Source organism: Flavobacterium sp. LC2016-12, assembly GCF_015351595.1.
Lineage (GTDB): Bacteria > Bacteroidota > Bacteroidia > Flavobacteriales > Flavobacteriaceae > Flavobacterium.
In genome coordinates this window covers 115,344-173,014 of the sequence record NZ_JADKPT010000011.1, presented here as the reverse complement: position 1 = coordinate 173,014, position 57,671 = coordinate 115,344, and the positions used below count along the sequence as shown (strand labels likewise).

Below are 57,671 nucleotides of genomic sequence, written 5' to 3'. Positions count from 1 at the left end.
AATCTTATTTTCGGGAAAACAAATTCTCTACGACCCATGCCGGGCCAATCATTAAAAACTGAAGATCTTTCAAGAACGAAGGTTTTTTTCCTTCCATATTATGTCCATAAAATTGCCCAATCCACGCGATGACAAACACGCCAATAGAGAACAGCCACAACGGTACAAACTGACCGATATAATAATTTACCACCAAACAAATAGCAGAGAAAATAGCAATTTTAATAGCCATTAAAACTGATAATCGAATATAAAAAACGAGTACAAAAATTAAAACAACAGCTGCCCAATTTTCGATAATAGGAGCGTTTAGTTTTAAAGTATTGGCAATTATTCCGCTCGGAATACTCATCAATAAACCAACAATAGAAAAATAAATAGCAGGCACGCAAACATAGTGAATAGCTTTATTTTTCGGGTTTTGATGACTTTCAGCATATTCTGCAAACCATTGTTCTAATGTTCTCATTTTTTTGGTTTTAAGGTTAGTTGCGTAAATCTAATAAAATTTCTTTTAGCTTTTACCGTGCTGTATTTTCATAATTTCATTGACGATAGAAACGGCTTTTTCAAAGGTTATTCCGTTTTCCTGATCGATAGTCAAAGGATGATTTTCTTCGATCATTTTTATTTCCGGGACCAATCCTAATTCTTGTTCAATTGCAATTGATTTTAATGATATTGTTTTGCCGTACGTTGGAACATCGGTCTGCATCCAGCCGAAATAGGGTTCCTGATTAACTCGATTTGAATCTTCCCATAAATCCATTCGCACACAAAAATTAGCCTCACTTATTGTAGTCCAGACATTAAAAACTAAATCTTCATGATAATCTATTATAGGTATGGTCAATCTTCCGCGGTGAAAGAAATGCTCTTCATCGACATAACACCAGCTGCCGCCATATTCAATTCGGTGTTCTCTTTCTTCAAGTGGAATTGAAAAATAATAAGCTGGAAATTCAGCACCAAAACATAAAGGCATTTCATCAAAAGTTTCATTACAACAGGTGCAAGTGTAACCATTGTGGTTGGTTTGAGAAAAAAATTTAGTCATATTAAACGGGATATTGAGCTTTCGAAGATAATTATAATGAAGATAATTGTCCAAAACGAAACAGGAATTAAGCTTAAAGAAAATGCACAAAACTATTTAGACCTTTTGTGCATTTTTGGTATCAGATTAATTAATGTATCAAAATATATTGTTAGTATCCGTAACCTGAATTAATTTTTTAAATCGGCTTCTGTCATAATCGATTCGGCTTGCTTTTACTGCAATCGGAAAAGAAATACCGATGTTCGATGTCATTTTTAGTTTATTCAGATTGTTTGTCGAGAAATCAAGTTTACCATCGGCGACGTCATTAAGGCTGGCAACAAAATCGGCATTTAAGGTAAAATCAGTTTCAATATCGACCACAAGATTTTGAGCAAAAACGGTTCCTGTTGTTAACAAAAGATAATTTTGGTTAATGTTTTTTAGAAGGGAAGGATTCGGGTGCAGAAAATCAGCGCCGTAAAAATATTCTTCAAGATTCCCAATGGTATATTCTTTGGTAACCGAATTGCCATAGCTAATCGTTACCGATTTCCCGGATTGTATTTTTGATGTAATTCCGATTGTTCCGAGTCCAAGCGTTTTTAAAATTTCTCCCAAAAGTGTAATACCAATATTAAATCCGTACTCATCTTTTTTGGTATAATCTACATTCAGCGCAGCGTTTTCGATTTCGTTCAATACAATATCGCTCTTAAAAGCGTGACCTATATTGTCGTAGTAAAGCTGAGCCTCATCAAAAGGTTTTTTCAGCCATAATTGTAGTGGTTTATGATTTCTAACTGGTCCTTCAATTAAATCATAACCTTGTTCGGTTAAAAATGTTGATAGTCTCATCGTAGTGGTATTTAAGGTTATTAGTAGTTTGGGTTATCAGATAAAATTTATTTTTGGCTACTCTTTTTAGAAAATTAATTGGCATCTAATATTCTCATTTATAGGATTTAGCTATCACAAATTTATTAAATATTTATAAGTTAATTCGCAATTTTATGATTCCTTTATATGTTATCGACTGATAAATAGTAACTTAAAAAACAAGAGTAATTTAATACCAAAATTTAACTCAAATTGTGAATATCTATTTCGCAATTAATGGATTTTATTTGCGTTAAAATCTATCTTTGACATCCTTAAATTAGATAGAAATGAGCGCAGTTTGGTACGAATGCAAAGTAAAATATAGAAAGACAGATGATATTGGTGCACAAAAGGTTACGACAGAACCTTATTTGGTAGATGCAATATCCTATACAGAAGCCGAAAGCAGAATCAATGAAGAAATGGCGGCGTATGTAAGTGAAGAATTTAAAATCACAAACATAAAAGTAGCGAACTATGCTGAGATTCACCCGTTCGAAAATGCCGATCGTTGGTTTAAATCAAAAGTTTCTTTAATTGCTTTTGATGAAGAAAGTGGAAAAGAACGCAAAACGAATATGTATTTATTAGTGCAGGCGAACGATGTAAAAGAAGCCTACGATAACACAGTTTCTGTAATGAAAGGTACAATGGGCGATTATACCATCCCGGCTATTTCAGAATCGCCTATTATGGATGTTTTCCCATATTTCAGTGGAGAAGAAGGGGACTTAGAGCAAATCGAAAGATTCAATGCACTTAAGGGATCAAAACCAGAATTAGTAGCTGTAGGTGATATGGGTGAAAATATTGAAGATTTGGTTGAAGCTGATAGTGAGTAATCCATCAAGATCATAAATTTATAAAGAGGACTTTTTTAGGTCCTCTTTTTTTGTTTAAAAGCTATAATTATTAGTTAAGTTTGTCAGACAATTAACAATTAATAATTTACAATTGATAATTATAATCAAAAACCCCATCCCACAAAGCATCAATCGTAACAAGAGCCTTCTCTAAAGAAACAACCTCCCATTTTCCATTAGTTTCTACTCCAAGGCCAATATTCTTCAATTTGTCTAAAGCTTCTTTTACATCAAAATCAAGAGATGTTTTTAATGATGTTTCAAACCAGGATTCAATTTGATTGTCTAATTCTTCGGCCGTTAAAGGTTTTTCGCTTTTGTATAGAAAAGAATAAGCTAAGATAGTTTCCTTAAGCATTTCTTCTTCTGAAGAATTTAAAAGAGAATAAAAAGCACCACTATTATTCCCTAGATTCTTAAAGTATAAACTATCCGAAAGTATTTTGGAATATCTGATTTTCTTGTTTACAAAATTATTGTATTGACGGAAGCAATAAGCAGCTAAAATTCCTAATGCAATTAAACCCTGATTTAGCGAAGTCTTACTGTCCAATAGGTCAATAGTTTCGCCTGTTTCATAAGCGCCATACATATTGATCAGTGCCGGAATTACTTTTGCGCTTAACAATGAAATCCCACCAAAAAGACCAGGAACCCAAAGCAGTAATTTGTCTGTAGTTGACATTCTAGGAATCGCATTTGGGAAAATCGTTTCGAGGTCATTTTTAGGAACACGCTTAAAGATTTTCAAAACCACTGAACCCGGTTCACCTGCCATTTTACCCAATTTGACTTTCTTTTCTTTCAGGAAATTGGTGTCGTTGTAATGCAGGTAAATCAATACGCGATCGTAATACTCGATTTCGACTTCTTTCTTCCAGAAGAAATATTTCTTTACCTTTTCTTTGGCTGTATGTTGCCCGCGCACATACATTTCATAATCCTTAAAAGCATTAAAATCTATAGAAAGATTCAAACCAATCAAATCTGATTCCTTAAAAGCAACATCTAAAGTTTGCTGATCAATTCGCGTATAATTTCCGAGTGCTAAAACAGTTAATAAGGTTTCCTTAAAAACGGAGAAATCACTTTTTCCTATAAAACTTTTACGCTCTTTGTTACTCAAATCCGGATCAAACAAAGCATAATTTTGTTTTAGATTTCGGTTGAGGTTAAAAGCTTCGTAATGAAAATAATGCTCGATAATATCAAACAGTTTTTTAAAATCATCAACCTTTTTTGGGTCTTCAGAAAAAGAGGTAAGTTGTTGTTCGAGTAAGAATTCCTTATTAAAGGGAATATAATGTTCTCGTGTCATGTTTTGTAGGTTCTTGGAGTATCAGGCAAAGATACAAAGGTTTTTTTAAGCTTATGGTTAGAAACAATTCAATTTATAGTTTTAATTAAGGAAAAAAGCTACAATACTACTTGTGCAATATGTAGAATTAAACGTATATTTGCAAGGTTGAAAACAATTGAAGAATATCGTTTGTTTTTATATAACGTACTGTTTTTATAATTATTCATGTGTTTAAAAAATTTATATTTTAATCAAATACACTAACAATGGCCAAACCAATCAAAAATACTCCTGTTTTAAGAGGTAAAGAGGCTGTTGACTTCTATAAATCTATTGATTTTAATAAAGATAAAAAAGTTAGTACTGATGCTTTAACTTCAATCCAAACTGATGCGATTAAATTAAAAGAACTTTTAAAAGTACGTTAATGCCTTTCACAGGATTTTCATTTTCAAAATTACATTCGGATACAAACATTCTACCTTTTGAATGTGGAGATGAGGATTTAAATAGTTTTCTTTTTAATAAAGCAATACCTTATAAAAAAGAATTGCTAGCCACAACTTATTTACTTGAAAATGATGAAAAAACAGTCGCATATTTAAGTATATATAATGACGCCCTGGCTGTTGAAGAAAAGGATTTTGCATCTAAAAGTGCTTTAAATAGGGCAATAAAAGAAATTATTAACCATCCTAAAAGGCATCTGAGACAATTCCCAGCAATAAAGATAGGTAGATTGGCGGTTTGTAAATCAACAAAAAAAGAGAGAAAAGGAATTGGCAGAACTCTTGTAAATTTTGTTATTAATTTAGCATTAGAGCAAAATAGCGATTGTGCCTGTCAATTGATAACAGTTGACGCATATCGTGAATCGCTTGATTTTTATAATAAATTAGGTTTTACATTTCTTACGGAAAACGATAAAGAAAAAGATACACGACAAATGTATCTTGATCTTCGGCCTCTAATGAATACTATAGAGGACTTAGCTAATTAAATTTGATCTCAACAACCTACTGCTGCTGAGACAATTCTGTCTCAGTATGGAGTGCACAAACCCAATTATTATTATCTTTAATCCAGGTAGAAGTGCAGATACATTTCATGGGGCCTTTTTGTTTATTGTCTGCCATTTCTAATTCTATCTGGTATGCTGTTACCGCTGTGTTTTCAGTAAGTATTTGCGATTCGACATCAGAAATATTCAATACTTTTATTTTATTCCCATCTGCTGATTCAAACATTTTTTTAAACGTGGCTTCGTCTACACTTTGTAAGCCCGTTTTGCCAGCAATTATACAAGGAAAATGAGTGAGATTTTTTACCGTTTCATAATCGTGATTTTCCATTCCCTGCCAATATTTTTTTTCCAGTTCAATTATTTGCGTTTCCATAATCATCTTTATTTGAGTTAAACAGTAATACAAAGTTTACAATTATATTAAAATGCAAGTACACTTTTAACATAGATTTAATTGATGTAAGAAAAATAATTTACTGATTATAAGGTGATTTAAATTGAAATAGGAAGATGAAAGTAAGAATTTAAAGTTGCCATTTCCTTTGTTTATAGTTTGGATATAAAAAAGCTTCAACATTTTTGTGTTGAAGCTTTTGCTTTTTATATTATTTTAAAGATGTATTTTCCATCTTCCTCCGTTATGTTTCTAATAACATGCATTTTGGTAACATTCTATTAATTTATTACTCTGAAATAAAGTAACCTGTAATGTAAGAAATTGCCGGGTGGCCTGACGTATCTCCAGCTATATTTGTGCTTGCATTTATGCCTGATACTGATTTAAAATTGTTGTTATAGAAAACTGTTATTCTTTGCCCGGCAGTAAATTTACTCACAGTGGTAATCGTTTGGGGCATCCAATAATAAGGGGTAGTTGTATATTGATAAATCTCATTTGTTGCAATAGTCTGACCGCTTGTATCATCAACAAGTTGAATACTACTGCTAAATAGTTTTGCTGCAACAGATCCGGTACTTCCAAAAAATTGATAGACGGAAACCATGATAGAATAATATCCTGTTTTTGGTGCTATAAATACAGAATAGGTACCCGTATTATTTACTAATTTTCTTGACACAGCGTTGCTTTTATCTACAACTTCAGTACCAAACTTAATTCTTCCATTTGCACTGCTCAAAGACAAATCGGTACTTACAGTATATTTAAAAAATGCGGTACCAACAGGTGCAGCTTCAGATGGAACGTGCCAAATGATATTACCAGAAGTATCTGCCGCTGTAGCAATAGAACCAACTACAGGATTGACACCATCTGTACCTTTGCTGATTTGTGCAGAAGCTAACGTAGTTTTATTTGTAGCGTCCTCAATTGTTAAGGCACTAGTACTATTCGTGCTACTCTTGATAGAAAAAATTCCATTAGTTTTAGAAAAGGTAATAGTATTTGAGTTTAGGTAGTAGCGATCTGCAAATACAATATTATTTTTATTCATCAATAAGTCCTGAGTAGCACTATGATTTCCTAAGTTATCTGCACCGCCAAAACTTGATTGTGGAATATATTTCAAAACTCCATTACCATCACTTACCAATACATTGTCAGCAGGAGCTCCTGCTTGTAATCCTTGAATTGCCAAAGTAAAAGCAGGTGTTGTTGTTAAAACTGATGGTTGCGTCAAAGCACCTCCTAATTGTATATAGCCATTGTTTGTTGTCAAACCATTGTTTGCGCCAGTGTTAATGGCAACTTTTTCTCCATTTTGTGTTACTACTGTTTTTGTTTGGGCCATCATAAATCCGCTTTGAATTAATAATAGCAAGCATGTAATTTTTCTCATTTTAAACAATTTTCTTTTATGATTATTCACGTTGCGTTCTAATCTTTATAAATAAAATAAGTTTTTACTTCCTTTTATTTTCATAAAAATTAGCTGCAAACTTAATGGACGCACTGACGCCTTTTTGCCATTATAAGTTTTAGTTGCAATAGAATAAGGTTAGTACTGAAAAGAGATATTTCAAAAGAGAAAGAAATACATGCATACAAAGATTTACGATTTGTAAAATATAAAAAATTTCCAGATGATTAGCTTACTTTAAACGCTTTAAAGAGCAAAAAGAAACAGGGCCTGATCCAGTTGTTCCGCTACTAAATGCAGAAAGTGTTACTGTTCCTGTATTTGCTAACCTGAACGAATATGTTTTGCTGGCGCTCATGTTTATTGCAGTAATTAATGTGTAAGTCTGGAGATCACCAGTTGCAACGTCATTAACACGTGCTATCCACACGTTGTCGGTGTCACACCAAACTCCAATAACAGGTGAACTATTGGCTATTGCGGTTAATTGTACATTCATTGTTAAAGAATATACACCATCAGCTTTTACCTTGAATGAATTTGTTGTTGTAGTTGCATTGTAAAGATTTGCATTATCAATAATTTCATTATTGAAATTTCCTATTGCTTGTGTAGTTCCAACAGGAACAGTTTTTGTAAAATTAGCAGTCATCAATGCTGTAATTTCCTGTGCTACCTCTAGTTTTCCACCAATAGCTATAACAGTTCCAACATCAGAAGGAACAATATTTATGGTAGGAAATGCACCTTTTTTTAATGTACCATCTGTTGCTACCACAATAGGAGCGTCACTACTATTTGCACTAGGGGTCAAACCTTCTATTTTTACGGGATCAGCAGTTGCTTTAATGTGTAAAGTGTTTGTAGGTGCATTTGTGCCGACCCCCACATTACCAGCTTCAGTAATAGATAATGAGTTACTTCCCCTAAATGAATTGTAGAAACCAAGTACCCCGTTGTCTTTATAAAGAGAGAATGTTCTACTGTTTGACATGACTCTGTCACTAAATACGATGTCATTACGATTCATCAAAAGGTTTTGAGTTGCAGTATGATTTCCTAAATTATCAGCCCCTCCACCAAAACTGGCTCTTGGTATGTATTTTAAAACGCCGTTTGTATCGGTTACCAGTACATTATCAGAAGCGCCTCCAGCCTGTAGTCCATTTATAGCTAAAGTAAAAGCAGATGTTGTCGTTAAAACTGATGGCTGGGTTAAAGCGCCTCCTAATTGTATAAAACCATTGTTTGCTGATAATCCGTTATTTGCATACGGGCTAATCATTATTTTTTCTCCGTGTTGTGTTACTACTGTTTTTGTTTGGGCTAACATTAATCCGGTATTGATTAATAGTAAAAGGCATGTAAATTTTTTCATCGTACTGATTTTGATTTATAAATTAAATTTAGTGGCTTGATTTTCAATTGCTTTTTTCGATTCGATATTGAGTTTGTGGTATTCGGCTTTTAGCATGTCGCAAATTATTCCAACGCGGTCACCGCGAATTGACTTTCGGATATAATCGTACGAATATCCGTGCCTGGCTTTAATAATCTTTAAGACATCTTGATTATAACTTGGTTTAGTTTTCTTACTTTTGTCCATTGCTTAGTTTGTATTAACAACAGGACAAATTTAGCGTAAAATCTTACAAAAAACAAATATTTAACGTAAAAAATTACACTATCTTTATGGGTGCTACCGAAAGAGTAAAGGAGTTTATTGATTATAAAGGGATTACAAAATATAAATTATGCCAATCACTTGGGTTTTCCAACAAGTTTTTGGATAATAGCAGCAACATGGGAACAGATAAGGCGGGTAAAATTTTACATCATTTCCCTGATCTTAATCCCGAATGGCTCTTAACAGGAAATGGAAGTATGCTCAAAGCAGATATTTTGAATGAAGCACCGGAAATTTATAAAAAGACTGTTAAGGAAAATTTAGAAGAGGAGATGGATTATAAAGAACTAGCTGAGGCACGAAAAGAAACAATAGATAGCCTTAAAAAAATAATTGCATATCTGGAAGTTCAAATAGAAGAAAGTAAGAAAAATAAAAAGTGAGATTCTAAATAGGAATCAACTTAAGTAAATTTCTAGCCCTAAGATTAGTTTTATACTTTGTAGGTTGAGATAATTTGCGAATTCGAATTCGTCAACTTTCGGACAGTATTCTGATCAAGGCGTTGTCGCATTGGTTTTATTAAAAGTAAAGATCATTTTGAGAAAATAAAAAAGCTCCTATGTAAAAGGTTACATAGGAGCTTTTTTTGAGCACAAGTATTAAGGTTGTTTATCTTCAAATTACATACCGGTTTGTATGATACTATATTCTCTGGGTACGTTACCGTCGTTTGTAATAGTAATTATTGATCCGGCTTTATTAATTGTAAAATTAAATTGAGTGGCATCTCCACCATCTTCACAGCTTGCGACACCAGTTGCGGTTAATCTTTGAGTAACTCCGTCATTATTGGTAACTGTAGCCGTATAAGGTACATTGGCTCCCTGACCACCTAAAAAAGATATAACATTATTATAGGTTTGAAATGTGACAATAGCGTTTTTGCCACAGCTATTCTGTGTTGAAACAATAAAGGTTGCGACTGTAATGTTTGCATTTAAATTTACTGTATACGTTGCTCCTGGCGCAACTGAAGGAACTTCGTAGGTTTGAGGAAAGAGACTTTTTTTAACAACTCCATCACTTCCTACTACCAATGCTATATTTGTAAGATCAGTAGATTCTACCAAGCCTTCTAAACGAAGCGGATCTGCAGCTGATTTAACGTGAAGCGCAGCAGTTGGGGCAGTTGTGCCAATACCTAAACCTGTAGTATTTAGGCGCATTAATTCCTTCATCGTAGCACCATTACCTGAATAGTTATGCCAGCTAAACTGTCCTGAATTTGCTGTTGATTTTGTACCTGCTACAGTTCCAAAATTCCAGTTGTCTGATAGTTCAATTCGGGCAGCATCCGTGCTATTTGAAAATAATATTTTTGGAGCATTGACATCGGGAAAATTTATTGTTGATGCAAAAGTTGTATTGTTATTTGTTTCATCAATTGATATTACGTTCATATTTTTATTTGAATTCCAAATTCCCAATACTCCGGCACTTTTATACAGACTAAAATATTTTGTATTAGCGGTGTTTTTATCCAAAAGTTCTACCTCGTTTTTTATGTAGGCGTTTTTAATGTTTAGAATATTTTTATTAGACATATCCAGATTTTGGGTAGCAATATGATTTCCTAAGTTGTCTCCTGTAAAGCTAGTTCTTGGTACTGTTTTTAAAACCCCATTTGCATCTGTAACTATGATATTATCTGCATTTACACCGCTCTGTAATCCTGCAATGGCAAGAGTGAACTCTGGAGTTGTAGTTATTGTTGAAGGTTTTACTAAGCTGCCGCCCAATTGAACATTATCATTTGTAAAAGTTAAACCATTATTTGCGGTATTGATTGTATTAGGATTAATCGAAACTTTTTTCCCGTTTACTGTAACCATTGTTTCTGTCTGTGCCATCATAAACCCGCTTTGGATCAATAATAACAAGTATACTATTTTTTTCATTTTCTCGATTTGCTTAAATATTTTAAATATTTATTTATTGTTTTTTAATAATTTATATTCCGTTTTGCACAACAGTATATCCTTTGTTAACATTACCGTTATTTGTAATTGTAATAACTGCTCCTGCTTTTGTAATTGTAAAATCGAATTGACTTGATCCTCCTCCATCTTGACAATAAACAACACCCTCAGCCTCTAACTTTAGAGAACTTCCGTCATCATTTAGCACGGTTGCTGTAAAGGGTATATTTCTTCCTTGTCCACCTAAAAAGGATAATGTGTTGTTGTAAGATCGGAAAGAGTTTAATGCCGTTCTTCCGCATTCATTTCCAGTCATAACAAGAAAAGATGTTATTGGGAGATTAACTTGTAGTGTTACCGAATATGACTCTCCGGGCGCTAATGATGTAGTTTTATATGTTTTAGGAAACATGCTTTTTTTAATAATACCATCAGCTCCTACAACCAATTTTACATTTGTAGCAGCCGGAGATGTTGTCAAACCTTCTAAAATTATAGGATTGTCTACAGCCTTGACATGCATTGCATTTGTAGGTGCTGTTGTACCAAGACCAACTCCAGTAAAAGTAAGACGCATTATTTCTTTTTGTGAACCGGAAGGACCTGAATAATTAGACCAATTAAATTGTCCTGAATCAGCTACTCCTTTTTGCCCTGATGCATTTGATATAATCAATCCATAATAGGATATTCTGGCTCCATTTGAACTACCTGCAAGTGCTATCTTTATGTCATCAATATTTGGAAAACTAATTGTAGAAGCGAAAGATGTATTATTATTCGTTTCATCTATTGATAAGGCATTAGAGGAAGTGCCGGAATTCCAAATACTAAATAACCCGTTGTCTTTATTGAGGCTGAAATACTTTGTATTAGAAGTAGTTCTATCTAAAACTTCTAATCCGTTGTTTATAAATGCTGTTTGTATATTTTGAATATGCTTATTTGATATATTCAAATGTTCAGTTGCCGTGTGGTTTCCTAGGTCGTCGCTAGTTAAGCTTTGTTTGAGAGTAGTTGTTAGAATACCATTTGCATCAACAGTTACGATGTTATTGGTTTCAACACCCGTTTGTAATCCTGTTAGGGCTAAAGTAGAAGTTGGTGTGGTGGTTAAAACTGTAGATTTTGTTAATTCGCCACCCAATTGAAGGTTTCCATTATCAGTTGTTAAACCATTGTCTGCAGTACTAAGTGCGTTTGGGTTAACAGTCACTTTTTTTCCATTTACAGTGACTAAAGTTTCTGTTTGTGCTGCTAGTAATCCCGCCTGGAGCAGAAATAGCAAATAAATTATTTTTTTCATTTTTGATTATTTTGTTCTAAACTTAAAGACTTAGTAAACAATCGATGAGACAAACTAGACCTATTGCTCCCATAATTAATTTGTCTTTTAAATCGGTTGCAAAATTACAAGCACACCTAAATGATTTTTGCCTTCAGAAGTTATAATTGTATTATAATAAGATTTATAAGATATGTAATTGAGGTCGATTTCGCTGTGAATGAGATGTATAAGTTTTAAGAATAAAAAAAGCGCAAACGTCTAAGACGTTTACGCTTTTTTAAATAAAACTATTTGGCAATGGTTTAAGTTCAAAATAAAAATAAAAGTGAGATCCATAATCGTTGTCGATTATAATCTCACTTTTTCCCCAAAAAAAAGTATTAAACATTCAAGGTTTTCTACCTACTGAAAAACCATGATAAATATGCTCCACCATATTGACAGCAAGTTTAAGAATTATTAAAGATTGAACACCACGTATTTATACGTGTTTTTGATAACATGTAGTAAATTTAACATTGGGAGTATTTTATCGCGCTTTCGCTTTTAGTTTGTCTTCCTGAGGAACGAAGGACCACACAAGAAGCTCGACAAAGAACTTCGACAAAGAATATCACATAAATCCTTCACAACATTGCGTAATCACTTTGCGGAGTTACTAGTGTGGTCCTTCTTTCCTCAGGATGACAATATTGCGTGTTGGTTGTCGTGTATATCCGCGATCGGAGCAAAGCTACAAAACCTGAAACCTGAAACCTGAAACTTCTTTCCCAATAAATCCCCAATTGTAGCTGGAGGCATTTCTATTAACCTACCTTACGAAAAAACAAATGTCAATAGAAGAGAAGGTTAGGCAGGTTGAAGCATTGTTTGATCGTCTTGAAATTGAAATTACGGCTTTCCAGTCTGAAACAAATTTGCATTGCAAAGCCGGTTGTGGCAAATGCTGTTCTACGCCTCATATAGAAGCCTCTCCTTTAGAATTTTTACCTTGGGCTTTTCATTTATTTTTGAATGGTAAAGCTGATGAAACTCTAAAAGAATTAAACAGTATTTCGACTAAAAATTGCTTTTTATACCGCTCGCTTTCGGTTTTGGAATATCATAAAGGAAGCTGTAGCAATTACCGTTACCGCGGTTTAATTTGCCGTCTTTTTGGTTATGGTGCTACGACTGATAAATTTGGAAAACTACGATTAGCCACCTGCAAAATCATAAAAGAAGAACAACAGGAAAACTTTATTAAAGCCGAAGTAGCAATCAACAACGGAACAAACATTCCCATTTTTAGTGATTATTATATGAGGTTGGCTCAAATTGATCTTAGAATGGGAGTGAACCTGCTTCCCATAAATGAAGCTTTAAAAATAGCCATTGAAGAAGTTTTGCATTATTATGCTTATAGGCCTTTTCCGGGTGGGTTGGAGAATATTGCTTAGAATAGATGTTGAATTAAAAGACATTGCTCAGATGGAGATTACACAACGTTCTGTCCCAAATCTTGCAAAGAGTTGTTTTTTTATTATTGTAAATTTGAGAGTAATTGAAAATATTGCAACCAATTTATCATGATATGGAAAATATAGCAACTACTAAAACTCAAAATTTCTTCAGAATACTTTTAGGACTCTTTATGATAACTGCCGCCATGGGGCATTTTACTTTTCAGCGAATCGATTTTCAGGCTCAGGTTCCGAATTGGGTTCCGATGGATAAAGATCTCGTGGTAATACTTTCCGGAATTGTCGAAATGGCAATAGGTTTGGCTCTTATTTCTCTAACCCGTTATAAAATACAAATAGGTCTTGGTCTTGCCGTATTTTATGTACTGGTTTTCCCTGGTAATATTGCTCAATATTTAAATGGAACTGACGCTTTGGGAATGAATACTGATCAGGCCCGATTAATTCGATTGTTCTTTCAGCCGATTTTGATTTTATGGGCTTTGTGGTCTACTGGGGCACTAGGGGTTTTGCGTAGAAGAAGTTAGATTTTTATACAAGTATTATCTCGACGATAGAATAAAATCTAATACAATTTCGACAATTATTGTAAGCCAGTTTTTCTTTTTATTTGGGGTTTGGTCGTCTTTCATACTTGTATAATCTTGCAATGTTTATGGAATAAAACTACTCAATTTCAGAAATGCCATATTTAATATTAACGTTTTCAAATATTGATTTAAGCATATCATATTTTGTACTACAATATTCGCCGATGCTTAATCTTTTGTCGCTAGATCTGAAATGTTTACAACTAAAACAAATTTCTAAATACCCAATTATTCTATTGTCAGCGTCCAGAAATAAAACAGCATTTCGGGGCATATAACACTTTATATCCTCCGCTGCATATGGCATTTTTTTATAAGTGAAATTGAAGATAATATCAGTGAGTTTGTTTATTTGTTCCGATGTTAAAGTCGCAGTTTCATTATATAATTCAGGATTAAAAACGTCTTTTCCTAATTTGATTGAATGAGTATGTTTTATCAGTCCTTGACCAGAAACTTCTTCCAGGTTGTCTTTAAAAGAAATAATCTTGATTTGTGAACTTTTGGAGAAAGGAAATTGATTTAATCTTTGTTGTTCTGAAAGATTCTTTGTTCTAACACATTTAGCATTCTTTTCATAAGATTGAGAAAAGGAATTTTGAGCTAGTAGAAGTATTAGGAATAGAAATTTTCTCATTTTTGAAATCGATGGGTTGTAAAACGAAAATACGATTTAAAATTCATTATTTACATCTCTAATGCTAGCGCGAGCGTCCCGCTCGTGAACGCGAAGTTCTGGGTTTTACATAGAATAATGATTAATCACTTTACTGGAACGAAGTCGGATACATTCGCGCAGCGTTGCCTGAACTCTGTGCGGAGCTGAGATATTAAAAACTTGCGCGAAGTCAGATTTTGCGCAAGTTTTTTATGGTATTTTTAAAATTTAAATATGTGTTTTACATTATGTCTATTTATTTTTGGTGCCAAGTTTTTCTAAATATTCACCTAAAGGTATATCAAGACCTATACCCCAAAAAGCATTATCTCCAAAATTAGCATCTTTCACAAAAGGGAATCCAATAATCAAATTTACATCTAAGGCATTGTAAAAACGCATTCCTAAGCCAGCACCTACATGCGGGAAGTCAAAGTTTTCGTTAGTAGTTGTATTTGCTAATGTATATAATAGCCCGGCACCGTAAACAATTCCATAAAATTCATTAATAAATGGAGCTTTTTTATTAAGATATACATCATCTTTGATCACATTTTCATATCCTTCAAAGCGTTTAAAGCTCGCTATTCGCCATTTTACACCAATTTTTTCCGAAGCGAAACTAATGTTGTTAATTGACTCTTCTTCAGAAATTTTAAAATTTTTAAAAAAGAAATTCTGATTTAGTCCTAAACTAAGATATAGTGAAAAGGACGATTTGTTGTTTCGATCATAATATTGTTGAAGGTCGGTTAGAAAAGATACTACGTCAATTTCTACGTATTCTTCAGAAGGGTTAATTAATGTGTATTTTTTCATTGCATTTATAAAAAGTGTATAACCATCCTTAAATTCTCCATCTGCGAGATTATCTTGCACAGTTTTGCTTCCATCTCGTAACATATTGACAATACTCTGATAGGTTTCTGCCTTGTCAAGATTATTTAAGTTGGAAATAAATTCAAATAAGTTCATTAATTCTTCATTGTAATTTACGACTCCTTCTATATTTTTTAATGCTCTAATTTTCAATAATGGTATAATTATTTTAGTCTGTTTAATTATAGAATCATAAATTGCATCATTAACTTTATCTCGTATTTTTAGTTCGATCATTCTCTCCGTTATATGATCATCTAGATATGCAATATCACTTATACGTATATCATGATTACTAATGAGTGATTTTACTTTAGAATGTATATCTGGAAATATTTTAGATGCTTTGGAAATAGTTATGGAGTCTACATTAGTAATATCAAATGGAATTGACTCTAGTTTAGTCAAAACAGAGGAAAGGTATTCGTTATAAAACTCATCTAAATTTGCAATAGATTCGAAAACTTCATTAATGTTATTTTGAATTATTGTTTCATTTCTTTTGGTATCACTTATCTTTCTCTTAATTTTTTTATCTAATTTAATAATCAGGGTGTCAATGATATTAACTTTTTCATTCAGTTTTTTTGAGTTGATTTCCAAAAACTCATTTTCTATAAATTTATCAATTTCTATATTTTTATCTCCAACTCTGTTTTGAGGAAGTGAGTTAATCATGTTATCTAAATCTAATATATTATTTAGTATTTCTGTATTTGTTGAGCTTTTGTTATTTTTATTTTGTTTGAAAAGTTTACTATTTATTTTTTCTATTGAATCATTAATACCTTTTGAAATAATTGAGTCATTAGGGGATACTTGATTTGAAGTGGTTTTTAACTTTAATTGCCCTATATTAACATTATTTTGAAGTGACTTAATTAATGACAGTATACTATCAACTTGCATCTTAAAGTCTTGCGAGGTAGCTAGATTAATAGCTTCTATTTTGCTTTTAGTATTAAATGAATTTTTATAAAATGTAATAATTTTTTTGCTACAATTATTACAGTCTAGAGGATTTAAAAGAAGTTGTTCTTTTTGGATATTTTTAATTTTATCAATTGTTAGATATTTTAAGTCATTTTCAAACTTTGTAATTTCATCAAGTTTTTTTTCTATTTCAGGTCCATGTTTTTGTGTTTTTATGCTTTTAATGAGAGGGGTTACTAGATTTGCAGCTTCTTTACGTAAATTTTTTATAATGTTTGGTACGCTATCATTTTTGTTTTTTTTAAGAAATTCATTTATAATTTCATAATTTTTCACATATGGTGTTATTTTTTCGCAAACATAGCGCTTCAAGGTATCAAGACTTTTTTTAAATTCCTTACCTTCATTTTTTGATTCTAAGTTTAAATAAAAATCACTTATACTATAGTCTATTTTATTTTTAAAAAAACCTTTCTTTTGTAATTCTGGTATGTTTGATAATGATGCGCTTACAACATCTAAAACTATTCCAAATGGAATTTTTAATGTGTCATCTTTAGTATTGGCTTTGTTGATTATATCTTTTCTTAATTTTAGCCTAGCTAGTTTTTTTCTGAATGTTTCGAGTTCTTTTTTGTTCGAAACTAAAAGTTTAAAGTCGTTGGGACTAATATTTTTTACTTTTTCGAGTGTAGTTAATTTACTTGAAACGATACTGTCATATTTGCTTATTGAGTCAGTTAGTTCTGTTCTTCTATCTTTTTTTTGGAAATATTTTTCTTTTTCTTTAATTATTATGTCTTGATAATAAGGAGAATGAATTTTGTATGCTTTGTAATATTCATCAACTTTAATGAGTTGTTTTTCTTTAGCTTTGATAATTGCATATGTCGTTCCTAATGATAAAGCATAATTAGTCGTAAGTTCCAAAATTTCCTTTTCGATTACTTGCGGATTCTTTTCATTTAAAAGGACATTTAAACAATTTTGAACATAATATTTTGTTGTAAAATTAGCTTCAGGAAATAATTTAAACATAAACCTTTTGAGTGCTTCTTGTTTAAGTTCTTTTTGCTTACTCATAATGATTTCAGTCAAGACCTCTACGTCAATTGTTCCTTTATTCATTGTCAATTTTTCGAGGCCAACAGCTAATGTTGGACTAACTTGTGCAAACAGAAATGAACTGAAAAATAGAAATAATAGTGAGAGTAATAATTTTTTCATAATTGGTAAGTTTTGGTTGATAAATTTTTGTTTAAACAATATTAACGTTTGTTTAAAGATTGTAAGTAGGTGTTTATACGGGTTTTTATTACGAAAAGAAGATATATTTAAGTTTAGTTGTTTAATTTTTAGTTACATATGAATTGAAGTGGGTTGTTTAGTTAAATAAAAATATCGGGAAATCGGATCAACGGATTGGTTTGTTTAGAGCTTGCAAAGTTGTTTGTTTAGTTATGTATTAACGACAATTATCTAATTAACCGCATTTTCTCAATTCTCTAATTTTCTAATTCCCTAAATTTGCGACTTATGAAAAAAGCTTTCCAACTCTTCGACTTTACCCAAAAAGTCAATTACAAAAACGAAATTTTAGCCGGTTTAACTGTTGCGATGACGATGATTCCAGAATCGCTGTCGTTTGCTATTTTGGCCGGGTTTCCGCCATTAGTGGGTTTATATGCCGCTTTTATTGCGGGTTTAGTAACGGCTATTTTTGGAGGAAGACCCGGAATGATTTCAGGTGGGGCAGGAGCGACTGTCATTGTTTTAATCGCTTTGATGAAATCGCATGGAATAGAATATGTTTTTGCCGCCGTCGCGTTGGGTGGTGTTGTGCAAATTTGTATTGGGCTTTTTAAACTTGGGAAATTTATTCGGTTAGTGCCACAGCCTGTAATGTTTGGTTTTGTCAACGGTTTGGCGGTGGTGATTTTCATGTCGCAATTAGAACAGTTTAAAACCATGTACGATGGAAAAGTTGCCTGGTTGCAGGGAACACCTTTGTATATTATGCTGGGTTTGGTGGCCTTGACGATTGGTATTGTTTTGCTTTTTCCAAAAATAACCAAAACAGTTCCGGCTTCTTTGGTGGCGATTATGGTCGTTTTTGCTATTGTATTAATCTTTAATATTGATACCAAAACAGTTCAGGATATCGCTTCTGTTCAAGGCGGTTTTCCACCATTTCATATTCCGGATATTCCTTTATCTTTTGAGACTTTCAAAGTGATTTTTCCTTATTCTGTAATTGTGGCTGCAGTTGGTTTGACTGAAGGTTTGCTTACGCTGAATTTAGTAGACGAAATCACCGGAACTCGTGGAAACAGCAACAGAGAATGTATTGCACAAGGAAGTTCGAATATCTTAAACGGTTTCTTCTTCGGAATGGGAGGCTGTCCCATGATCGCACAGACTTTGGTGAATCTTGGCGCGGGTTCAAGAGCCAGACTTTCGGGAATAATTGCTGCGTTGACTATTTTATTGATTATACTTTTTGGAGCACCCGTAATCGGAAAATTACCAATGGCGGCGTTGGTTGGTGTTATGATGATGGTGGCGATTACAACCTTTGAATGGGCGAGTTTCAAAGTCATCAACAAAATGCCAAAACACGATATTTTTGTTGGAATCCTTGTTGCCGTTGTAACTATTTTGCTTCACAATCTGGCTTTGGCGGTATTAATTGGGGTAATAATTTCAGCTTTGGTTTTTGCCTGGGAAAGCGCTAAAAGAATTCGTGCCAGAAATTTTATTGACGAAAACGGAATCAAACATTATGAAATTTACGGTCCATTGTTTTTTGGTTCGATAGCCGCCTTTATGGAAAAGTTTGACATACAAAACGATCCGAATCATATTATTATAGACTTCAAAGAAAGCCGCATAGCTGATATGTCGGCCATAGAAGCACTGAACAACATAACTAAGAAATATAGTCAGCTCAATAAGGTTGTCGAACTAAAGCATCTTAGCGAAGACTGCAGAACATTACTTAAAAATGCCGAAGCGGTTATTGAAGTTAATGTGATTGAAGATCCTACTTACAAAGTGGTCTCTTAAATTAGATAATCTGCCAATTAGATAATTAGATAATGTTATTCGGAATCTATAAAATTATCTAATTGGCAGATTATCTAATTTAATTTGTATTTGATTTGCGCATACGCACTGTTGTGCGCCTCTACGGATATGCTTTGGCTTCATATATTTTTGATTAATGGTTGCAAATAAATTATCTAATTATCTAATTGGCACATTATCTAATTTACAAGCATGTTCTTAACCTCACTAAACTTACCGTCGACTTCTTCGATTTTTAATCCCAGAATATGTGCTATTAAGGGATAAACCGAAACGTTTTGAAAGGTTTTAACTTCTTTATTTACTTTGAAGGCTGGGCCTTTTGCGTAGAAAATAGCGTGCATGTCTTTTTCTTTATTGTCGTAACCGTGTGTTCCGCCTTTTATATGTGTACTTTCTTTGCTTACTAAACTATAGCCTTTTTTGGCTTCAATAACAAAATCATGCACACGAGGATTGGTTCCATAATGCAATCTTTTTGGTACTTCGCTAGATCGCCAGAATTTGATATGGGGTACTTTTTTTAATGCCTTTGCAATAGAATCCTGAAAGCCGGGTTTTGCCTGTAAACTCATAATTGGGTTAATTACAGCTTTATAACCCAACCATTCCGGTTTTAAATAATCTAAAACAGCTACTTTTTTATCATTGCTGATGTCGGCCATTCCGTGATCGGAGACAATGATTAAATTGATTTGTTTTCCGATAGCCAATTGATCTAGTTTGGATGATAATTGTCCCATAACCGAATCCATTTTGTAGATCATTTTTTCGTTTTCAGGAGAAAGCGGACCAAAGTTATGACCCGTATGATCGGGTTCGTCAAAATACAAAGTAATCAAATGTGGGCGTTGTTTCTCCGGAAGTTCTAACCATTTTATAACCGTATCAATCCTGTTTCCGTACGGGATTTTATCATCATAATTTTTATAAATACCAGGCCTTTTTTGATCTGTGTCGGATCCAGGCCAGAAGAACGAAGCGGTTTTTACACCTTGTTGTTCCGCTACATTCCAAATCGGATTTCCACCATAAAATCTTGAGTCATTTTTGGCTTTTGTAGACAATGAAAAAGATTCATTTAATGCACTATCGTAAAAAACATTATTGATGATTCCATGATGATCCGGATAAAGTCCGGTCACGATTGCGTAATGATTAGGGAAAGTTTTGCTAGGATAAGAAGGTTTTATTGATTTGGCATGAACGCCTTCTTTGGCAATTCTGTTGAGGTTTTGAAGTTTGAAATGTTTCGCATAATCCCAACGAAATCCATCCATAGAAACTAAAACGACATAAGTGTCTTTACTGGATTGTGAATAAGAAAAAATGGAAAGAAGTAAGAAAGTAAAAGATAAAAGTTGAGTGGTGAATTTTCTCATTTTGTAATTTTAATAGAACCGCAAAGGTAGAGATAAGAGATTTTTTAAAGAAAAAGAGAATGTTAAATAAAAAAATAGCCACGAATTCACGAATTTTTTGCAAATGCTTTGTTTGAAAAAAATTAGTAGCCACAGATTTCACAGATTAAAAGGATTATAATCTGTGTAATCTGTAGCACAAAAAATTAAGCACAAAGATTTGAATACTTAATTCGTGAATTCGTGGCTAAAAAAAAACGCCAGATAAGAATCTGGCGTTTTAAGTTTTAAGAAAAGAACGATTACATCATTCCTGGCATACCGCCACCCATTGGCATTCCGCCAGCGCTTTCTTCTTTAATATCAATTAATGCACATTCTGTAGTAAGGATCATTCCGGCAACAGAAGCAGCATTTTCTAATGCAACACGAGTTACTTTTTTAGGATCGATAATTCCAGCTTTTAGCATGTCTACGTATTCGTCAGTTTTAGCGTTGTATCCAAAATCACCAGAACCTTCACCTACTTTTGCTACTACTACAGAACCTTCAAGACCTGCATTTTCAACAATAGTTCTTAATGGAGATTCAACAGCGCGCGATACAATCTGGATTCCAGTTGCTTCGTCAGCATTGTCAGCTGTAATTCCCGCTAAAGCAGCTTTTGCTCTTAATAAAGCAACACCACCACCAGCAACAATTCCTTCTTCAACAGCAGCACGAGTTGCGTGTAATGCATCATCAACTCTGTCTTTTTTCTCTTTCATCTCCACTTCAGATGCAGCACCAACATAAAGAACAGCAACACCACCAGCTAATTTTGCCAAACGCTCTTGCAATTTTTCTTTATCATAATCAGATGTAGTAGTTTCCATCTGACCTTTAATTTGGTTTACTCTGTTTTTGATGATATCAGCTTCACCAGCACCACTTACAATTGTAGTGTTGTCTTTGTCGATAGAAACTCTTTTTGCAGTTCCTAACATGTCGATAGTTGTATTTTCAAGAGTATATCCTCTTTCTTCAGAGATTACAGTTCCGCCAGTTAAGATTGCGATATCTTCTAACATTGCTTTTCTTCTGTCTCCAAAACCTGGAGCTTTTACAGCAGCAATTTTAAGAGCACCTCTTAATTTGTTTACTACTAGAGTAGAAAGAGCTTCTCCGTCAACATCCTCAGCAATAATCAATAATGGTTTTCCTGATTGAGCAACTGGCTCTAAAACTGGAAGTAATTCTTTTAAAGAAGAAACTTTTTTGTCATATAATAAGATGTATGGCGAGTCTAGTTCAACTTCCATTTTCTCTGGGTTTGTTACGAAGTAAGGAGAAAGATATCCTCTGTCAAACTGCATACCTTCAACAACATCCACGAAAGTGTCCGTTCCTTTAGCTTCTTCAACAGTAATAACACCTTCTTTTCCAACTTTAGCAAAAGCTGTAGCGATTAGTTCACCAATCACTTCGTCATTGTTTGCAGAGATAGAAGCAATTTGTTTGATTTTATCAGAATCGCTTCCAACCACTTTAGCTTGTTTAGCTAAGTCAGCAACGATAGCTTCAACCGCTTTATCGATACCACGTTTCAAATCCATTGGATTTGCACCTGCAGCAACGTTTTTCAAACCTTCTTTAACGATTGCCTGAGCTAAAACTGTAGCAGTTGTAGTTCCGTCACCCGCTAAGTCATTGGTTTTAGAAGCTACTTCTTTAACCATTTGCGCGCCCATATTTTCTAATGGGTCTTTTAATTCGATTTCTTTTGCAACAGAAACACCATCTTTAGTAACGGTTGGTCCACCAAATGATTTTCCGATAATTACGTTACGACCTTTTGGTCCAAGAGTTACTTTTACAGCATTTGCTAATGCATCAACACCACGTTTTAATCCGTCACGTGCTTCAATATCAAATTTTATATCTTTTGCCATTTTTATTTTTTGCTTTAGGCAGTAGGCTTTAGGCTTTAAGCTTTTTTTCTACTGCTGGGTTAATTTTTTTTTTTACTGCTTTAAGCTTTAGGTAGTACGCTTTACGCTTTGTTTAGAAGCTTATTACTTACAGCTTACAGCCTATTGCTGAACTAATACTTGTTTTAATTTGTAAATTTTGCTTTTTATGCTATTGATTTTTTCTATTTGATTTTCTGCAATTTCACTATTTAAATATTGCAAATCTTTAGCTAAAATCAAAAGATATTCTGTTTCATTGGCAGAACCTAAAGCTATATTGAGAAATTGATTGAATTCTTTGTCGCTATTTCTTCCGCATCCCTCGCTAATATTGGTTGGGATTGATGAAGAGGGCCCTTCTAATCTGACTTGTTAATCCGTATAATTCTTCTTTTGGAAATATAGAAGTCATTTTATAGATTTCTAAAGTAAAAGAATGACTAAGCTGCCAAATATCGTATTTCTTAAAATCTCTCATTTTTTGTTGGCTTTAGGCTTTACGCAATACGCTTTAAGCTTTTTTGTAGAAGCTTATAGCCTATAGCTTACAGCTTATAGCAATATTTAGATAATTGCTAAGATATCATCTTCGCGCATAATCAAATAATCAGTTCCTTCTAATTTTAATTCTGTTCCGGCATATTTACCATAAAGTACAGTATCACCAACTTTTACGGTCATTGTATGATCTTTAGAACCGTTTCCTACTGCCACAACAGTTCCTTTTTGTGGTTTTTCTTTGGCAGTATCTGGAATAAAAATACCTGATGCAGTTTTTGTTTCAGCAGCAACAGGCTCAATAAGTACGCGATCTGAAAGCGGTTTAATGTTTAAGGCCATGATTTTATAATGTTATAAGTTATACTTTTTTTAATGTTCAATAAACTTTCAGAAATTATGCCATGCTCCTAAAACTGACATTATTTCTTAAAAAAAATGCCAGCTTTGACAGGCTGGCATTTTATATTTTATTTTAAAACTATTATTTCGCTGCTGGCGTTGCCGGAGCAGGAGCTTGTTGAACTGGTGCAGCTGGTGTAGTTGCAGGAGCTTCAGTTTTTTCAATAAGTTTAGAATCAGTATCACTTAATGATCCTGTGAAGCTTAAGCTTGAAAGCAAAATTAAAGCAATCAAAATAGTCGCTAGTGTCCAGGTACTTTTATCTAAAAAGTCAGTTGTTTTTTGTACTCCACCTAACATTTGAGTTCCGCTGATAGTAGACGATAATCCGCCTCCTTTAGGGTTTTGAACCATGATTACTACGATCAATAGAAAACAAACTATTGTGATTAAAACTAAAAAAATTGAAAATGTGCTCATTGCTTAATTATTATTGTTATTTTGTTGTAAAATCTTAATATCCGAAATACGGTCTGCAAAGAAACTAATTTTTTCTGGATATTTCAAAATTAATATTTCATATGCTTGTATGGCTTTTGTATATTTTTTTTGTTCCAAATATACTCTGGCCAAAGTTTCGGTCATTAGGTAAGAATTCTCTTCTTTATCATTATCTAATGATACCGCTGGAACTATTGCAGTCTGTCTTATTGGAGAAATTTTTGGGTTTGTCTCAATAAATTTATCAATTATTTCTGCTTTTTTCTTTTTCTCTTCATCAATTGTTTCGGGTTTGGCTACATTTTCAACTGTATTTTCTACCTTTTCAATTGATTCTGATTCTTCAGGAGTATCTTTTGTGCGATCAATAGGTTCTGTTTTGGCTAATTGAAGCCATTCCTGAAAAGAGTGTTTCTCACTAACAGAGAAATCCAAAGGTTTTCCGATTTCCAGATTTTCTTCGGCCGTTTTTACTGTTTCTGAAACTTCTATTTCTTTTGACTCTTCAATCGCTTCTGGTTCTTCCACTACAGGCGCTTCTTCAAAAACAACTGCTGTGGCTTCTTGTAGTGCATTGTATGTTGATTCTTCAATTGGCTCCACTCTTACGCTTGGAATTTCTTCCTCCACAATTTCATCAAAGAAAGTTGGAGTTGGTTCCTTTATAATAGGTGTCGATTCCACAATTGGAGTTGTTTCAATAATAGGAGTATCTTCAATAATAGGAGTATCTTCAATAGTTGGAGTTGCTTCCTCAAATGAATCTAAAGTCGGCTCTTCGATAACGAGTTCAATCGGGTTTTCTTCAACTTTTATAGGTTCTTCAAAAGTAGTAGTTGTTACTTCCTCAAAAGAATCTAAAGTTGGTTGTTCGATAATCGCATCCATTATTTTTGCTTCAACTATTAAAGGTTCCTCAAAAGTAACGGCTGTTACTTCTTTAAAAGTATCTAAAATAGCTTGCTCCGTAACGGTCTCAATTATTTTTTCTTCAACTATTATAGGTTCTTCATAAGTAACGGTTGTTACTTCCTGAAAAGAATCTAAAGTTGGTATAATGCTATCAAATAATCTTTCTTCAATTTTTACAGACTCTTCAGTAGTACTTTTGGATGCTTCTGCAAAAGTATCTGTCGTTGGTTCTTCAATAATAGAATCTATTGGTTCCTGAACTATTACAGGCTCTTCAAGAGTAATGCTTGCTGCTTCTGTAAAAGAATCTAATGTCGGTTCTTCGATAATTATAGCAACTGGTTTTTCATCATTTTCCTCAGATTCTTCAATATTGATATTTGTTGCTTCTGTAAAAGAATCTAAAGTAGGTTTTTCTATAATTTTTACAGTCTCCTCATAAGTAACACCTGTTGCCTCCTTAATAGAATCTAAAATTGATTTTTCAATTGGATCAATACGAACTTCTGCCAATTTCTTTTTTTCTTCTGCTAAGACAATCTCGCTGTCAAAAACAGTAATATTTAAAAGGTCCTGAAGTTTTTTATCATAATATTCACCCTGAATAGAAGTGAAAGTTTCTGAAGTAATAAAATCAAATAAAACAGTGCGATCTGTTGTATGAGCCGCTGTAACTTTTAAAGCATAATTATACTTAAAACTATTTTGATTGTAAAGTCCTTTTAATCGCAATGCGCGCGCACTTTGAAAATACGGAAATTCATTCAAAACATTGCTTAATGCTTCCGACTGCTTTTCTGTAATAGCATCGGGTTTGTTCATTAAGTATGTATAATCAGTTACATTCATTATTTATTGTTTAATCGTTTATTTGTTTAACGGTTTAATCGGAAATTTGTTTAATCGATTTAACGACTAAATGATTTACCAATTAAACAAAAAAATTACCATTTTGCCAATGACTCATTGAAAATATCCTGGGTGATTCTTTCAAAAATAGTTGTAATCGCTGCATTTAGCACAGATCCGGTTGGTAGTGATGCTCCGGGAAAGTCATAGTAAAATTCAAATGTTTTCTCGAAATCATCAGTTTCCTTCTTTTTATTGGAAAATCTAACATTTACACGAATCGTCAAACGGTTTTGTGCTGCGCCGGCATCACCATTTGATGTCACCGCTGTAGCTGTCATTGGTGTAATTCTGTAATCTACAATTTCACCTTCGTAAGTTAAATCACCACTGTTGCTTACCAGATTTAAGTTGGTTTGATTCATAATCAAATCCTGCAAGGCCAGTGTAAATTGTCTGTCGATTCCAGGCTCAATCAAATCAGCGTTGTTCTGAAAAAAGTTAACCTGAAACGTTTTGGCATCGATTGTTCCTGTTCCGGTAAAGTTGTAAACATTGCAGCCACTAAAAGTTGTAGCGATTACCAGAATTAAAATATATTTTAAATTTTTCATTTTGTGTTTTAAGAATTGCTTCGCCAGATTACTGACGCTCGGTCAAAGATATTCATTTTCGTTTAAAAACATTTTGTGTTTTGGTGCCTTTGTGACAAAAAACTACAAATCGAATTGTTTAATTTTTCTATATAAAGTTCTCTCCGAAATGCCCAATTCATCAGCCGCCGCTTTTCGTTTTCCTTTATTTTTTTCTAATGATTTTTTAATCATTTCGATTTCTTTTTGTTCTAAACGTAAAATCTCTTCTTCCTCAATGGTTTCGGCGTCTAAATAATTATTGTCATCTTGTATACGATAATTATCTTCGCGTGTTGCAGGTGTCATAACAGCCGTCCTTGGTTCTTCTTCAAAATCAATTTCACTGTCATTTTCCTGAGAACCGTATATTTTCTGAATCAAATTCGGATTGATATCCTGTACTTTTGAGTTGCCATTTTTCATTAATTCTAATGTCAGCTTTTTCAAATCATTCAAGTCACTTTTCATATCAAAAAGAACTTTATATAAAATGTCTCTTTCTGTACTAAAATCATCTTTTTTCTTATCACTAATTACAGAAGGTAAATTGCTTCCTTCTGTAGGTAAATAAGATTGTAAAGTGGCTAATGTAATATCACGATTCGTTTCTAAAACAGAAATTTGTTCAGCTACATTTCGCAATTGACGAATATTTCCGTTCCATCTGAATTTCTGTAAAAGCTGCACCGCATCATCATCGAGTTTCAACGGAGGCATTTTGTATTTGTGTGCAAAATCGGCCACAAATTTTCGGAACAACAAGTGAATATCTTCGTTTCTTTCTCTCAACGGAGGCAAAGTAATTTCGACTGTTGTCAAACGATAGTATAAATCCTCACGGAATTTTCCTTTTTCGATGGCATTAAATAAATTGACATTGGTTGCTGCAACAATTCTAACATTTGTTTTCTGAACCTGAGACGAACCTACTTTTATGAATTCTCCGTTTTCCAGAACACGAAGTAAACGAACTTGAGTTGTTAATGGTAATTCACCAACTTCGTCAAGAAAAATCGTTCCGCCGTCAGCCACTTCAAAATAACCTTCACGTGTACTTGTAGCCCCGGTAAAGGCACCTTTTTCGTGACCAAAAAGTTCACTGTCAATTGTTCCCTCTGGAATAGCTCCACAGTTTACAGCAATATATTTACCATGCTTTCTGTGCGAAAGCGAATGGATTATTCTCGGAATATTTTCTTTACCAACACCACTTTCCCCAGTTACCATTACCGAAATATCAGTAGGAGCAACCTGAATGGCTTTTTCAATGGCGCGATTTAATTTCGGGTCATTCCCAATAATCTCAAATCGTTGTTTTATTGCTTGAACTGTTTCCATGTGTTTTTTGTTTCAAGTTTTTTTTGTTTCAGGTTTCAAGTTTCTCATTGAAACTGAAATTTAACTTTTAACCCCGTGCTTATATATTTTTGTTTCAGGTTTCAAGCTTCAAGTTACGTAAAGAACCTGAAACTTGAAACCTGAAACTAATTTTTAGTTCATTTCAGAATAACCTACGGCTGTTCCTTTCAATGTTCCTGAAGTACAGCTTTCAATTTTTACATTTACGAAATCTCCAATTTTATAGTTTTCTTTTGGGAAAACAACCGTAATACTTTGAGAGTTTCTTCCTGAGAATTCTTCTTTTGATTTTTTCGAAACTTTCTCTACCAAAACCTCTACTACCTGTCCAACGTATTCTTCGCTTCTAAACCAGGCGTGTTTTTGTTGCAAGTCTACAATTTCCTGTAATCTTCGCGCTTTAGTTTCTTCAGGAACATCATCTTCCATTTTTCTTCCTGCCAAAGTTCCCGGGCGCTCAGAATACGAATACATATAACCGAAATTATATTTTACATATTCCATCAAGCTCATGGTATCCTGGTGATCTTCTTCAGTTTCTGTTGGGAATCCGGCAATCATATCCTGCGATATCGAAGCATTCGGAATAATAGTTCTGATTTTATCAATCAACGTCATGTATTCTTCACGACTGTGCAGACGATTCATTTCTTTTAAAATTCTGTTGCTTCCAGATTGAACCGGTAAGTGAATGTGTTTACAGATATTTGGATATTTCGCAATAACATGTAAAACACTTTCGTGCATATCCTGCGGATTCGAAGTCGAAAATCGGATACGCATTTTTGGGAAACCAACCGCAACCATTTCCAGTAATTGATCAAAGTCAACTGCAGTTGCTTTTTGCATTTCTGAAGCGTTTACAAAATCTTTTTTCAGACCGCCGCCGTACCAAAGGTAACTGTCAACGTTTTGTCCTAAAAGTGTAATTTCTTTAAAGCCTTTATCCCACAAATCCTGAATTTCAGTCATAATACTTTGCGGTTCACGGCTACGCTCACGTCCACGTGTAAAAGGTACTACGCAAAACGTACACATATTATCACAACCACGTGTGATTGAAACCAAAGCCGTAATTCCGTTGCTCATCAAACGAACCGGTGAAATATCTCCGTAGGTTTCCTCTTTCGATAAAATTACATTGATGGCGTCGCGGCCTTCTTCAACTTCTGCCAATAAATTCGGCAAATCTTTGTAAGCATCAGGTCCAACAACAAGATCGACTATTTTTTCCTCCTCCAGAAACTGACTTTTCAAACGCTCGGCCATACAGCCCAAAACGCCTACTTTCATTTTCGGGTTAATACGTTTTACCGCATTATATTTTTCCAGACGCTTACGAATAGTTTGCTCCGCCTTATCTCGAATCGAGCAGGTGTTAACCAAAACTAAATCAGCATCTTCAAGGGTTTGTGTAGTGTTATATCCGTTTATCGATAAAATAGAAGCTACAACTTCACTGTCCGAAAAATTCATCGCACAACCGTAACTTTCTATAAAAAGTTTTTTTGTATTCTCAGGTTTATTCTCCAAAACAAGACTTTCGCCCTGCTTGCTTTCTTCAATAATCTTTTCCATTGTATAATTTCAAAGTGCAAAGATAACGCAAAAGGTATAAATATGACAAGATGGCAGAGAAAAGATTTTAGATTTTAGAGTTAACATTTTAGATCTACCTGTAGGAGCCGTAAAAGATCTTTTTTAATGTAAGTAAGGAATTTAAAATATTAACCAGAAGATTAAAACTCAAAGTTATTCTCAAAGCTTTGTGAACTTCCTCTGAAACTTTTCAGCTTAAATAAAACTTAGCGAACTTTGTGTAAATCTTTGTAGACTTTGTGGTTGAATTTTTATTTAAGAAGCTATTCCAGCTTTCCGTTTCAAGTCCTCATAAAACAAGCTATTTTTCTAAGCCATAAAACGAGCTTCCTCCGGTCGCTGTTTTCTGGCAAGAAAAATTAGCTTTTTTTATTCCGGGCTTTACACTGCAATCTGGGCTAGAAATAACCCTAAAATCTAAGATGTATATCTGTAAATTAAAGGTAAAAATCATCTCAAAGCTTTGTGAAATTCCTCTGAAATTTTTCAGTTTAACTAAAGCTTGGCAACCTTTGCGTAAACCCTTGCGACCTTTGCGGTTAAATTTAGTGCACGAAATACATGTAGATTAAATAATCTAAAATCTAAAGTCTGAAATCTAAAATTCTATAGAAAAGCACATTCTTGATACATAATCCATTTAAAATTATACCTATATATATAATAGGTGAGATTACAGATAAATCTGCAATTTTTAGAAACATAATATCAAAATAACTCAAAAATGCATTATCAAGGCTGATATTTAAAAAAAACTTCTACTTTTGTTGCAGAAAAATAGATCAATGGCAAAGAATTTAGTAATAGTGGAATCACCTGCAAAGGCGAAAACGATAGAGAAATTTCTAGGAAGTGATTTTCAGGTGGAGTCAAGTTATGGACATATAGCCGACTTACCATCAAAGGAAATAGGAGTAGATGTAGAGAATGGATTTAAACCTAAATACGAAGTTTCTCCTGATAAAAAAGCCCTGGTAAGTAAACTAAAAACACTATCTAAAAATGCCGAAATGGTTTGGTTAGCAAGTGATGAGGACCGCGAAGGAGAAGCCATCTCATGGCACTTGGCGGAAGAATTAAAACTAGATACTAAAAAAACCAAAAGAATTGTTTTTCACGAAATTACCAAATCAGCGATTCTTAAAGCAATTGACAATCCAAGAGAAATTGATTATAACTTAGTAAACGCACAACAGGCTCGTCGTGTTTTAGATCGTTTAGTAGGTTACGAATTGTCTCCGGTTTTATGGAGAAAAATTAAAGGCGGACTTTCTGCCGGACGTGTGCAATCAGTTTCTGTTCGTTTGATTGTAGAAAGAGAACGCGAAATCCAAAATTTTAATGCAGTTGCCAGTTATTCAATTGTAGCAGAATTTGTGAATGAAGCAGGAAAAGCTTTCAAAGCTAAATTGCCAAAAAATTTCAATACTAAAAAAGAAGCCGAAGATTTCTTAAAACAAAACATCGGATCTAAATATAAGGTAGCCGATTTAGAAACTAAACCTACCAAAAAATCTCCAACAGCACCTTTTACAACTTCTACACTTCAACAGGAAGCTGCCAGAAAATTGTATTTGCCAGTAGGAATCACCATGCAACTTGCACAACGTTTATACGAGGCCGGACTTATTACTTATATGAGAACGGATAGTGTGAATCTTTCTAAAGACGCAATGGATGCTGCTGAAGCTGAAATCATAAAATCATACGGAAAAGAGTTTTCGAAACCGAGAACTTTCGCTAACAAAAGCAAAGGGGCACAAGAAGCACACGAAGCCATTCGTCCAACTGATATGTCGCGCCACACGGTAAACATTGACCGCGATCAGGCTCGTTTGTATGATTTGATCTGGAAAAGAACTTTAGCATCTCAAATGAGCGATGCTCAATTAGAAAGAACAAACGTAAAAATTGAAGCGAATAATCACAGTGAAATTTTTACAGCTTCAGGAGAAGTTTTACTTTTTGAAGGTTTCCTTAAAGTATATCTTGAAGGACATGATGATGATGAGGAAGAACAAGAAGGAATGTTGCCAGCCTTAAAAGTAAACGAAAAGCTAGCTAACAATTATATTACAGCTACAGAAAGATATTCAAGACCACCTGCACGTTATACAGAGGCTTCGTTGGTGAAAAAATTAGAAGAATTAGGAATTGGTCGTCCGTCTACGTACGCACCAACTATTTCGACTATCATCAACAGAAACTATGTTGAAAAAGGAACATTGGAAGGTCAGGAACGTAATTATACACAACTTACTTTACAAGCTGATAAAGTAGGAGAGAAGTTGCTGAAAGAAAACACAGGTTCTGATAAAGGAAAATTAGTTCCTACAGATATCGGAACAATCGTTACTGATTTCCTTGTTAAGAATTTCGGAAATATCCTTGATTATAATTTTACAGCAAAAGTAGAACAGGATTTTGACGAAATCGCAGAAGGAAATATTGACTGGGCAACCATGATGCAGGAATTCTATGATAAGTTTCATCCAAATGTTAAAGATGTTGAAGCAAATGCTGAAAGAGAAAGCGGTGAAAGAATTCTGGGTAAAGATGCAGATGGAAGACAAGTCTCTGTTCGTTTAGGAAAATTTGGTCCGATGGCTCAAATTGGAGAAGCAGATGATGAAGACAAAAAGTTTGCCAGTTTAATGGCCGATCAAAATATTGGAAATATTACTTTAGAAGATGCTTTGAATTTATTTTTATTACCTAAAAATTTAGGAGAATATAAAGGAGAAGAAGTGGAAGTAAGTAATGGGCGTTACGGACCTTATGTGCGTCATGGAAGCGTTTTTATTTCATTACCAAGAGGCGAAGATCCATTGGCGGTTACAAAAGAAAGAGCTCAGGAGTTAATTGATGAAAAAGCACTTGCTGATGCACCAATTGCAGTTTACAAAGGAGAAGCAGTTCAAAAAGGTGTGGGGCGTTTTGGTCCGTTCATCAAATGGAATGGTCTTTTTGTAAACGTGAGCAAAAAATACAATTTTGATAATTTATCACAAGCGGATGTTGAGGAGTTGATTGAAGATAAATTACAAAAAAACATTGATAAAGTGCTTCACAATTGGGAAGACGAAGGGATTCTGGTTGAAAAAGCACGTTGGGGTCGTTCTGTTATTACAAAAGGAAAGATCAAAATTGAATTAAGTAAAGATGTTGATGCAACGAAATTAACATTGGCTGAAGTTCAGGAAATGATCGCCAAAAAGACTCCGGCAAAGAAAACACCAGCAAAAAAAGCAACAACAGCAAAGAAAGCTCCAGCTAAAAAACCAGCTGCTAAAAAGAAATAATAAATGGAATTTGATTTTCTAGAACCAGTTAACGACGGAATTGTTCAATTCATTAGTTCGTTGTCTTCACAAGAATTGGGTAGTAAGATTGTCTTGCATACTCAGGATCAATTCCCTGATATTAGCAAGGTGCAGATAGCTGTAGTAGGTGTTTTAGAAGATCGCAGGAATATCAATATGGTTAATGAAGTTAACCTGACCGCTGTTCGTAAAAAGCTGTATAGTATGTTTCCAGGTAACTGGGATGCTTCTATTGCTGATTTGGGCGATATCCTTGCGGGAGATTCTGTAGAGGATACTTACTTCGCATTAAAAAAGGTGACTGCCGCTTTAATCAAGAATAAAGTGATTCCTATAGTCCTGGGAGGTTCGCAGGATTTAACCTATGCTTTGTATCGTGCGTACGATGATTTGGAGCAAATGGTAAACATGGTTGCTGTTGATAATCGATTTGATTTTGGTAAAGAAAATGAAACAGTTTCTGCTAATTCATATTTGACTAAAATCATTATAGATGAGCCAAATAACCTGTTTAACTATTGTAATATTGGATATCAAACTTATTACAACTCGCAGGAAGAAATTGATTTAATTGAAAAGTTGTTCTTTGATGCCTATCGTTTAGGTGAGATTTCAAATAAGATTGCTTTGGCAGAGCCTGTTTTTAGAGATGCCGATTTGGTGAGTATTGATTTGAATTCGGTAAAGTCTTCAGCTTCAGGAAATACTGTTGCTTTTGAGCCCAATGGTTTCAACGGAAAAGAGATTTGTTCTTTAGCAAGATATGCAGGAATTAGTGATAAAGTTTCATCATTTGGAGTTTTTAATCACAATAGTACAGTACATGAATCTGCAATGATTGCTCAGATTGTCTGGTATTTTATAGAAGGGTATCACTATCGTTCTAAAGAATATCCTTTTGGCAGCAGAACGAACTATTTGAAATACATTGTGCCACTTGAAGATGAAGAGTTGATTTTTTACAAAAGTGACAAAACAGACCGTTGGTGGATCGAAATTCCTTTTGTGTCGAATGGAAACAATAAATTGAAAAGAAATACGTTATTACCGTGTTCATACGACGAATATTTGTGCGCTTGTAATCAAGAATTGCCAGAAAGATGGTGGAAAGCACAGCGAAAAAATGCTTTATAAAAGATAATTTTAATAAAAATCTTAAATTTTTAAAATTATCAAAAATAATTTAAGATAATTTAGTAAGAAAATATTTATATAGTTTAAAATTTAACGTTTTACGTCGATTTTTTATGTTAGTTTGTCGATAAAATATTTTTTTTTTATTTTATTTAACATTATTTTTGAACGGTAAAATAAATTTCGCAACTAGTATTGTTTTTTAGATAAATAATAAATACGTTTACGGACTTATAATAATGAATAGATAATCCCAAATTTATATGAAGAAGTTTTTTGCATTTGCAGCAATATTAACACTAGTAATCGGCTGTGGTAAGTCAGGTGACAAAGGTGAGTTAGTTGGTGTTACAGGAGGGAAATGGCATCCTGAGAAACCTTATGGAATGACATTAGTTCCAGGTGGATCCTTTATTATGGGTAAATCAGATGCTGATTTAGCTAATGTAGAAGACGCTCCAACTAAAACGGTAACAGTTCGTTCATTTTATATGGATGAAACTGAGATCACAAATAGCGAGTATCGTCAGTTTGTGGAGTGGGTAAAAGACTCTACAATGAGAGTTCGTTTGGCTATTTTGGCTGATGAAACAGGACAAAAAGCTACTGGTGATAAAGGTAGTAAAGGCGGTAGTATCGCTGATTATGCATTTAACGATTCTGAGCCGGATAAAATGACGGCTTATGATAAATATATGTATGATAACTACTATAGTGTAGGAACGAAAGATGATCCGTATGCTGGTAGAAAACTAAACAAAAAAGTTAAGTTAATTAAAGATACAAAAGCTTATCCGGATGAGTATTACACTGAAGTAATGGATTCTATGTATTTGCCAATTGAAGAATCATACAATGGTTTGAGAACAATTGATGTAAATAAATTGAAATTCCGTTATTCTTGGATGGATATTCAGGCTGCTGCAAAAGCTAAAGTTGGAAAAAGAAAAGACTTCGTTAAAACAGAACAAGTTAGTGTGTACCCTGATACAACAGTTTGGATTAAGGATTTCGCATATTCATACAATGAGCCAATGCATAATGATTATTTCTGGCACAAAGCTTACGGAGATTATCCTGTAGTGGGTGTGACTTGGAAACAAGCTAAAGCTTTCTGTGCATGGAGAACTTTAAACAAAAACAGTTACATTAAATCTAAGAAAAAAGGACGTGACTTAGTAAATGCTTTCAGATTACCTACAGAAGCAGAATGGGAGTATGCTGCAAGAGGAGGTCTGGAGTCTGCAACTTACCCATGGGGAGGTCCTTACACTAAGAGTGACAGAGGATGTTTCTTAGCAAACTTCAAACCAAGCAGAGGAGATTATGCTGCTGATGAGGCTTTGTATACAGTAGAAGCTAAATCTTACGATGTAAACGGTTACGGATTGTACAACATGGCAGGAAACGTTTCAGAGTGGACAGATTCAGCTTACAATCCAAATGCATATGAATATGTTTCAACGATGAATCCAAACGTTATCGATGGAAACAATCAAAGAAAAGTAGTTCGTGGTGGATCTTGGAAAGACGTTGCTTATTTCCTACAGGTAAGTACACGTGATCACGAATATGCTGACTCTGCAAGAAGTTATATTGGTTTCAGAACTGTACAAGATTACATGGGGACTCAGGTAACAGGAGGCAAAAAGAAAAAGTAAATTATAATTAAATTCAATAACCAAATCAAATCTATTTTATTAAAACCTAAAAAAAAGTATTATGGCATTATTAAGTAAAAAAGCAATGAATTTCGCTTATGGTATGGGAGCGGCAGTAGTAATCATTGGAGCATTATTCAAAATTACACACTTTGAAATCGGACCGTTAACAGGAACGTTGATGCTTTCAATTGGATTAGTAACTGAGGCGTTAATCTTTGCTCTTTCTGCTTTCGAACCAGTAGATGAAGAATTAGACTGGACTCTTGTTTACCCGGAATTAGCTAATGGTCAGGCTAGAAAAAAAGCTGACAAAGTAGAGACTCCAACTGACGCCCAAGGATTGTTGTCTCAAAAATTAGATGCTATGTTGAAAGAAGCTAAAATTGACGGTGAATTAATGTCAAGCTTAGGAAATTCAATCAAAAACTTCGAAGGAGCTGCAAAAGCTATTTCTCCAACAGTAGATTCTATTGCAGGACAAAAGAAATATGCTGAAGAAATGTCTATGGCTGCTGCACAAATGGAGTCATTAAACAGCTTATACAAAGTACAATTAGAAAGTGCTTCAAGAAATGCACAAGCAAACAGCGAAATTGCTGAAAATGCTTCTAAATTAAAAGAACAAATGCAATCAATGACTGCAAACATTGCTTCTTTAAACAGTGTTTATGGTGGTATGCTTTCTGCAATGAGTAACAAAGGATAATTAGTTTTTAACTATTATATTAAATTTATTAATAAGAACTAATTAGAAAAAAATGGCAGGAGGAAAATTAACCCCTAGACAGAAGATGATTAACCTGATGTACCTGGTTTTCATCGCAATGTTAGCAATGAATATGTCCAAAGAAGTTTTATCTGCTTTTGGATTAATGAATGAAAAATTTGAAAGCGCTAACACTTCTTCTGAACAATCAAATGCTGGTTTATTGATGTCTTTAGATCAAAAAGCGGCTGAAGCAAAAGGAGAATTCGCTATCGCTGCAGTTACTGCTCATAAAGTTGAAACAGCTTCAAAAGAATTTTACGCATACATCGGATCTTTAAAAGGTGATGTTTTAAAAGGATTTGAATCTGATAAAGAAACTGGTAAATTACCTTACGAGTCTATGGACAAAGGTGATAATATCGACAACTGGTTTACTGGAGAAGGATATACTGCAAAAGGAAATGAAATCATTTCTAAAATTGAAGCATACAAAGCTGCTATGAAAGCTGCTTTAGCAGATAAAAAATATGCTGCTATTGTTGCTGAGATTGAAAAGAAATTTGATGTTTCTGATGTAAAAAACAAAGAAGGTTTAAAAGATAAGTATTTAGCTTACCACTTCAAAGGTTTCCCTGCAGTTGCTTCATTAGCTAAACTTTCAGCTTGGCAAAATGATGTTCAAAAAGCGGAATCTGATGTATATAGTGCTGCTTTAGGAAAAGCTGCGGTTGCTGCTGCTTCTTATAGCAATTATCAGGCAATTGTTGTTTTAGACAAAAATGCTTACTTCCAAGGAGAAAAAGTTACAGGTAAGGTAGTTTTAGGTCGTTATGACGAAAACACTAAACCAACTTCTTTCCAGGGTCCTGGACAAATCGTTAACGGACAAGCTGTTATTTCATTAACTGCTGGTGGTGTTGGAGAACAGGATATCAATGGACAATTTACTTTCTTAGAGGATGGAAAAAACATTCCTTTGAAATTTAAAGGAACATACGTTGTTGTACCAAAACCAAATTCAGCTACTATTTCTGCTGATAAAATGAATGTTGTTTATAGAGGTGTTGTTAACCCAATCTCTGTATCATTCGCTGGTGTTGATGCTAACAAAATTGTTGCAAGTGCTCCAGGTTTAGCTTCTGCTGGAAAACCTGGTAAGTATAACATGAGCCCTGGTTCAGGTACTGAAACTACAATTTCAGTTACAGGAACTTTACCAAACGGTGATAAAGTTACAGATAAGAAATCATTCAGAATTAAAGGTATTCCTGGTCCAACAGGTACAATTAGAGGTGAAATGGGTGTTGTTAAAGGACCTAAATCTAACTTAGAGATTGCTACTATTGGTGCTAAATTACTTGATTTTGATTTTGAAGTTGGTTTAGATGTTGTTGGATTTAACCTGAAAATTGCTGGACAACCTACAGTTGTTGTTAACGGTAACAGATTAAACGCACAATGTAAATCAGTTCTTTCTAAAGCTGGAAGAGGAGATCAGGTTACTATTTCTGAAATTAAAACTAAACTTGTTGGAGCTGGTAGTTATTTATTGCCACGTACTGCTCCGGTAATTTACGAAATACAATAATATAAGTAGGTAAAACTACGTTCAATATCTTATAATGATATCATGATGAAAGTAAGAAATTTTTTAATAGCTATAGTTTCTATCGCAGGCGGTTTCGCTTCTAATGCGCAATCGAATTTGCTTAATGCAAAAACACCAGATCAGATAGGACTTAAGACTCCTGCACAACTTATCTCAGACAACGATAAGCCATTGGCTTATGGTTATGTAGATGATAGAGATGTCTTGATGGGAAAAACAACTTGGGAGATCATTGATTTGAATGAAAAAATCAACTTTCCATTATATTTTCCAGTAGATACAGCTAATATTGGTTCTGATAGACGTTCTCTTTACGATGTTTTGACGAAAGCCATCAAAAGTGGTAAGGTAACTGAAATTTATACTGACAGTTATTTCAATACTAAAAAATCTATGAAAGACATCGAAGGATCATTATCTCGTATTGATACAACTGATGCTGGTAGAGAACTTATCAACCAATACCCAGATGACTACAAAACTCACGTTGTGAAGAAAAAAGTAGTTACTGGTACTGGTAAAAAGAAAGTGGTAACTTATGTTGACGAGACAGTAGGAGCTTCAAGAACAGTTCCTTCGGAATATATTCTTAAGCAAGATTTAACTGCTCAGGACGTTACACAATATAAAATTAAAGGATACTGGTATTTTGACAAACGTCAAAGTGAATTGAAATATCGTTTACTTGGAATTTGTCCAGTTACTCCTGACGTTTATACGATGAACAGTGATGAGAAGGATTATATAGAGTTATTTTGGGTTTTCTTCCCGAATGCTAGAGAAGCATTACATGAAGCAAAAGCTTTTAACGACAATAATTCAGCATTGCCAATTTCATTCGATCAGATCTTAAATTCAAGACGTTTTAATGCAGTAATCTATAAAGAAGAAAACTTGTACGGAGATCGTGAGATCAAAGAATACATGAAAGATAATGCACAAAACCAATTGTTAGAATCTGAAAGAGTAAAAGAGAAGATTCGTAATTTCGAACAAGATATGTGGAACTACTAAGTATCTATATTACAATATAATAAAAACTCTTACTACCTTTGTAGTAAGAGTTTTTTTATTTTATCAATTTTGCTTTGAACTATTTGTAAGAGGATAGAAAGTTTAGTTTGTCGATTGAGTTTAATTTAGAAATTAAGTAATTTCTTGTTGGACTTTACTCTTGAAAGCTATTCATCTGTTCTTGAATTTATTTTTTGTAGGAAAAATACAATAAAATAATTAAAACTTCGTTGAGTCAATTATAAATAATTTATATGATGATGAAGATGAAAAGTTTTTTGTTGCCTATTGTTTTTATGGTATGCGTTACCGCGAGCTCGCAATCTAATTTGCTGAATGCAAAAACAGCTGATCAAATAGGTAAAAAGCCTCCTGCCCGGTTAATATATGATAACGATAAACCATTAGCTTATGGGTATGTTAATGACAGAGATGTTTTGATGGGAAAAACAACCTGGGAGATTATTGACTTAAATGAGAAAATCAATTTTCCATTATATTTTCCTGTAGATACTGCTAACATGGGTCCGGACAGGCGTTCTCTTTACGATGTTTTGGCCAAAGCGATTAGGAGTGGAAGAATAACTGAAGTTTATACAGACGGTTATTTCAATACTAAAAAATCGATAAAAGACATACAGGGATCGTTATCGCGTATTGATACCACAGATGCCGGTAGAGAATTAATTAACCAATACCCGGATGACTACAAAACCCGTGTTGTAAAGAAAAAAGTAGTTACGGGTACAGGTAAAAAGAAAGTGGTAACTTATGTTGATGAGACAGTTGGAGCTACAAGAACAGTTCCTTCTGAGTATATACTGAAGCAGGATTTAACAGCTCAGGATGTTACACAATACAAAATTAAAGGATACTGGTATTTTGATAAACGTCAAAGTGAATTGAAGTATCGTCTAATAGGTATTTGTCCTGTGACCCCTGATGTGTATACAATGAACAGTGACGAGAAAGATTATATCGAGTTATTTTGGGTTTTCTTTCCTAATGCAAGGGATGTTTTACATGAGGCAAAAGCTTTCATTGAGAATTCTGCAGCCAATATTTCATTTGACCAAATCCTAAATTCCAGACGTTTTAATTCGGTTATTTATAGAGAGGAAAATGTCTATGGAGATCGTGACATAAAAGATTATATTAAAGATGATGCCCAAAGTCAGTTATTAGAATCTGAGAGAGTAAAAGAGAAGATTCGTAATTTCGAACAGGATATGTGGAACTACTAAGTGACTAAATTACATTATAACAAAAACTCTTAGTACTTTTGTAGTAAGAGTTTTTTTATTTTTTACCTATACTGCATGTTAGATTATATAATTGTCGGATCTGGATTAGCCGGGATTTCTTTTGTTGAAATTGCCCTTAAAAACAACAAATCTATTTTAGTGGTAGATGACAAATCTCAAATATCATCCAGGGTCGCTGGCGGATTATATAATCCTGTTATTTTAAAACGCTTTAGTGAAGTTTGGAAAGCAGAAGAACAATTGGTTTTAATGGAAGATTTTTACAATCAGATTGAAGCTAAGCTGCAAACTAAAGTAAATTTTAAACTTCCTATTCTAAGAAAATTTTTCTCCATTGAAGAACAGAATAACTGGTTTGCAGCTTCAGATAAACCGCTGTTAGCTCCGTTTCTTTCGACTAAATTAATCTTCAAAAAGTATTTCGGAATAGATTCTCCTTTCGACTATGGGGAAGTTTTGCATACAGGTTATGTTGATACATCACTTTTACTGGATAAGTATCAGGCGTATTTAATAGAAAAAAAACTATTGCTGCAGGAATCATTTCAATATGATACTTTGTTTGTTAACGATGATTTTGTTGAATACAAAGACATCAAAGCTAAACATATAATATTTGCAGAAGGTTTTGGTTTACATGCAAATCCATTTTTTCAGGATTTGCCGTTAGATGGCACCAAAGGAGAACTCTTTATTATAAAAGCACCGGAACTAGATTTAGATGTAATTGTGAACACCAGCGTCTTTATTTTGCCTTTAGGGAATCATTTGTTTAAAGTAGGCGCAACATACAATTGGAAAGACAAAACTGATAATCCAACGGAAGAAGGAAAAGCCGAATTAGTTGAACGTATTGAGGAAATTATCAATTGCGATTTCGACATTGTTTCTCATTTTGGGGGAGTAAGGCCAACCGTTCGTGATAGAAGGCCTATAATAGGGACACATGATAAATACAGCCCGTTACATTTGTTAAATGGCTTAGGTACCCGTGGCGTAATGCTCGGGCCAGCAATGGCAAAGGACTTATTCGATTATATAGAAAACAACAAAGCTTTAGATCCTACAATAGACATTCAGCGTTTCTATAAAAAAAGAAAATAGGATTATTTTTTTCCGGCCTTTGGATCGTACGAAACAAACATATTAATATACAAGTTTCTTGAAAGGCGCAGAACAAAAGGAAATAATACAATTAGGGATATAACGATCGCTAAAAACGATTTCTCAATTGAAGCTCCAAAGAAAACAAAGGAAACAATAAAAGCTGCAATTCCTACAGCAACATTTAGCCCATAACTTACATACATTGCACCGTAAAAAAACGAAGGTTCGATTTGATATTTTAAACCGCAATGACTACAATTTTCGTTCATTTTGAGAACTTTAGTCAAATGAAGCGGATTTTTGTCCGAATACATGCTCTCATTTTGACATTTTGGACAACTTCCTGTTAAAATACTATTTAGTTTGGATCCTTTTTTTAACATTTGCAAAAAATTTAAACAAAGGTACATTTTTTAAACCTTTACTGCTCGTAACAATAGTCACAAATTATGCTTAATATACACAATCTTTCAGTTTCTTTTGGTGGAACATATTTATTTGAAGAAGTTACTTTTCGTTTAGGCGCCGGAGACCGAGTGGGTCTTGTTGGTAAAAACGGAGCGGGTAAGTCTACAATGCTTAAAATGTTAGCGGGAGATTTTGCTCCTGACTCTGGAGTTATTTCTCAGGAGAAAGATATTCGAATGGGATTTTTACGTCAGGATATCGATTTTGAACAAGGAAGAACTGTATTAGAAGAAGCTTATGAAGCTTTTACTGAAATCAAGATTGTAGAAAAAAAATTAGAAGAAATCAATCATCAATTGGTTACCAGAACCGATTATGAGAGTGAAGAATATAGCCAAATCATTGAAGATTTATCTGATTATACACATCGTTTTGATCTTCTTGGAGGTTATAATTATGTTGGAGATACAGAGAAAATTCTTTTGGGACTTGGTTTCAAAAGAGAAGTTTTCAATAACCAAACCGAAACATTTTCAGGAGGTTGGAGAATGCGTATCGAGTTGGCTAAATTGTTATTGCAGTCCAATGATGTATTGCTTCTGGATGAGCCAACCAACCACTTAGATATCGAAAGTATCATTTGGTTAGAGAGTTTCCTTCGTAATTATCCTGGTGTTGTTGTAATTGTATCGCACGATAAAATGTTCCTTGACAATGTTACGAATCGTACCATTGAAATTTCGTTAGGAAAAGCATACGATTTTAATAAGCCGTATTCTCAATATTTAGAATTGCGTCACGAAATTCGTGAAAAGCAATTGGCGACTCAAAAGAATCAGGCTAAGAAAATTGAAGAAACAGAAAAATTAATCGAGAAATTCCGTGCAAAAGCTTCTAAAGCTTCTATGGCGCAATCATTAATTAAAAAATTAGATAAAGTAGAACGAATTGAAGTTGATGAAGACGACAATTCGGTAATGAATATTTCTTTTCCAGTTTCAAAAGAACCTGGAAGAGTAGTGGTTGAAGCCGAACATGTAACAAAAGCATATGGCGATAAAGTTATTTTAAAAGACATTGATTTATTGGTAGAACGCGGAAGCAAAATTGCTTTTGTAGGTCAGAATGGTCAGGGAAAATCAACTTTTATTAAAGCCATCGTAAATGAATTTGAATATCAGGGTAACATCAAATTGGGCCACAATGTTCAATTAGGATATTTTGCTCAAAATCAGGCTGAATATCTTGATGGTGAAATTACTTTGCTTCAGACCATGGAAGATGCTGCAATGGATACGAACCGATCCAAAGTTCGTGACATGTTAGGGTCGTTTTTGTTCCGTGGTGACGATGTAGAGAAAAAGGTAAAAGTACTTTCCGGAGGTGAACGTAACCGTTTGGCACTTTGTAAGTTATTATTGCAGCCAATCAACGTTTTGCTGATGGATGAGCCTACGAATCACTTAGATATTAAATCTAAGAATGTATTGAAAGCGGCACTTCAAAAATTTGGTGGAACCTTATTATTAGTTTCTCACGACAGGGATTTCCTTCAGGGAATGTCGAATATCGTTTACGAATTCAAAGATCAAAAAATTAAAGAATATTTGGGTGATATCAACTATTTCTTGGAACAACGCAATCTTGAAAACATGCGTGAAGTTGAGAAAAAAGATGTTGCCAAAGCTGCTGCTCCAAAAGAGACAAACAAAGCATCGTACGAAGATCAGAAAAAAGGAAAAGCGCTTCAAAATCGTTTAAGCAAAGTTGAAAGTCAAATCAAACAACTGGAAAAAGACATTCAGCACGACGATAAAATGTTGGCTTCTAATTATGATAAACATATCGAAGACGCTTCATTTTTTACCGCATACAATAAAAAGAAAGCAGACTTGGATCAATTACTTTTAGATTGGGAAATCGTTCAGGAAGAAATTGATAATTTTAATGGTTAATTTTTAGTTTTCTTTGTTTCAAGTTTCAGGTTTCAAGTTTCAGGTTCTATCGTAACTTGAAACCTGAAACCTGAAACAAACTATTTAATAAGTCCAATAGATTTAGAATGCATAATCGCCTGACTGCTATCTTTAAAATAGCAAACAGAAACTTCTAAATTTTCTAAATTTTTCAGAATAGCCTTTGTAGATTTTTTTTGAAATTTACCGGTTTGTCTTATGTAAACCGCTTTTACGGTGACGGGGAATATTTTGCAGATTTGTTCGTATAAAAATGGATCGTGCTGAGAATCATCTCCCAGTAAAACATATTTAAGATTCGGATAAAATTCCAAAACATGTTTTATCTTATCAAATTTATGATTGTGATTGCCTCTTCCGCTCATGAAGAAATCAGTAATGCCACGTTTAATATCTTTTAATAAAATAACAGCTCTTGGCAACTTATGTATTTTGGTAAACTTTACAATAAACCGGTACAAATTCCATTCGCTGCTAGAGATGTAAAAAAAAGCATTTTCCTCTTCTTTATTATTTCTTCCAGCCGAACTCAAGGCCTGATAGTGCGGAACAACATCTTTAAAAACCTTTCTGTCATTTACATTTTTAAATAAAAGAATGTACATTTTTTTGAAGACATTTCTGGTATGTGAAATCAAAAAGGTATCATCAATGTCAGAGATAATTCCCAGATTTCCGGTGTGAGGCCTAATAAAACTGCCTACTGTCGTTATTATTTCCGATTTGTATTTTATGCTCACTTCATATTCCATCCATCCAAAATTAAATTCTTTTTCGAGCGGAATACAAAATTTAAAATAACCGTCGTCCAGCGTTTTGGTGTGGATTTCCAAATTGCCAAGTTTAAGATAAACATCAAAATTTTTGATTGTTTTTATTCTAAACTGATTAATTATAGAAGTAGCGTTTTTAAAATTTTTTTTCTGAAAATCATATTCATACGTTCTCTTAAATACATGCCCCATTACAATTAATTCTTGTTCATTGGCATAACCGCGATATAATTGTAGTATAGGTTTCATTAATTACGTATATTTATATATGTTGTAAATTAATTATTTTAATTGACTTTAAAAATAAAATTTTGAAAAAGAATATCATATTTGTAGTAAACCCTATATCCGGAGACCTTGATAAATCCGATTTAATTGAAGCCGTTCAGGAGTTTGCAACAACAAATCGTTTTGATCTGGAGGTTTATGAAACTACCGGTAAAAGTGATCAAAAAAATATACAAACGCTTTATAATCAATATAAACCGGAACGAATTATAGTTGCAGGTGGCGACGGAACCATAAAAATGGTGGCTGAGGCAATGGAAGAACACGATGTAATTATAGGAATCCTTCCAGCAGGTTCTGCAAACGGATTATCTGTTGATTTAAATTTACCAGCGACGATTGAAGAAAATCTGAAAATTGCTTTTTTGAATCGTTATATCGAAATGGATATGATTTGTATCAACGGCAAAAAAAGTATTCATTTAAGCGATATTGGTCTTAATGCCGATCTAGTAAAGAATTATGAAGAGGGCGATTTACGTGGAATATGGGGCTATGCGCTGCAAGCATTTACAACGCTAAAAGATTCTAATGAACCTTTTCTGGCCACGATTTCCGCAAATAATGAAACTGTCGAGCATACGGCAAGAATGATTGTAATTGCCAATTCTCAGAAGTACGGAACAGGTGTAATTATTAATCCGAATGGTGCTATGAACGATGGTAAATTTGAGTTGATCATTTTAAAAAACCTTGATTTGCTTTTAATTGGGAAAATTATAACTGGTAACATGCCAATTGATACAGATGACGTTGTAATTATCTCTACAGAGAAAGCTACTATAAAGACAGATTATCCGGTGAGTTTTCAAATTGATGGAGAATATTGCGGAGCGCAAACTGATTTAGAAATTCATATTCTGCACAAGCAGATGAAAATTGCCATTCCTTAAAATCTTTGTCAAAGTTTTAAACTTTGACAAAGTTACTATTTAAACGGATTACGTTCCTGCCAATCTGTTTTAGGTTCCAGATAATTAAAAAATCGGGCAATATTGTGATTGATTAAAGAATTGCTGTGTGTAATTAAACCATACATTTTTAAAGGTTTTGCACCAACAGAACTTTTGATTTCAAGTGCGGTTCGAGCGAAAACAATTTCTCTAAAACCTTTATTTATGGAGTAAGCAATCATGTCATAAAGCATATTTAAATATAACATTTTCTCGCGTTGAATACTTTCATCATAACCCAAAAAATAGGTGTCCATTATGGCTCCATTTTTAATTAAAGTGTTAAAGCCGATTAGTTTTCCATCTAAAAAATAACCATACAGTAAAAAATCATCTTTCATGATTTCCTTAAAGAAACTGAAATGATTTCTGGCTAAAAAGAAAGTATTAAAAGGAGCATTTTTTGCAACATGAAAATATAGATCATAAATGATGTCTTCGTATTTTAAAATATCATTTAAAGACATTTTCTGTTTTACAATTCCATCTGCTTTTTTGCGGGCACGTTTGTATTGATCACGATATTTCTTAGATAAAGCATCAATATAATCTTGTTCTGTTTTCCAGCTTTCATTGATTTCGAAAATCATATTGGGCTGTGTCGAAAACGTATAATTGTTTTTGAATTTGGCTTGCAGCGGTTTAATCTCTGTCTCAGTAAAATCTTTTATACTGGTAATATGCACTTTTTTGCCTTTCGCTTTCAACTCTTTTTTAAGCTGATTAATTGCTTTATGAAGTGTTGTAATTGCTTTTGTTAGCTTTATGTTTTTATCAAAAGCAAAAGCATTCTGACCTGTTAGCATATTATTACCAACAAATAAAACATGTGAAGCGAAGTTCTTAAAGGCAAAATTACGTACCGAAGTTTTTAGACACTGATCGCGATCACCAAAAGATTCTAGTTTTTCTGCAAACAAAAATTGGGTGATGGCAATTCCAACCAGTTTTGTTTCTTCAAAAATTCCTATGAAATGGCAAATCATATTTACCGGACACGAATTTTCAAGAACCGTAAGATATTCCCGCGTCAAAAAAATGTTATCAGATGTCAGCGAATTCCATTCCTGAGGCAGTAATGATGCGCTATTGTATATTTCGAAAGAATAAGTTGTAGTCAAAAGTGGGAGCTAATTTTTTCAAAATTAGATAATATTTATAATAACTAGTCTGGTTTAAGTTATTATTAAGAAAACCCGTTTGAAATTGAATATCAAACGGGTTTTGTATGTATGATTTTATGCAAAAGCACAGATAATTCCTCCCATCAAAGTCAGAGTTAACATCCAATATCCGGCATGAACAAAAATATATTTCCATGATTTTCTTTCGAATAAAGCATTGATACCAATTATCGGTAAAGCAAAAAACAATCCTGACATGAAACCATGAAGTGCTCCGTGTTTAAAAGTACGATATGCTGTTCCATAATCTGCCATAAAAGCGGCAAATGAAGGTTTAGCATTTGCTAACATTGGCGGACCGCCTACCATACCAACTGCTCCTGATTGATGGATGGTTAATCCCATCAAAACTACTGTGATCATCAAAGAAAAGATATACGTAAATCCGAAGATTTTGAGCATATTTCCAGTTCGAAGTTCTTCCTGAGTCAGATTGTTTTCTTTCATCCAGATAGTTCCAAAGACTTTTGGATTGTACCAAATAAAACCAGTTACAAGTGTGACAATTCCAGCAAGTAGCAATGCAATAAAGTTAATTTCCATAATATGAGGTTTTTAGAATTAGTTGGTCAAATTTAATCAAAAAAACAATTCAATTAGTTGATTTTTTCCTAGTAGTATAAGTAGTGTTAAATATATACTTATTAACACTTTATCGACATTTACTGCTTTATGTCTAGAAATTGCATAATTTTAAACCGTAAACAAATCCCAAATTTTGTTATGAAAAGCTTAACCTTATTTTTAATAGCTTTTATTTTTTCATTGAATATTTATGCAGATACTGTCTCAGATAAAGAAAAAGAAGCCTTAATTAAATTTTACTATGCAACAAATGGAGCAAATTGGAAAATTAAATGGGATTTATCACTTTCTGTGTCAACATGGTACGGTGTTCAGGCTGAAAATGGAAAAGTAATTGGACTTTATTTAGACGATAATAATTTGACAGGAGAGTTACCTGCTGAATTCTTTGATCTGGTAAATTTAGTAACTATCGATTTGCATAAAAATAGTTTGCAGGGAAAATTGCCTGCAGAGATTGGAAAATTAAAGCAACTTGAAGTACTTTCGTTATTTAATAATGAAATTCAGGGCGATTTGCCCAGTTCGATCTATCAAATTTCGACGTTGAAAGTGTTGCTTTTAAACAGCAATAAGTTATCCGGGACATTAAGTACTGAAATAATCAATTTTCATGCCTTGCAAAATTTAAGTTTGTTTGATAATAGCTTTGAAGGTGAAATTCCAAAAGGGCTTGAAAAATTACACAATTTATCTGAAATGAATCTTTCGTATAATAAATTTAAAGGAACTGTTTCTAAAAACCTGGCCCTATTAGACCCGCTTAATATGACTATGTTTGATGAGGATGGAACCCCACATTTATTAGAAATTAATACTGAAAAAGAAACTACCATTGTTACCCAAAATTAATCGTGCTTATGAATGAAAATTACTCTCGTTAAACAAGTTGATTAAATATATTTAGTTAATTGCTGAAAACCGTAAGTCATTACGGTTTTTTTTGTGTTTTTAAATTTTAGTATTTTTTGATATTTCGAAGGTTATCAGGTTATTAGCGGTATATCAATAATTTAAATAAAATTAACTTATTAAAAATCAATTAATTAAGCTAAGGTTTGGATTTTGAGGAAGAAACTAAAGTAACTTCTAAATTTCAAATTATGAGTACTTATCAAAATAAAAGAACAGCCTTGATATTGATTGATCCGTTTAATGATTTTCTTTCAGAAAACGGAAAATTATGGCCTTTTGTAAAAGAAACCGTGGAAAGCGGAAATGTTATAGCAAACATAAAAAAGGTTTTGACTGCTGCCAGAAAACATAAAATTCAGGTAGTTTATGCGCCTCACAGGCATACTCAAAAAGGAGATTATTTGAATTGGAAATTCTTTTCACCCTCGCATAACGGAACTAAAAATTTTACGGTTTTTGAAAAAGGGACTTGGGGAGCTGAATTTCATCCGGAACTCCTGGCTGTAGAAGGTGATTTGATAGCTCAAAATCACTGGACGGCTAGTGGTTTTGCTAACACTGATCTTGATTTTCTTCTAAAAATGCACGACATCGATCATATTATAATTGCCGGGATGCGCGCCAATACCTGTGTTGATTCGACTGCCAGATATGGAGTAGAACTGGGTTATCATGTAACTTTAATTAAGGATGGAATCGGTGCTTTTAATCAGGAAGAAATTAGAGCGACCGTAGAAACAAATTTTCCGAATTACGGACATTCTCTTTTATCTGCAGAGGAATTTATTAAAACTTTAGAATCATAAAGATGGAAATATTGGCTGAATGTACTGCAAAGGCAATAATTCATTGTGCGGCAGAAAAAATAGATATTACCGATTGGCTTTTTACGTTAAAAGATCAGGAATATCAATCTTGTTCGGTTAGTCATATTGCAGGAGGAACTTCGGTTTCGCAAGACGGAAAAAGGATGTCAATAAATGTCGAGCGTATTGCGGGTAATCTTCTGGTACAACATTATATAGAAGAAGTTGGTGAGAGAAATCATTGTAAAGTTAATTCGATTTCTGATTCGATTTCTGATATGGGAATAACTAAATTAGGAATAACCTGGGAAATTAAAATTATTCCTATAACAGCAAATAGCTGCGAGTTTGTCAACAAGGTTTTGGTGACTTCAACACCTGAATTTTTAGCAGTATTAAAAGCGGTTAATATTGAAAATCTGGAAATGGTAAAGAGTCAGATGCTGCAAAATGTAGAAGCGCATAATAACGAAGAAACGCCTTTATTTGCTGCGGATATTCACAATAAAGTATTAGCTGGAAAGTGGGATTAATTTTCTGTTAAAACAGAAGAATAAAGAATTTCTCAAAATAGAATTTTATATAACTTTGTGCCAAATTGATAATTTAAGATCAGTTTGTAAAACAACTTATATTTTTTCATAACTTTAATATTCGATTCAACTGAAATTAGGTTGAAGTGATGAGGAAATTAATTTAAAACTTTTAATACTAAAATTATGGTAGTACAGTATCAGGGTGAACAACACGGAAAATCGACCACTTTTACAATAAGAATTATTGGAAATAACTTGTCTAAAAGTAGTTCTAATTATCAAATAGATTTATTAGTAGGAGATAAGCAATTACCGACTTTTACATCAGAAATACACCAAAGTTTGTCGAACTGTTTGAAAGAAATCTATTTGTTTAGAAAACATAACGGAATCAAATTCAATGCTTCTTCAGAGAAAATCACATCGCTTTTTGTGCCTTATGATCAGGTATTGTTCAACTACAATAAATACGCGTTGTTTAGAGCTTAAGCTTTTTATAATGCTGAAAATAGTGAAAAGACCGTTTGTGAGAACGGTCTTTTTTTTGTTGCAATCTGAAGGGATGAAAACAGGGGATTTTGCTAATCCGAAAAATGCGTTTATTTTAGTGCTAAATTTCTTGAAGAAACTGAAAGCCTTAACTATTTAATTATTTAGCTAAAAGTAATATCAAAATAACGATCTTTAAATATTAAAATCATTTTATGGAAAATAAAATCGCAGTATACGGTGCTTACGGTCACACAGGAAAATTTTTAGTTGCACAGCTTTATCAGCAAGGATTCAAGCCTATTCTAAGCGGCCGTGATGCTGATAAGCTGAATATATTAAGTAAAGATTATCCTGATTTGGTAATAAAAGTGGCAGACATTCATCAGCCTGAAACTCTGGATGTGGCTTTTGCCGATGCTGAAATCATTGTAAACTGTGCAGGTCCTTTTTTAGATACGGCAGAACCAATCATTCAATCTGCATTAAGATTAGGAAAACATTATCTGGATGTTAGTGCAGAGCAAAAAGCCGTATTGGACATCTTTGAACTATTCTCTGAAAAGGCAAAAGCTGCTAACGTAACAATAATTCCTGCCGCTGCATTTTATGGCGGATTGGGAGATTTATTAAGCACAACGCTTACGGAAGGCTGGGATAACGTAGATGAGATTTCACTTTATATTGGTTTAGATTCCTGGCATCCAACAAAAGGGACTCGATTGACTGGAGAACGAAATCATTATCAAAGATTTATGTTTGCCGAAAATCGTTTGCAACCTGTTCTGGAGGTTAAATCAAAAATTTGGGAATTCCCGCAGCCCATATTAACAAAAGAAGTTGTGACCGTACCACTTTCAGAAATAATTACGATCTCGCGACATATAAATGTGAATACAATAAATACGTACCTGAGTCAGAATTCTTTGGCTGATATACGCAGTAATGAAACACCAGAGCCTAAACCAGTAGATGAAAAAAACAGATCCTCTCAGCGTTTTTGTATGGAAGTGGTTGCAACAAAAGGCAATAAGAAAAGATCCGTTATAGCTGAAGGAATAGACATTTATGCCGTTACAGCTCCTCTACTTGTAGAGGCTATAAAAAGAATTTTAGAAGGGAAAATAAAAAAGCAAGGAGTAACAACATTAGGAGAAGCATTTGACGCAACAGCTTTTTTACGCGCTTTGGATACTGATGATATCGTAATTTCGGACATCAAAGAAACAGACATTAATTAAAAAGTTCAAAAAGTAAGATTGCTCCATATTAATAAGAAATCAGGATTTTAGCCCTGTATTTTGTTAAAAGAAAAGGATTGTAAATAAAAAAAATACCACTTCAAGTGATATTTTTTTTAATAAGAAGTTTTGGAGAACTATTCTAAACACTTTAAAAATTAGTATTCACTTTTTTAGAGCGATCTGCAATGTGCGAGATAAGCCAGATTGTTTGTCCGTCTTTTACAAAGAATATTTTTTTTGTCTCTAAATTTGGAATGCTTTCAAGGAGGCTCACCAATATGTTATTCGCAGAAATAAGATATTTTTGGTCATAAGTACTTAAAACTCTTGCTGCTTCTTTATTGGTTTTAGCAAGGGTAGTAAACTTGATGAAATTATTTTTTAAGATTGCATCATAATTAAGGACATCTTCCATACTTAAAGCAACATAATGCTCTTTAATGTTTTCATTATAATACAATGTTGCAAATGCCCAGACAGCGCCGCCTGATAAATAAATTTTTTCTTTCTTTAATAAAAGAGGATTTTTGTCAAGTAAATCTTTGATCTTCTTACGCAGAACCGAGTTAAAGTCAAAAGATTTTTCCTGATATACTGACATATCATTAGCTTGATTTTGATTGGAAACCGTTTTTTGTACTGCATCAGTAAGTGTCATTGTACCAAAATCCAGCTCAAGAGGTATAAATTCTAATTTATCATCTTCAAGTTCATCGATGTATCCTCCTTTGGTAGTCTGAGCACCAATATCAAGTAAGAAAGCGTTAGCATAATCTACTGGCGGGATAGCACCCTTAACCAACGTTTTAGGCTCTTCGTTAACATTAAGTATGTCAAGATTTTTATTGGTTAAAGAACTGATTTTATTTTTTAAAACGTCAATATTACGGGCAGATGCAAAAACCGGTGCAGCTACTATAAATATATTTTCTTCAAGAAGTTTAAACTCTTTTCTTATTTTATTCAATTGGTTGATAACTGTAACACCAGCTTGGGTAATATCATCCTGACTAAGCTCGCCGGTCGCAGTAATATGATCAGCAAAACTAAATCTGTCATTTGAAAAATACAAAATATCATAATCTGCTTTTCTGATATTATTTACATCAAGAACCGAAACTTTGATAGCTCTGCGTCCAATTTCAATTCCGGCATAAAGATTTTTTTGAGCAAATGAAGTAATTGAAAAAAATAAATTTAAAAGAATAAAAAATAGAATTTGGGATTTGTTTTTTTTAAGCATTGTATTTAATTGTAGTTATGTTATTATTTATTTTGAGTAAAGTAGTCTGAAAGAATAGTTTGATTATCAGGTCTGAATACTGTAAAATAAGTATTGAAAATAAGATCGCAAATTTATAAAATCATTTAGTAAAACAGAGCAGTTCTGAAGAAAACATAGCATTAAATTAATATGGATTTTTTTTAAAATAGAACATAACGATTTTATGTTTCTAACCTACTGATAGAGAATGGTAAACGTCGATGATTTTGTTAGTTGCAGGTGGGTATTACTTACTATTTTTTAAATATCACTTCTAAAAACAGTAAAATATTGTCGATTTCGTATGTTTTGTTATTTGGATTAAATTGAAAAACTGCCGAAAAAACGCTTGATCTTTTATGTTTTGTGAACGATTTTTCACTTGTCAAAGTGGAGTATTTGATGGGAGATTCTTTTTTTTCGGATATGTAAAAAGCAGATTATTTTATATGATAGAAATGGAAATAAAGCAAAGAAGAAAGTTTTTCATTACTTTATCTATTGAATCTGGTTTTGTTTTAAATTTCGTATTTCAACAAATTCATTGACCTTTTCAATTAGCATTTTTGTGAGTAATGAAATATTCAACAGTAACCAGTTTTATGGATGATTTTTAATAAAGCTATTTAAACATCTTAATTTGGATTATATTTTTAAGCTGTTTAATAGCTCAATAAGTTTAGAGTCAGAGGGTTTTGGTGCGCGTGCATTAATGATTTTGCCGTTAGGATCAATAAGGATAAATGTTGGAACGCCCTGAACGCCATAATCTTTTACGAATTTTGATTCCCATTCATTATCTGCTAATAATTGAATCCCGCCTAATTGTTTTTCTAGAACAAATTTGTTCCATTTAGACTGATCTTTTGTGGCATCTATCGAAATACTGACAAACTCAATATTTTTGCCTTTATATTGTTCCTCGACTTTCTGAAGAAACGGAATTTCCTGACGGCAAGGGCCGCACCATGTCGCCCAAAGATCAATGTAAATATATTTTCCTTTCAGATTTTCTAAAGTAGTTTTTCCTCCTTTTTGATTTTCATAATCAAATTTTGGAGATGGATTCCCAGGTTGTAATGCATTTGTTGCATTATAATTGAGGGTAAGTGTTTGTTTAATAATCGGATTGTTTGTAATTGATAAAAATTCCTGATATGTTTTATCATAACTCAGATTTTCAATATTAATATCATTTGTTGAGTTTTCGATTAAACGATTTTTTATGCTTTGACTTTTTAGAGCTTTAATCTTTGGAATTGCATTTTTAGCCGTAATGAACGTAGCATCACCATCTCCTTTAATATTTTCATAGAATTTACTTAACACAATTTCTTGATAATCATTTGAAAATAAAAAATCGGAATTATTATCCAGATCGATTGTTTCATCGACCTGTGGGTATGTTTCAGAAACTTTAAAGTCACTTAACCTTGCATAAAAATAATGGTATTTTTTATAAAAAAGTAAATGTTTGTGCTCCAGATAATGAATACTTTTGGATTCATTTATTTTGAAATTAGTATCAGTAAATTTTGTTTTGAGGTACAGGGTATTAACGGAACTTTTTATTTCCTGGAGTTTTTTCAGAAACTCATTTTCGTTAAGTTTATAAAGGTCTTCGTTTGTAATTGCTGAAGTTATAAGCTTTTTTTTGGCAAGGTATTGATTTTCAGTGCTTCCTTTGCCAGTAAATTTTAAAGTTGAAGTTAGGTTTGTATCATCAGCATATATCATCACTTTGGAATCTTTAGATAAATATAAGGGGATACTATTTTTAGAGGTTTCAATTCTATAAATACAATCACATTCTAATACTAGATCTTCTGAAAAACTGCCGTCTGGCTTTAGCTTGATTTCTTTATCAAGTAATTCCCCTTTAATTCTAATTGTTCTATTTTCGGTATTCGTGATTTTACCTGAAACAATTGTTATCCCTTCAGAAGTTGTGAAAGAATATAAAACTACAATTAAGAATACAAAAAAGACTTTTTTCATTTTTTAGCATTTAAAGAAGTGGAGGTTAAACTAAATATTCTTTAAAAATAAGGATAATTTTTAAAGAATGAATTTATAACATCACATTTACTGTAGCTAACAGCTTAATGATTAAATGTTTGGATTTCTAAATAACCAGTGATATTGAATAAAGTCTTTGTTGTCACAATCTTCCCGCTCCTGAGTGTGCCAGACAGAAGCTATAAAAAAATGGAACAAACAAAAAAAGCTCCCGATTTCTCAGAAGCTTTGTCTTACTATCAGGAAGGATTCTAATTATGTAATATCTCCCTTTTGAATAACATTCAATTCCTTATTAAAAGAATTTCTATATTTTTTGATATATTCTGAAGGTTTCATTCCAAACAATTTTACGAACTGTTGACGGAAATAACGTTGATCTTCTATACCAACCTGCGGACCAACCTGCGCTATATTAATATTTTCAGTAAGCATAATTACGGCGGCTCTGCGTATTCTGATCGATCTGATAAAAACATTTACGGTTTGTCCTGAAATTGCTTTAATCTTTTTGTAAAGACTTGAATGGCTCATACCCATTGCAGCAGAGAAACTCTTAAGGTTAAAGTCGCTGTTTTCAAGATTGGCCTCGACAATTTCTATACATTTATCCAGGAACTCTTTGTATTCAGTAGGAACCTTATTGACATTTTCACGAAGTGTTATACTGTCTAAGAAATACTTGCGCAATTGTCCTCTGTTTCGAAGAACAGCAGCTACACGCGCCAGAAGTATATCACTGTCAAAAGGTTTGGTAACATAATCGTCTGCACCTTCAGTAATACTTTGTAAATGAATATCATTGCTCGTTGTAGCCGTAAGCAGTATCACCGGAATATGGCTGAAATCATCATTTTGTTTGATTTTTTTGCATAAATCCAAACCATTCATGCCTTCCATAGAAATATCGCTTAGTACAATATCTGGCTGGTGTTTTTCGACAAGTTTCAGTCCTTCCAGTCCATTCGCTGCCGAATAAACAATATAGTTATCGAGGAAAAGCTGTACCAGATAATGATTCATTTCCGGATTGTCTTCCACAATTAGCAATACTTTTTTTGTACTGATTAATTCTGCTGGTATATTTTCAGGAGTTACCGCTTGATGTGTGCTTGTAGCTGTGTTTTGATTATCAGCCGGCATTCCTTCTAGAAGTTCCCCAACAAGAGGCGACATCTGCAGATAATTTTCATTGATGCTCATTGATGCAAAATGATTTTTTCCTTTTGGAAGTGTAATAGTAAACGTAGTGCCTTTTCCAACTTTGCTATCACACTTTATTTCACCATGATGTTTAGTCACAAAATATTTGGCAACATAAAGTCCTATTCCAAATCCATTGCTGGCTTTAGATTTAACCTGTCTGAATTCTTCAAAAATAGTATCGATATCATTTTCGTCGATTCCGCTGCCCGTATCTGATATAATAATAGAAACATCAGCCGTTTTCTCAATTATCTCAATACTTATAGATCCTTTATTAGGGGTGAATTTGAACGCATTGGATATTAAATTAAACAGCGTAATCTCTATTTTTTCATAATCACCATATATTTCAGTGGGCGTTTCTTCTTCAATAAATTGATAATTTAAACTTTTAACCGCTGCCATTTGTGTAAAGCTGTCATAGATTTCACGGCACAGGCTGTTTAAATTAATCTTAGAAACTTTGAGTTCATCAAGATCCGTTTCGGCTTTTCTAAACAATAGTAGTTGATCGGTAAGACTCAGTAATCTTTTGGCATTTTTATAGGCAAGATTCAGATCGAGATCATCTTCAGAACGTTTTTTTCTCTCAATGGCACTTTTTAGCGGATTTATAATCAAAGAAAGGGGAGTGCGCAATTCATGAGCCATATAAGTAAACATAGAAAATTGTTTTTCAGCATGTTCCTTGTCTTTTTTATGCTCCATACGGGCCAATTTTATTTCATAACGAAGTCTTTCCTTGTTTTTATGATATCCAACGTAAGCATAAATGGCAGCTACAGCCGCAATAAGGTAAAAGGTATAGGCCCACCATGTTCTGTACCAGGGCGGAAGGATTTTTACCGTTGCGAGCGTTACTTCGTTAGTCCAATTTCCAAAAACATCGGTTGTTTTTACTTTAAAGACGTAGGTTCCTTCGGTCAGTCTGGAATAATTGGCCCTGTTATTCTTTGAAGTATAGTTCCAGTCTTTGTCCCATCCTTCGAGAAAATAAGCAGTATTAATTTTTTCGGAATTGACATAATCAAGATAAACAAAATCAAAACTCAATGCCGATTTTTCATAGGGAAGTTCGGCAGCGCTTATCATCTCGAGTTTTTTTTCTGTGATATAAGGACTGTCCAATTTTAAGGACTGATTGTTTACCAGCAAATCATTTAATAAAAATTTCCCGGTATTTTTTTTGTCTTTAATATTGTCAGGATCAAAAACATTGAATCCGTTTATACCACCAAAAATAAATTCTCCAGTCGAAAGTTCCGTGCCTGCATTCCAGCTAAATTGATTGCCCTGAAGACCATCAGAAACACCGAAATTTCTAAAAGTATTATTCGTAGGATTCAGTCTTGAAATTCCGTGATACGTGCTCATCCATAAATCCCCTTTTTTATCTTCTAAAAGACGAAGTATGGTATTGCTCGAAAGCCCGTTTTGTGTAGTATGTTTTTTGAAAGTGCCCGTTTTTCCATTGAATAAAAGCAAACCTCCTTCAACAGTACCAATCCAAAGATTTTTGTTTTGATCTTCCGTTATGCATCTTATCGTATACTCAGAATGGTAGTTTTTTATTTTTTTTGTTTTGGGTTCGATCTCAAAAAAAGAATTGAAAGTTCCGCCCCAGATTTTGCCGTCTTTGGTTTCATAAAGACAAGTAACATCGCGTAAAGTATTACTATAGCAGATGAATTTATTTTGCTCTTTATCAAATTGATATAGTGCTCCGCCGTTAGTAACAGCGAGCCATAACGTTTTT

At 33.5% G+C, this 57,671-nt stretch carries 49 protein-coding genes and 1 pseudogene (1 of these 50 only partly in view); 22 read left to right on the top strand and 28 right to left on the bottom strand.

Annotation, left to right across the window (positions count from 1 at the left end; genetic code table 11):
* Window positions 1–4: 4 nt before the first annotated feature.
* The 3 genes from IRZ99_RS16720 to IRZ99_RS16710 form a co-directional block, all read right to left on the bottom strand.
* Window positions 5–469 (bottom strand): DUF962 domain-containing protein, encoded by a 465-nt coding sequence (locus IRZ99_RS16720; RefSeq protein WP_194658350.1) that lies wholly within the window; start codon window positions 467–469, stop codon window positions 5–7.
* Window positions 470–514: 45 nt separating this feature from the next.
* Window positions 515–1,057: a DUF2199 domain-containing protein gene (locus IRZ99_RS16715; protein ID WP_194658349.1), complete on the bottom strand. Its 543-nt coding sequence runs from the start codon at window positions 1,055–1,057 to the stop codon at window positions 515–517.
* 138 nt (window positions 1,058–1,195) lie between these two features.
* Window positions 1,196–1,897, bottom strand: a complete 702-nt coding sequence (locus tag IRZ99_RS16710) for a hypothetical protein (protein WP_194658348.1) — start codon at window positions 1,895–1,897, stop codon at window positions 1,196–1,198.
* 311 nt (window positions 1,898–2,208) lie between these two features.
* Between IRZ99_RS16710 and IRZ99_RS16705 the strand changes: the two genes are divergently transcribed.
* Complete coding sequence (locus tag IRZ99_RS16705; RefSeq protein WP_194658347.1) at window positions 2,209–2,763, top strand: DUF4494 domain-containing protein; 555 nt, start codon at window positions 2,209–2,211, stop codon at window positions 2,761–2,763.
* Window positions 2,764–2,869: 106 nt separating this feature from the next.
* On the opposite strand, the gene IRZ99_RS16700 is transcribed toward IRZ99_RS16705, so the two are convergent.
* Window positions 2,870–4,102, bottom strand: a complete 1,233-nt coding sequence (locus IRZ99_RS16700) for a TMEM143 family protein (protein ID WP_194658346.1) — start codon at window positions 4,100–4,102, stop codon at window positions 2,870–2,872.
* 248 nt (window positions 4,103–4,350) lie between these two features.
* On the opposite strand from IRZ99_RS16700, the gene IRZ99_RS16695 reads away from it, so the two are divergent.
* The gene (locus IRZ99_RS16695) at window positions 4,351–4,512 is read left to right on the top strand and encodes a hypothetical protein (protein WP_194658345.1); all 162 of its coding nucleotides are present in this window, start codon (window positions 4,351–4,353) and stop codon (window positions 4,510–4,512) included.
* Window positions 4,512–5,084 carry a GNAT family N-acetyltransferase gene (locus tag IRZ99_RS16690; protein ID WP_194658344.1) on the top strand — a complete coding sequence of 191 codons (573 nt, stop codon included), beginning with the start codon at window positions 4,512–4,514 and terminating at the stop codon, window positions 5,082–5,084. The genes IRZ99_RS16695 and IRZ99_RS16690 overlap by 1 nt, the downstream gene beginning before the upstream one ends.
* Window positions 5,085–5,100: 16 nt before the next feature.
* Here IRZ99_RS16690 and IRZ99_RS16685 read toward each other — a convergent pair whose 3' ends face one another.
* From IRZ99_RS16685 to IRZ99_RS16670, 4 genes are all read right to left on the bottom strand, one after another.
* A complete protein-coding gene (locus tag IRZ99_RS16685) occupies window positions 5,101–5,481 on the bottom strand; it encodes a nuclear transport factor 2 family protein (RefSeq protein ID WP_194658343.1) in 381 nt (126 codons plus the stop codon).
* A 310-nt stretch (window positions 5,482–5,791) separates the two neighbouring features.
* Window positions 5,792–6,907, bottom strand: coding sequence for a hypothetical protein (locus tag IRZ99_RS16680; protein ID WP_194658342.1), 1,116 nt, complete (start codon window positions 6,905–6,907; stop codon window positions 5,792–5,794).
* Window positions 6,908–7,160: 253 nt separating this feature from the next.
* Window positions 7,161–8,306, bottom strand: coding sequence for a hypothetical protein (locus IRZ99_RS16675; protein ID WP_194658341.1), 1,146 nt, complete (start codon window positions 8,304–8,306; stop codon window positions 7,161–7,163).
* 15 nt (window positions 8,307–8,321) lie between these two features.
* Window positions 8,322–8,534, bottom strand: coding sequence for a hypothetical protein (locus IRZ99_RS16670; protein ID WP_194658340.1), 213 nt, complete (start codon window positions 8,532–8,534; stop codon window positions 8,322–8,324).
* Between the two features lie 86 nt (window positions 8,535–8,620).
* On the opposite strand from IRZ99_RS16670, the gene IRZ99_RS16665 reads away from it, so the two are divergent.
* Window positions 8,621–8,998, top strand: a complete 378-nt coding sequence (locus tag IRZ99_RS16665; protein ID WP_194658339.1) for a hypothetical protein — start codon at window positions 8,621–8,623, stop codon at window positions 8,996–8,998.
* A gap of 240 nt (window positions 8,999–9,238) precedes the next feature.
* Here IRZ99_RS16665 and IRZ99_RS16660 read toward each other — a convergent pair whose 3' ends face one another.
* Together IRZ99_RS16660 and IRZ99_RS16655 are read right to left on the bottom strand one after the other, a co-directional pair.
* On the bottom strand, window positions 9,239–10,516 hold the full coding sequence (locus tag IRZ99_RS16660; RefSeq protein WP_194658338.1) for a hypothetical protein: 1,278 nt from the start codon (window positions 10,514–10,516) through the stop codon (window positions 9,239–9,241).
* A 52-nt stretch (window positions 10,517–10,568) separates the two neighbouring features.
* Window positions 10,569–11,843, bottom strand: coding sequence for a hypothetical protein (locus IRZ99_RS16655; RefSeq protein ID WP_194658337.1), 1,275 nt, complete (start codon window positions 11,841–11,843; stop codon window positions 10,569–10,571).
* A gap of 812 nt (window positions 11,844–12,655) precedes the next feature.
* On the opposite strand from IRZ99_RS16655, the gene IRZ99_RS16650 reads away from it, so the two are divergent.
* Window positions 12,656–13,264, top strand: a complete 609-nt coding sequence (locus tag IRZ99_RS16650; protein ID WP_194658336.1) for a YkgJ family cysteine cluster protein — start codon at window positions 12,656–12,658, stop codon at window positions 13,262–13,264.
* Window positions 13,265–13,398: 134 nt separating this feature from the next.
* Entirely contained in the window at window positions 13,399–13,815 is a 417-nt protein-coding gene (locus tag IRZ99_RS16645) for a hypothetical protein (RefSeq protein WP_194658335.1), read from the top strand.
* 139 nt (window positions 13,816–13,954) lie between these two features.
* On the opposite strand, the gene IRZ99_RS16640 is transcribed toward IRZ99_RS16645, so the two are convergent.
* Together IRZ99_RS16640 and IRZ99_RS16635 are read right to left on the bottom strand one after the other, a co-directional pair.
* Complete coding sequence (locus IRZ99_RS16640) at window positions 13,955–14,515, bottom strand: hypothetical protein (protein ID WP_194658334.1); 561 nt, start codon at window positions 14,513–14,515, stop codon at window positions 13,955–13,957.
* Between the two features lie 273 nt (window positions 14,516–14,788).
* Window positions 14,789–17,575 (bottom strand): hypothetical protein, encoded by a 2,787-nt coding sequence (locus IRZ99_RS16635; RefSeq protein ID WP_194658333.1) that lies wholly within the window; start codon window positions 17,573–17,575, stop codon window positions 14,789–14,791.
* A gap of 309 nt (window positions 17,576–17,884) precedes the next feature.
* On the opposite strand from IRZ99_RS16635, the gene IRZ99_RS16630 reads away from it, so the two are divergent.
* Complete coding sequence (locus tag IRZ99_RS16630; RefSeq protein WP_194658332.1) at window positions 17,885–19,414, top strand: SulP family inorganic anion transporter; 1,530 nt, start codon at window positions 17,885–17,887, stop codon at window positions 19,412–19,414.
* A gap of 200 nt (window positions 19,415–19,614) precedes the next feature.
* On the opposite strand, the gene IRZ99_RS16625 is transcribed toward IRZ99_RS16630, so the two are convergent.
* The 9 genes and pseudogenes from IRZ99_RS16625 to miaB all read right to left on the bottom strand — a co-directional run bounded on the left by IRZ99_RS16625 (window position 19,615) and on the right by miaB (window position 29,423).
* Window positions 19,615–20,817 (bottom strand): ectonucleotide pyrophosphatase/phosphodiesterase, encoded by a 1,203-nt coding sequence (locus IRZ99_RS16625; RefSeq protein ID WP_194658331.1) that lies wholly within the window; start codon window positions 20,815–20,817, stop codon window positions 19,615–19,617.
* 281 nt (window positions 20,818–21,098) lie between these two features.
* Complete coding sequence (gene groL / locus IRZ99_RS16620; RefSeq protein WP_194658330.1) at window positions 21,099–22,727, bottom strand: chaperonin GroEL; 1,629 nt, start codon at window positions 22,725–22,727, stop codon at window positions 21,099–21,101.
* A 141-nt stretch (window positions 22,728–22,868) separates the two neighbouring features.
* Window positions 22,869–23,226: pseudogene (locus tag IRZ99_RS16615) on the bottom strand (four helix bundle protein).
* Window positions 23,227–23,312: 86 nt separating this feature from the next.
* On the bottom strand, window positions 23,313–23,588 hold the full coding sequence (gene groES / locus IRZ99_RS16610) for a co-chaperone GroES (protein ID WP_012023920.1): 276 nt from the start codon (window positions 23,586–23,588) through the stop codon (window positions 23,313–23,315).
* A 142-nt stretch (window positions 23,589–23,730) separates the two neighbouring features.
* Window positions 23,731–24,069, bottom strand: coding sequence for a preprotein translocase subunit SecG (gene secG, locus IRZ99_RS16605; protein WP_194658329.1), 339 nt, complete (start codon window positions 24,067–24,069; stop codon window positions 23,731–23,733).
* Between the two features lie 3 nt (window positions 24,070–24,072).
* Window positions 24,073–25,851 carry a tetratricopeptide repeat protein gene (locus tag IRZ99_RS21310; RefSeq protein WP_194658328.1) on the bottom strand — a complete coding sequence of 593 codons (1,779 nt, stop codon included), beginning with the start codon at window positions 25,849–25,851 and terminating at the stop codon, window positions 24,073–24,075.
* 95 nt (window positions 25,852–25,946) lie between these two features.
* The gene (locus IRZ99_RS16595) at window positions 25,947–26,465 is read right to left on the bottom strand and encodes an LptE family protein (protein WP_194658327.1); all 519 of its coding nucleotides are present in this window, start codon (window positions 26,463–26,465) and stop codon (window positions 25,947–25,949) included.
* 102 nt (window positions 26,466–26,567) lie between these two features.
* Window positions 26,568–27,824, bottom strand: a complete 1,257-nt coding sequence (locus IRZ99_RS16590; RefSeq protein WP_194658326.1) for a sigma-54-dependent Fis family transcriptional regulator — start codon at window positions 27,822–27,824, stop codon at window positions 26,568–26,570.
* 153 nt (window positions 27,825–27,977) lie between these two features.
* Complete coding sequence (gene miaB / locus IRZ99_RS16585; RefSeq protein ID WP_194658325.1) at window positions 27,978–29,423, bottom strand: tRNA (N6-isopentenyl adenosine(37)-C2)-methylthiotransferase MiaB; 1,446 nt, start codon at window positions 29,421–29,423, stop codon at window positions 27,978–27,980.
* Window positions 29,424–30,229: 806 nt separating this feature from the next.
* On the opposite strand from miaB, the gene topA reads away from it, so the two are divergent.
* The 8 genes from topA to IRZ99_RS16545 all read left to right on the top strand — a co-directional run bounded on the left by topA (window position 30,230) and on the right by IRZ99_RS16545 (window position 41,266).
* On the top strand, window positions 30,230–32,746 hold the full coding sequence (gene topA, locus IRZ99_RS16580) for a type I DNA topoisomerase (protein ID WP_194658324.1): 2,517 nt from the start codon (window positions 30,230–30,232) through the stop codon (window positions 32,744–32,746).
* A gap of 3 nt (window positions 32,747–32,749) precedes the next feature.
* Window positions 32,750–33,901, top strand: a complete 1,152-nt coding sequence (locus IRZ99_RS16575; protein WP_194658323.1) for a formimidoylglutamase — start codon at window positions 32,750–32,752, stop codon at window positions 33,899–33,901.
* Window positions 33,902–34,164: 263 nt separating this feature from the next.
* Window positions 34,165–35,562, top strand: a complete 1,398-nt coding sequence (gene gldK / locus IRZ99_RS16570; protein WP_194658322.1) for a gliding motility lipoprotein GldK — start codon at window positions 34,165–34,167, stop codon at window positions 35,560–35,562.
* A 61-nt stretch (window positions 35,563–35,623) separates the two neighbouring features.
* On the top strand, window positions 35,624–36,271 hold the full coding sequence (gene gldL, locus IRZ99_RS16565; protein WP_072975224.1) for a gliding motility protein GldL: 648 nt from the start codon (window positions 35,624–35,626) through the stop codon (window positions 36,269–36,271).
* 52 nt (window positions 36,272–36,323) lie between these two features.
* Complete coding sequence (gene gldM / locus IRZ99_RS16560) at window positions 36,324–37,862, top strand: gliding motility protein GldM (protein WP_194658321.1); 1,539 nt, start codon at window positions 36,324–36,326, stop codon at window positions 37,860–37,862.
* Between the two features lie 45 nt (window positions 37,863–37,907).
* Window positions 37,908–38,897, top strand: coding sequence for a gliding motility protein GldN (gene gldN, locus IRZ99_RS16555; RefSeq protein ID WP_194658354.1), 990 nt, complete (start codon window positions 37,908–37,910; stop codon window positions 38,895–38,897).
* Window positions 38,898–39,157: 260 nt separating this feature from the next.
* On the top strand, window positions 39,158–40,141 hold the full coding sequence (gldN, locus tag IRZ99_RS16550; protein ID WP_194658353.1) for a gliding motility protein GldN: 984 nt from the start codon (window positions 39,158–39,160) through the stop codon (window positions 40,139–40,141).
* 75 nt (window positions 40,142–40,216) lie between these two features.
* The gene (locus IRZ99_RS16545; RefSeq protein WP_194658320.1) at window positions 40,217–41,266 is read left to right on the top strand and encodes an FAD-binding oxidoreductase; all 1,050 of its coding nucleotides are present in this window, start codon (window positions 40,217–40,219) and stop codon (window positions 41,264–41,266) included.
* 2 nt (window positions 41,267–41,268) lie between these two features.
* On the opposite strand, the gene IRZ99_RS16540 is transcribed toward IRZ99_RS16545, so the two are convergent.
* Window positions 41,269–41,652, bottom strand: a complete 384-nt coding sequence (locus IRZ99_RS16540; RefSeq protein ID WP_194658319.1) for a DUF983 domain-containing protein — start codon at window positions 41,650–41,652, stop codon at window positions 41,269–41,271.
* Between the two features lie 66 nt (window positions 41,653–41,718).
* Here IRZ99_RS16540 and IRZ99_RS16535 point away from each other — a divergent pair, with 66 nt between their 5' ends.
* Window positions 41,719–43,632: an ABC-F family ATP-binding cassette domain-containing protein gene (locus IRZ99_RS16535; RefSeq protein WP_194658318.1), complete on the top strand. Its 1,914-nt coding sequence runs from the start codon at window positions 41,719–41,721 to the stop codon at window positions 43,630–43,632.
* 80 nt (window positions 43,633–43,712) lie between these two features.
* Here the strand turns inward: IRZ99_RS16535 and IRZ99_RS16530 are convergent, their stop codons facing one another.
* Window positions 43,713–44,675 (bottom strand): App1 family protein, encoded by a 963-nt coding sequence (locus IRZ99_RS16530; RefSeq protein WP_194658317.1) that lies wholly within the window; start codon window positions 44,673–44,675, stop codon window positions 43,713–43,715.
* 62 nt (window positions 44,676–44,737) lie between these two features.
* On the opposite strand from IRZ99_RS16530, the gene IRZ99_RS16525 reads away from it, so the two are divergent.
* On the top strand, window positions 44,738–45,607 hold the full coding sequence (locus tag IRZ99_RS16525; protein ID WP_194658316.1) for a diacylglycerol kinase family protein: 870 nt from the start codon (window positions 44,738–44,740) through the stop codon (window positions 45,605–45,607).
* Window positions 45,608–45,642: 35 nt separating this feature from the next.
* Here the strand turns inward: IRZ99_RS16525 and IRZ99_RS16520 are convergent, their stop codons facing one another.
* Both IRZ99_RS16520 and IRZ99_RS16515 read right to left on the bottom strand, forming a co-directional pair.
* Window positions 45,643–46,788 (bottom strand): GNAT family N-acetyltransferase, encoded by a 1,146-nt coding sequence (locus IRZ99_RS16520; RefSeq protein WP_194658315.1) that lies wholly within the window; start codon window positions 46,786–46,788, stop codon window positions 45,643–45,645.
* A gap of 117 nt (window positions 46,789–46,905) precedes the next feature.
* Window positions 46,906–47,394, bottom strand: coding sequence for a DUF1761 domain-containing protein (locus IRZ99_RS16515; RefSeq protein ID WP_194658314.1), 489 nt, complete (start codon window positions 47,392–47,394; stop codon window positions 46,906–46,908).
* Window positions 47,395–47,574: 180 nt separating this feature from the next.
* Between IRZ99_RS16515 and IRZ99_RS16510 the strand changes: the two genes are divergently transcribed.
* From IRZ99_RS16510 to IRZ99_RS16490, 5 genes are all read left to right on the top strand, one after another.
* Entirely contained in the window at window positions 47,575–48,288 is a 714-nt protein-coding gene (locus IRZ99_RS16510; protein WP_194658313.1) for a Two component regulator three Y domain protein, read from the top strand.
* A 251-nt stretch (window positions 48,289–48,539) separates the two neighbouring features.
* Window positions 48,540–49,157 (top strand): cysteine hydrolase family protein, encoded by a 618-nt coding sequence (locus IRZ99_RS16505; protein ID WP_194658312.1) that lies wholly within the window; start codon window positions 48,540–48,542, stop codon window positions 49,155–49,157.
* A 2-nt stretch (window positions 49,158–49,159) separates the two neighbouring features.
* On the top strand, window positions 49,160–49,690 hold the full coding sequence (locus IRZ99_RS16500; protein ID WP_194658311.1) for a hypothetical protein: 531 nt from the start codon (window positions 49,160–49,162) through the stop codon (window positions 49,688–49,690).
* Window positions 49,691–49,876: 186 nt separating this feature from the next.
* Complete coding sequence (locus IRZ99_RS16495; RefSeq protein ID WP_194658310.1) at window positions 49,877–50,182, top strand: hypothetical protein; 306 nt, start codon at window positions 49,877–49,879, stop codon at window positions 50,180–50,182.
* Window positions 50,183–50,397: 215 nt separating this feature from the next.
* Window positions 50,398–51,423, top strand: a complete 1,026-nt coding sequence (locus IRZ99_RS16490; protein ID WP_194658309.1) for a trans-acting enoyl reductase family protein — start codon at window positions 50,398–50,400, stop codon at window positions 51,421–51,423.
* A gap of 151 nt (window positions 51,424–51,574) precedes the next feature.
* On the opposite strand, the gene IRZ99_RS16485 is transcribed toward IRZ99_RS16490, so the two are convergent.
* The 3 genes from IRZ99_RS16485 to IRZ99_RS16475 form a co-directional block, all read right to left on the bottom strand.
* Window positions 51,575–52,669, bottom strand: coding sequence for an exopolyphosphatase (locus tag IRZ99_RS16485; RefSeq protein ID WP_194658308.1), 1,095 nt, complete (start codon window positions 52,667–52,669; stop codon window positions 51,575–51,577).
* A gap of 666 nt (window positions 52,670–53,335) precedes the next feature.
* A complete protein-coding gene (locus tag IRZ99_RS16480) occupies window positions 53,336–54,688 on the bottom strand; it encodes a TlpA disulfide reductase family protein (RefSeq protein ID WP_194658307.1) in 1,353 nt (450 codons plus the stop codon).
* Between the two features lie 276 nt (window positions 54,689–54,964).
* Window positions 54,965–57,671: the 3' portion of a hybrid sensor histidine kinase/response regulator transcription factor gene (locus IRZ99_RS16475; protein ID WP_194658306.1), read on the bottom strand. Its footprint extends 1,364 nt past the window's final position; only the last 2,707 of its 4,071 coding nucleotides appear in the window; its start codon lies off the right edge, out of view — the gene reads right to left on this strand; the stop codon is at window positions 54,965–54,967.

What these genes read in the sequence shown, in the direction of transcription:
- IRZ99_RS16720 (WP_194658350.1), bottom strand. Translation starts at nt 469, where the DNA reads ATGAGAACATTAGAACAATGGTTTGCAGAATATGCTGAAAGTCATCAA.
- IRZ99_RS16715 (WP_194658349.1), bottom strand. Translation starts at nt 1,057, where the DNA reads ATGACTAAATTTTTTTCTCAAACCAACCACAATGGTTACACTTGCACC.
- IRZ99_RS16710 (WP_194658348.1), bottom strand. Translation starts at nt 1,897, where the DNA reads ATGAGACTATCAACATTTTTAACCGAACAAGGTTATGATTTAATTGAA.
- IRZ99_RS16705 (WP_194658347.1), top strand. Translation starts at nt 2,209, where the DNA reads ATGAGCGCAGTTTGGTACGAATGCAAAGTAAAATATAGAAAGACAGAT.
- IRZ99_RS16700 (WP_194658346.1), bottom strand. Translation starts at nt 4,102, where the DNA reads ATGACACGAGAACATTATATTCCCTTTAATAAGGAATTCTTACTCGAA.
- IRZ99_RS16695 (WP_194658345.1), top strand. Translation starts at nt 4,351, where the DNA reads ATGGCCAAACCAATCAAAAATACTCCTGTTTTAAGAGGTAAAGAGGCT.
- IRZ99_RS16690 (WP_194658344.1), top strand. Translation starts at nt 4,512, where the DNA reads ATGCCTTTCACAGGATTTTCATTTTCAAAATTACATTCGGATACAAAC.
- IRZ99_RS16685 (WP_194658343.1), bottom strand. Translation starts at nt 5,481, where the DNA reads ATGGAAACGCAAATAATTGAACTGGAAAAAAAATATTGGCAGGGAATG.
- IRZ99_RS16680 (WP_194658342.1), bottom strand. Translation starts at nt 6,907, where the DNA reads ATGAGAAAAATTACATGCTTGCTATTATTAATTCAAAGCGGATTTATG.
- IRZ99_RS16675 (WP_194658341.1), bottom strand. Translation starts at nt 8,306, where the DNA reads ATGAAAAAATTTACATGCCTTTTACTATTAATCAATACCGGATTAATG.
- IRZ99_RS16670 (WP_194658340.1), bottom strand. Translation starts at nt 8,534, where the DNA reads ATGGACAAAAGTAAGAAAACTAAACCAAGTTATAATCAAGATGTCTTA.
- IRZ99_RS16665 (WP_194658339.1), top strand. Translation starts at nt 8,621, where the DNA reads ATGGGTGCTACCGAAAGAGTAAAGGAGTTTATTGATTATAAAGGGATT.
- IRZ99_RS16660 (WP_194658338.1), bottom strand. Translation starts at nt 10,516, where the DNA reads ATGAAAAAAATAGTATACTTGTTATTATTGATCCAAAGCGGGTTTATG.
- IRZ99_RS16655 (WP_194658337.1), bottom strand. Translation starts at nt 11,843, where the DNA reads ATGAAAAAAATAATTTATTTGCTATTTCTGCTCCAGGCGGGATTACTA.
- IRZ99_RS16650 (WP_194658336.1), top strand. Translation starts at nt 12,656, where the DNA reads ATGTCAATAGAAGAGAAGGTTAGGCAGGTTGAAGCATTGTTTGATCGT.
- IRZ99_RS16645 (WP_194658335.1), top strand. Translation starts at nt 13,399, where the DNA reads ATGGAAAATATAGCAACTACTAAAACTCAAAATTTCTTCAGAATACTT.
- IRZ99_RS16640 (WP_194658334.1), bottom strand. Translation starts at nt 14,515, where the DNA reads ATGAGAAAATTTCTATTCCTAATACTTCTACTAGCTCAAAATTCCTTT.
- IRZ99_RS16635 (WP_194658333.1), bottom strand. Translation starts at nt 17,575, where the DNA reads ATGAAAAAATTATTACTCTCACTATTATTTCTATTTTTCAGTTCATTT.
- IRZ99_RS16630 (WP_194658332.1), top strand. Translation starts at nt 17,885, where the DNA reads ATGAAAAAAGCTTTCCAACTCTTCGACTTTACCCAAAAAGTCAATTAC.
- IRZ99_RS16625 (WP_194658331.1), bottom strand. Translation starts at nt 20,817, where the DNA reads ATGAGAAAATTCACCACTCAACTTTTATCTTTTACTTTCTTACTTCTT.
- groL (WP_194658330.1), bottom strand. Translation starts at nt 22,727, where the DNA reads ATGGCAAAAGATATAAAATTTGATATTGAAGCACGTGACGGATTAAAA.
- groES (WP_012023920.1), bottom strand. Translation starts at nt 23,588, where the DNA reads ATGGCCTTAAACATTAAACCGCTTTCAGATCGCGTACTTATTGAGCCT.
- secG (WP_194658329.1), bottom strand. Translation starts at nt 24,069, where the DNA reads ATGAGCACATTTTCAATTTTTTTAGTTTTAATCACAATAGTTTGTTTT.
- IRZ99_RS21310 (WP_194658328.1), bottom strand. Translation starts at nt 25,851, where the DNA reads ATGAATGTAACTGATTATACATACTTAATGAACAAACCCGATGCTATT.
- IRZ99_RS16595 (WP_194658327.1), bottom strand. Translation starts at nt 26,465, where the DNA reads ATGAAAAATTTAAAATATATTTTAATTCTGGTAATCGCTACAACTTTT.
- IRZ99_RS16590 (WP_194658326.1), bottom strand. Translation starts at nt 27,824, where the DNA reads ATGGAAACAGTTCAAGCAATAAAACAACGATTTGAGATTATTGGGAAT.
- miaB (WP_194658325.1), bottom strand. Translation starts at nt 29,423, where the DNA reads ATGGAAAAGATTATTGAAGAAAGCAAGCAGGGCGAAAGTCTTGTTTTG.
- topA (WP_194658324.1), top strand. Translation starts at nt 30,230, where the DNA reads ATGGCAAAGAATTTAGTAATAGTGGAATCACCTGCAAAGGCGAAAACG.
- IRZ99_RS16575 (WP_194658323.1), top strand. Translation starts at nt 32,750, where the DNA reads ATGGAATTTGATTTTCTAGAACCAGTTAACGACGGAATTGTTCAATTC.
- gldK (WP_194658322.1), top strand. Translation starts at nt 34,165, where the DNA reads ATGAAGAAGTTTTTTGCATTTGCAGCAATATTAACACTAGTAATCGGC.
- gldL (WP_072975224.1), top strand. Translation starts at nt 35,624, where the DNA reads ATGGCATTATTAAGTAAAAAAGCAATGAATTTCGCTTATGGTATGGGA.
- gldM (WP_194658321.1), top strand. Translation starts at nt 36,324, where the DNA reads ATGGCAGGAGGAAAATTAACCCCTAGACAGAAGATGATTAACCTGATG.
- gldN (WP_194658354.1), top strand. Translation starts at nt 37,908, where the DNA reads ATGAAAGTAAGAAATTTTTTAATAGCTATAGTTTCTATCGCAGGCGGT.
- gldN (WP_194658353.1), top strand. Translation starts at nt 39,158, where the DNA reads ATGAAGATGAAAAGTTTTTTGTTGCCTATTGTTTTTATGGTATGCGTT.
- IRZ99_RS16545 (WP_194658320.1), top strand. Translation starts at nt 40,217, where the DNA reads ATGTTAGATTATATAATTGTCGGATCTGGATTAGCCGGGATTTCTTTT.
- IRZ99_RS16540 (WP_194658319.1), bottom strand. Translation starts at nt 41,652, where the DNA reads ATGTTAAAAAAAGGATCCAAACTAAATAGTATTTTAACAGGAAGTTGT.
- IRZ99_RS16535 (WP_194658318.1), top strand. Translation starts at nt 41,719, where the DNA reads ATGCTTAATATACACAATCTTTCAGTTTCTTTTGGTGGAACATATTTA.
- IRZ99_RS16530 (WP_194658317.1), bottom strand. Translation starts at nt 44,675, where the DNA reads ATGAAACCTATACTACAATTATATCGCGGTTATGCCAATGAACAAGAA.
- IRZ99_RS16515 (WP_194658314.1), bottom strand. Translation starts at nt 47,394, where the DNA reads ATGGAAATTAACTTTATTGCATTGCTACTTGCTGGAATTGTCACACTT.
- IRZ99_RS16510 (WP_194658313.1), top strand. Translation starts at nt 47,575, where the DNA reads ATGAAAAGCTTAACCTTATTTTTAATAGCTTTTATTTTTTCATTGAAT.
- IRZ99_RS16505 (WP_194658312.1), top strand. Translation starts at nt 48,540, where the DNA reads ATGAGTACTTATCAAAATAAAAGAACAGCCTTGATATTGATTGATCCG.
- IRZ99_RS16500 (WP_194658311.1), top strand. Translation starts at nt 49,160, where the DNA reads ATGGAAATATTGGCTGAATGTACTGCAAAGGCAATAATTCATTGTGCG.
- IRZ99_RS16495 (WP_194658310.1), top strand. Translation starts at nt 49,877, where the DNA reads ATGGTAGTACAGTATCAGGGTGAACAACACGGAAAATCGACCACTTTT.
- IRZ99_RS16490 (WP_194658309.1), top strand. Translation starts at nt 50,398, where the DNA reads ATGGAAAATAAAATCGCAGTATACGGTGCTTACGGTCACACAGGAAAA.
- IRZ99_RS16485 (WP_194658308.1), bottom strand. Translation starts at nt 52,669, where the DNA reads ATGCTTAAAAAAAACAAATCCCAAATTCTATTTTTTATTCTTTTAAAT.
- IRZ99_RS16480 (WP_194658307.1), bottom strand. Translation starts at nt 54,688, where the DNA reads ATGAAAAAAGTCTTTTTTGTATTCTTAATTGTAGTTTTATATTCTTTC.